This is a genomic window from Bacilli bacterium, assembly GCA_035326105.1.
Lineage (GTDB): Bacteria > Bacillota_I > Bacilli_A > RFN20 > CAG-826 > UBA7706.
Genome location: DAOKYO010000002.1, coordinates 461,372 through 519,042, shown reverse-complemented (window position 1 = coordinate 519,042; position 57,671 = coordinate 461,372). Strand labels below are relative to the sequence as shown.

Here is a 57,671-nt window from a genome sequence, read left to right as displayed (position 1 = left end):
ATACGGGCCTATGCCTCTTTAGCGGCAATCGCCATCCAGGCGAATCAGAATGATCAACACGGCGGTCAAAGTATTCCAAACTTTGATTATGCGATGGCCCCGGGAGTTAAAAAGAGTTATCGTAAAGCCCTGGTGAGCAATGTTTTGAAAATGTATGGTATTTTTGATGAAGAATTAACAAAAGATGATGCCAAGAGCATTATTAAAGAGGCCGAAGAACAATCGTCATGCCCTGCTTCCTTAGAGGCTATCGCCTTTAACAGTAAGTTGCTTGAAATTCTTAAAAAACGTTTTCCCGACGCTCCAAACGAAAAGCTTCATGCCCATGTGCTGAGGGTATCCAAGCAGGAAGTGGCAGACGAAACCTATCAGGCAATGGAAGCTTTGGTTCATAATCTTAACACGATGCATTCTCGGGCAGGAGCTCAGGTTCCATTCTCCTCATTAAACTATGGGACAGATACCTCCCCGGAGGGGCGTTTGGTTATGGACAAGATGCTGGATGCCACCTTGGCGGGCTTGGGAAATGGCGAGACACCAATTTTCCCTATCCAAATTTTCAAAGTTAAAGAAGGAATAAACTATAATCCCGCTGATCCTAATTACGATCTCTTTAAGAAAGCAATCGTCGTCAGTGGGCACCGGTTATTTCCTAACTTTAGTTTCTTAGATTCCCCTTTTAATCTTCAATATTACAAGCCGAACGATTGGCGGACTGAGGCCACCTATATGGGTTGCCGGACGCGGGTTGTAAGCAATGTTGACAAAGATAAAGAAGTTGTCAACGGCCGGGGGAATCTTTCATTCACCTCAGTCAATTTACCGCGGATTGCAATTGAGCATCCAAATGAAAAAGACTTTTTTGCTCGGCTTGATGAATTAATGGACTTAGTGCGAGATCAGCTTTTGGAACGCTACGAGATACAGTGCCGGAAACGGGTTTATAATTTCCCCTTTCTTATGGGCGAACATGTTTGGCTCGATAGCGACACATTAGGGCCAAATGATGAAGTGAGAAGTGTACTACGTCACGGAACATTAACCATCGGTTTTATCGGTCTTGCTGAAGCGCTAGTGGCACTCACGGGTCATCATCACGGCGAGGATCCAAAATCACAGGAACTCGGGCTACGAATTATTAAACACATGCGCACTCTTTGCGACAACTATACCAAGCAGTACCAACTAAACTTCTCTTTGATTGGGACACCCGCCGAGGGCTTAAGTGGCCGTTTCGTCCGTCTTGATAAGCAAAAATACGGAGTCATCAAGGGGGTTACAGATCAAGACTTCTATACTAACTCCTTCCATGTGCCGGTTTATTACCCAATTAAGATTAAGGATAAGATTCAAATTGAAGCTCCTTATCATGCTTTGACAAATGGCGGACATATAACCTATGTAGAAGTAGATGGCGATGTGGCCAAGAATCCGGAAGCCTTCGAGACCATCATTCGCTGCATGCATGATTCGGGAATTGGCTATGGTGCGGTTAACCATCCGGTCGACCGGGATCCAGTATGTGGCTATAACGGCATTATCGACAATGTTTGCCCTCGCTGTGGCCGAACAGAAGATGGCATTAAGTTCGAGCGTATTCGGAGAATAACCGGTTACTTAGTAGGAACCGTGGATCGTTTTAATAATGGCAAACGCGCGGAGCTGGAGCATCGCGTCAAACATATGACTAAAGCGGATCTGACTCCCGCCTGTTCCTGCACGGATGAAAAATAGATATGCGACTGGCTGGCATTGAAACTGAATCAATTGTCGACGGCCCTGGAATTCGCTTCGCGGTTTTCTTTCAAGGCTGCAATCACCACTGCAAAGGTTGCCATAACCCCGGTACTTGGGATATGGCAGGTGGCCAAGAGGTGACGCTTAAGCGTGTTCTGGAGTTACTTGATGAAGCAGATTTGGTTTCGGGAGTAACTCTGACGGGGGGCGATCCCTTATATCAAATTGAATCCGCGTTAGAATTGGCCCGAGAAGTAAAAAATCGCAAGTTACATCTCATTATATATACGGGCTACCTATATGAGGAACTCATGGAGATGGCTCATAAGGATGAGCAACTTGATGCGCTGCTGGCTCTAACCGATGTTTTAATTGATGGACCTTTTGTCCTTCAAGAAAGAGATTTGTCCTTACGTTTTAGGGGCTCATCCAATCAGCGTTGTATCAATGTCGCTCAAAGTCGAAAAACCGGAAAAATTGTAGTCGATCAATACTAAAAAGAGGTTCAATCCTCTTTTTTTATATCAATGAATGCTTTTCGTATGTTATAATACCTACACGTAATCTTTTATGTTTATGAATGGAGTGTGGTTGCTTAATGCCGTCTGATGATCCTCTGCGATGGTTGATTATAATTTGTTTGATTTTGATTGGTGCTTTTTTTGGCGCTAGCGAAACCGCATATACATCTTGCAACCGCATTAAACTAAAGGTCAAAGCGGATAATGGCAACCATGCCGCCCGCTTAGCAGTAAAAATAACGGACCGAATTGATCAGACCCTGGTCACGGTTTTAATATTAAATAATTTGTTGCAAGTTGCCATGTCAACCTTGGCGACCATTCTTTTTGTCGGCTATTTAAAAGATGAAGGTCTGGGCTCGCTGGTCTCAACCATCGTCATATCATTAATCATATTTTTAATATGCGATTCAATACCTAAAAATATAGCTCGGGCCATCCCGGATAAAGTGGCAATGATCAATAGTTATCTAATAATGGGCCTAGTATTTTTACTATGGCCGATATCGATTATTTTTTACGGATTGAATAAATTGCTAAGCCATATTTTTAGAATGAAAGAAGAAGATAAAGTCACTGAAGAAGATTTATCAAATGCGGTAGAAAGCATTGAGGAAGAAGGAAAACTGGATGCCGATGAAAGCGAAATTATTCACTCGGCAATTGATTTTGACTCCACGTTTGTCAACGAGGTTTTAACTCCGCGCGAGCGAATTTATGGAATTGACATCACGCAACTTACGCACGAAAAATTGCATGAGATTATTCTCCATTCTTCCTACTCCCGAATTCCGGTTTATATCAATAATATCGATAATATTATCGGTGTACTTTTTGTTCGTTCCTATTTAAAAAAGTATTTGGAAAACCCCAATATTTCGATTCAAGAAACATTGACACCGCCTTATTTTGTTTCACCCAAAGTCAAACTTGACGACATTCTCGAAGGATTTAAAAAGCATTCAACCCATATGGCTTTTGTTCGTGATGTCTCTAAACACCTCATCGGAATGGTGACGATGGAAGATGTTCTCGAAGAGTTGGTCGGCGAAACGGATGAAAAAACAATAAATGCTTTGGGAGGACGTGATTAATATGATTTTTAAGTACGTTCTCATCGGTATTCTGCTTCTGTTGAGTTTCTTTTTTAGCAGCGCGGAGGTTGTTTATGGTTCGGTTAACCATTTGCGACTAAAAAAAGAAATTGAGAGGAAACCGACACCAATAAATAAATTGGCACTTGGATTGGCGGAAAATTTTGGCGATACGGTATCAATCGTTCTTTTAGGCAATGCATTGACTAATGTGGCAGTTTCATCTTTGGTAGCAATGATTACTCTATCGATGGGTGAAGTTGCTTCAAGCATAGGAGTGGCGATTGTTTTTCTGGTGCTATTAATTTTCTGTGAGATCACTCCTAAGACTATTTCACTGCGTTATTCATTTACTTTGGCCCATTTATACGCACCATTAATGCGAGTTTTTTATTACTTATTTTTTCCGATAGTTAAGGTGGTTACCATACCGCTTGATAAAATGAGAAAACGTTTGTCCGAAAAACGTAAAGCCAAAGAAGAAGCGGACGATACAACCGACGAAGAATTAAACGTCATGGTGGATGAGATCGAGAAAAGCGGCGCAATCGACGAGAAGAAGGGCGAACTGCTCCATTCGGCGATTGATTTTGCCGACACGGAGGCGTTTGAATGTATGACTCCGCGCGTCGATGTTTTTGCCTTAGATATTGAAGACGACATTAATCAAGTCCTTTTAGACAGCGATATTTTCACCTATTCAAGAATTCCGGTTTACGAGGGGACAGTCGATAATGTGATTGGCATAATCCCGACCAAAAAACTTTTGAAGGCAATCCTTGTAAAAGAAAATGTTACCCCGGATATGATAAGAAAGATTATGGTTAAGCCGATGTTTGTTCATCGCTCTAAACTTATCAGTGATGTACTAGAGGATTTTAAAACCAATAAACGACATATGGCGGTTGTGGTTGACGAATTTGGGGGAACCGAAGGCATCATTACCCTTGAAGATATCATTGAAGAAATTGTCGGCGACATTTGGGATGAAACCGATGAGATTGAAGAACAAGTGACAAAAATTGGCGAGGATATGTTCATCATTGACGGAATGATGAATATCGAAGATTTCTTTGATTTGATTGATTGTTCCCAAGAAGTAGATACGGACTATACCACGGTCGGAGGATTTTGCCAAGATATGCTTGATCGCTTTGCTCAGGTTGGTGATAGTTTTCAATTTGGCGGTTATCTTTTTACGATCACGGAAGCCGATCAATTTACGGTTAATAAAGTAAAGGTTGAAAAAATTTCGTCAGCGGAAGAGTAATGGTTTTTTATAGATAAATTGTGCGGACGAGAGTATAATTTCTCTTGTCTCTTTCGAGGTATCTATGAATTTTATTAAAAAGTTTATCGGCAATAAAGCTTTCTACCATGAGCTTTTTGTCGTTGCCTTGCCGATAGCCATTCACCAGCTTTTAAGCGCTTTTGTCAACTTTCTTGACTCGGCGATGATCGGTCGATGGTCGCTAGCAAATCTTGGGAGCGCAGAAGTCGGCACCAGTTCAATTATGATCGCCAATCGCTACTTCAATAGCGCTTTTAATATAGTTACAATGTTTGCGGTTTCGGCTTCAATTTATATCGCTCAATATATGGGAGCCAAACACTATCAAAAAGTAAAACAGGTTTTTGGTTTTAGTTTTGTGATGGTCGCTTTCTTTACCCTTATTTTGGGCATTTTTGGCTTCGTATATGCGGAAGACATTATTCGCTTTTTTGCCACCACGGAAAATGATGGCGCTCTCATGGTCAATTATGGAACCCAATACCTTCGTATTATTATATTGACGTTCATACCATTGCTGTTTACAACTCCGATTGCTTTTGCTTTGCGGGCATCAAAACATACCACCATTCCGTTATTTGCCACTATCGGTAGTGCAACCACCAATTTTGGTCTCAATTTTTTATTGATTTACGGATTTAACTGGGGCATCAGAGGCGCAGCCATTGCCACATTTATCAGTCGCTTAGTGGAATTAAGTATTTTGCTTTTCTACTATTTCCACTATAAGCCTGAGTTTTATGGTTCATTTAAAGAATTGTTTTCATTTCCCTTATCCTTGGCTAAAAAAGTCTTTGTCTATTCAATACCGATTGGACTCAGCCAAATTATTACTGAAGGCATTGCCATCTTTATGTTCTTCAGTTATGCCCGAATTGATTATGGCAATGCGATGTATATTACTTCGGTCAATTTATCGCAACGGATCGTCGATATGGTTACTGCCTTTGTAGGAGGTATGGGAACCGCGGCATCAATTCTTGTTGGTTCGCGCCTAGGTGCGGGCAAAACGGAGGAAGCTGTTCAAAATGCCCATTGGCAATTGGGCTATGTCATGATTTTTTCATTGGTTGCGACCATCTTTATGGTTGCGGCTATACCACTGGTTAATTACATATATGGGTTTGAAGCCGACACTCAAAAATTACTAACCCAGATAATGGTCATCCATGCGCTAAGTCTTCCCTTTATGTTCTTTTCGGTAAATATCATATTTATCACCCGAGCAGGCGGATATTCCCGCAGTCCGCTACTTATCACCAATTTGCCCTACATTTTAATTAAAATTCCCTTGGTTTTGTTTTTTGTTTTCATTGATCGCAGTGCCTTTGTGCAGGCGTCGGGAATTCATCAGTTTATGCGAGCACTCGGGATCGAGGACAACCTCATTGTATTCATTTTTGTCATTGATCGATTGGTTGAAGTAGTGCGGGCGATAATCGGTGTTTTTGTTTTCCGTTTCGCTCCATGGAAAAGATCTTTTGTCAGTCAAAAAGAAATTGAAGAAGCGGAAAGTATTAAGGCGGGAGCGTAAGATGAAACTAGAAAGTTATATTGCACGGCACCAGAAGAATCTTCAAGGAAAAAAATATTTAGTCACCGGGGCCAACAGTGGAATCGGTTATGAAACTACGCGTATTTTAGCCGGTTATGGTGCGCAGGTAACCATGGCTTGCCGCAGCATGGAACGGGCTAAAAAAGCCCGTGAAGATATTTTGGATTTGAATCCAAAGGCTAATTTGGAAATGGTTGAATATGATCAAGCGTCAAAACAGAAAATAGAGGCCCTGATTTTAAAGTTAAAACGGGATAAAGCCTTTTTTGATGGCATAGTCTTCAATGCGGGAATCTATCATCCTTCCGCCGATTTGAAAACGGAAGATGGATATCCGTTGACTATCGGCGTGAATTTTATGGGCTTGTTTTACTTTATAAGCAAATTGATTGAAAGTGGAATTCTTAAGAGTGAAAAGAAGGTGCACCTCGTTTTCGTTGGCTCGTTAATTTGGTGGAATACGAGTCTCCCAACTCAATTGAATAAAGAATCGCTGAATCAACTTTCGCTTCAAAAACAATACAATGTTTCAAAGACCATGATTGGCCGATTATCCTATCAACTGGCAAAAAACCGAAAATTAAGCGACGGCAGTGTACTACCAAATAATTGTCAGGTTTTCCTGATGCACCCGGGAGTATCGGCAACGGGCATAGTCAATAGTAAATCAAAGGGTTTTTCCGAATTTTTCTCTCGAGCGGCACATCGTTTTCTCTATATTTTTGTTCACCATCCGCGAAAAGCTTGCCTCGGCATTGTTGAAAGTTTAATGGCGGACGAAAATAATTCCAATTATATTTTTGTTCCCCGGGGACCATTTCATATTTCCGGATTCCCCAAAAAAATAAAATATCCCCGGAACATAAAAAAAGATGATCAAGACCTATTGCAATGGGCCCAAACCATCATTAGATAAAAGTCACAATTTTATTTGTCGCATTCCAAGCGAGCTAAGTGTTTCTGATAGAGACTATATATGCAATCGGCTACTTCTTCCACATTTTGATTTTCGCTGTCAATCACGTAATTGGTGAGGCCGACATTTTCCGGTGCGAACTTAATCTGATCGTTGGTGAGGCGCTCCTCGATAACTTTCGGGTCATCCCCCCGCGCTAACATCCTTTTTCGCCTAGTTGGACTTTCTGCGAATAAAAAGAAAGTAACAATTCGCGGATTGTTTAATTTTTTAAATGCATTAAGGCCGTTAGGGTCGACCAGTAATACTTTGTTATCCCCAATCTCTTTCTTACTTGTACCATAAAAATTTCCATTATAAAGGGTTGTCTCAGCAAAAGCATTTTGCTCTTTTAGGGCTAAAAAATCCGGCTTGGATACAAAATAGTAATCAACTCCATTTTGCTCCCCTTTACGCATATCTCTTGTCGTATGAGTGATAATTTTGCGAATACCATATTTTTGAGCGAGCGTTTTTGCAACTTCCGTTTTTCCTGAGGCGCTTGCACCGACAAGTATGATCATAAGTTATCTCCAATTAGTTTATATTATATATTAACTTGCCAACAAATGGCATAACTTAGATAAAAAACTGAAAAAAAAGATTTTTTTTTGCTACTTACGTATTGGAAGAAGGATTTTTATATGAAAGTAGACACAGCCAATTTCCGTGAATTAAGCAAAGAGTTCAAGCGCTTAGGGGCCATATATCGAATTTATAAGACGCGTAAAAAAATCGCCGACAAGGGCATTGAACGACCAAATTTTTATCTGGCGGAAGAAAAAACGGGTGATAATGAAGAAAACTTTGTTGCGCTAATAAATAACTTACTTGATGAAATACCGACTAAATACGCTTTGATTTTAAAAAGTGATTACTTTTTTTTAGATGAAAAGAATTGGTGGCAAAAATACTATAGTCGGGCAACATACTATCGGTTGAAACTAATATCCATGAAAGAGTTTTTATCATATATATACTAGTATATGCGGATATCATTGCTATTTAGTTTCTTGTCCGTAGTAGGGACAAATCTGCTCGTATTTGAAACCAATCCGGCATTAGTCATTAAAAATATTAATGTTTTTCCTTTGGATAGCGAAATCAGTAACAATCTTGCCTTTACCGTGGAACCATTTTTTACCGGATTAGGCGGAGTAACCGTATGCATCAGCGATTCAAGTCGCGACTTTGAATCGATATTTGCTCAAGACACAACTTTCATCAATGGGCAGAACAAAACCTTTGTCATGACGATTGCTAGGCGGACGATTGTCGAAAAGACGCGATTGACAATTGCAATTTGGAAAAATAATGAAATACGAAAATTCCGCAGTAAAACGATAACCATATTTCCGCGGGAAAACAAACATATAAGCATTAATTTTGTAAGGCACTATGTGCCGGAAGGAATGGCTTGCCACGTTTCATCGCTAGGTGATGTTCAGTATCAAAATGAAAATATATGGTTTACGAATTTTAGCGCTAAGAAGGAGGAACCCATATATCATCATTTTGACTTTTCACCCTTTCAAATGGCAGTGACAAGTTCCTCGCATCATAGCGAAGAAATGTGGGCGCAACTAATAATTGATGACAAAAACAATCTTTTTCCGGCTTTTAGTAAGGAAGATAAGGCAATATTTCCGATGCGGATCAAGCTTATCAATAATGTATATATTTTCTCACTTGTTCCCATTTATTTTGATACGCAGACCTATCAGTTGTCGCAAGAAAGAATTCACCAAGGATATGAAGAGACAGAGCTGGTTTATTTTCCCAAAAACTCATTTATGGAAGGGAGTAAACTTAATTTTTCCATTGAAATATATAACATAGGGTTTAATCGAACCGCGGCCACTTTTAATGGGGAAATATTATATGCTCATCCTTTGATTGGCGATATGGACCAAGCGATGGCTTATATATCTACGGGGACAAGTTCATACCAGGGGATACCTGAGGCGGAGAGGATGATATATACGCATGCTTAATATGCTGGTTGCCTTTACTTTATTGGTTAACTTTGTCGTTATTTATGATTTTTCTTATCGGGTTAACTACATCAATCGAACTTTTTATTTGCTTGCCGGTGGAGTTGTGGAGAATTCGGTTGATGTCACCAGCGCAGACCCAGAACTGTTATACTTTATTCCGGCGGAGTTGGAGTCTTCCGTCACATCATATTTAATAAAGGAACTATATTCCGTCACCGACGTTTTCTATATATCATTTACCTATCTTAACGAACAGCAAGATGGACTTTGCTTTGATCGGTGCCGCGTAGTGGACATTCATTTGCGAGTTCCTTTTTCCCAATTCTTCGAGTATCAAAAGGGACTGACGTTCAGCATTATTAATCAATATGAATGAAAATGAAAAAAAACTTCTTGAGTATATTTTTTCTTCCCCGTTAAAAACTTTACTGGAAGATGATGATGTTACAGATATCAGTTATAACGGCTCCTCGGTGTTTTTCTTCACCCATACGCAAGGCCGCAAAAAGAGTGATATTAAGTTTTCTCATAGCGAAGCCAACGATTTTATTCGCCAAATAGCCAATTTAAACAATGTCCTGTTTTCGACGGCAAAACCAATTATGGATACTTCAATTGCCAATTTAAGAATCAGCGCAATTCACGACAGTCTCGCTCGAAAAAATGGGGAGAAAGTCATACATTTTTCAATTCGGAAGCACAATCAAAAGATAATTGATTTTCGACAAACAGAAACTGGCAATCAGTTACTTTATGACTTATTATCCGCTTATCTTCAATGCAATTTATCGATGGCCATTTCCGGTAAAGCGGGTAGCGGAAAGACGGAAATGCAAAAATTTATTTTGACGCTCTTGCCCAATAATGAACGAGTTATTCTTATTGATTCAGTGGATGAGATTGAGGAGAACAATCAATATGATCTGGATCTTTCTGTTTGGCGAGTAAGCGATAATGATGAGGTTCGGATACAAGAATTAATTAGAGCCAGCTTACGGCAAAATCCCGATTGGATTATTCTTGCCGAAGCGCGCGGTCGAGAAATGAAAGATATTATATCTTCGATAAGAAGTGGGCATCCAAGTATTTTTACCTGTCATAGTCTCAAAGCGGAATTAACTCCTTATCGTGTCTTAGAATTGATGGGAGACCATGATTCGATTGATTCTTCAAAGTCGAAAATTGAAGACATAACCAATCACATACCTCTATATATCCATATGGAAAAGAGAATAACCAACGAAGGAATTGTTCGTCAGATTACTCAGGTTGTGATCTATGAGCATTCAGTTCCATATCTCATATATCAGAAAAAGGACAAACCCTTCTATTATCCCTTGCCTTTAGACTTTGCCAAAATGATCGAGGAAATAAATTCGAATTTATATAAGACCTGGAAAGAGAAACAAAATGATTAAAAAAATCTATATAGGCGCAATTTTTGCCATCGTGTTTGAGGCTATTGCCGCCCTGATGTTCTGGCCGTTTCCTACTTTTTATTTGGCGTCTATTTTTATCCTGCTGGGATTAATTAGCATTATTTATGAAGGCAGCATCATTGCATCTTTAATTAAGAAACAAAGAATGTGCTTTTCTTTCGTCAGTAATCTGATTGTAGCCATCAACGTTAAAAAGACAGTTGAAGATGCCTTTATTTTTTATCTTGAACGGGAAAATGATAAATCGCTTATTCGATCTTTAGTCTGTGGTTTATCAGCGGTTGAAGCCATTAGAGCCCTAAACGAGTATTTTCGTTATCCTATTTATCGGAATTTTCAAGATATTATTACTATCTATATTAATGAAGGCGGTGATATTTTGACGCTGACAACATACTTGTTAGATGATATCCACCGCGAGGAAAACCATCTTCAAAAAGTCATTAAACTCTCATTAAGAAAAACCATCGAAATTCTAATACTATGGATATTATGTTTTTTAGCCGCGATTATGATGCGCTTTAGTATTAAAGACATCTATGAAATGATTATCAGCAATCATTATATTTCTTTAGGTTTAGTTACTTTATACATTCTTCTGATAATGACCTTTTATTTCGGATGTCGCATCTTTAAAAGCGAAATTACTATCAAGGAGCAAATATGAGCAAAAAAAACAAATCCCGGTTCAAACTACTAGTTTTAATGGCAATCGTCACGGTTTTATTTCTATCTTTTGTTATTGTTATAACCAAAAATCGCCTGGTTACGAATATCGCTCTAATGAGTATCATTTTACTTATTTTTATGGCGGTTAGCTACCATCACCGTCTAAAATCATTGAAAAGCAAGGACAGGTTGGCAAGCTTGGTTTACTTCCTGAGCAGAGTTCGCCATTTTCTGAATAATGATTCCACGATTTATTATGCTTTAACGGAAGCAAATAGACTATCTTCACCTATGATCCAAGAGGATGTCAAAGAGTTGATATACGAAATCAATTTAGATAAGTCAGTGGCCCCATTTATAAAATTTGCTCATTCTTTTAAATCCGACCTTATAGAGGAAATTATCATTCAATTATATCAATATGAAAACAGTTCAAGTCAAAAGAATTCATTCAATAATTTTTTTCATCTTTTTTCACAATTTCAATCAATAGAGACAAATGAACGTTTTGAGCATTTAGAACAATCTTACGCTACCGTATCCTTTTTACCAATGCTCGGTGGGGGACTATTGATTCTTACTTTGGCCTTAGGTGTAATGGAATCAATAGGAGAGATTATTAATGGGTTCTAAAATCGGCTTCATTCTCTCACTTGTATTTGTTTTTCAAACATTCCTTTTAGGCGGTGATATTCTCAGCATTCAAATTATTAGGAGTGATTTAGACTCTCTTTCTCAACTTATCGCGCAAAAAATTAGCAAAATCGGCAAATTGGATGATTCTATCAAGGTAATTGCGGCCAACAATCAGGTGGAAGTGAAGTGCATAAGTAATTGTTTTCCTCAGTTTGGCGATCAACTAACATTTACCCTTACTCATTATTATTATCCGTTAATTATCAGTAGTGAAGAAATGATGATATCAATAACTAGGTCAGTCGTAATTGGCTACTATAACTGAAAGGAGGTGAAATACTATGGGAGAATTAAAAGGACAACTTTTAACGATACTGCTGGTGTTGATGATCTTCGGTATCATGGCTACAGCATTTAAGGCGATGTTTCAAAGTACTGCCAACGAGATATCCAATCGATTGAGCGAAGAAATAAACGCCGCTCAAAAGCCGGCGTTCGCATTCTTTAAAATAACGTTTGTTGACCAAAATCAGTGGTAATTGTTCCCCCTTATTCTTGACTTTAATGGATTTCTCGGTAATATATGATAATGCATAGCACAAAGAACCGAGGTATATCATATGGATGACACGCTTGCTAAAATTGAGAAGGCTTTTGCTAAAACACTTAAGGTTGATGAAGTTAAACCGGAAGCCGAACTCCGTGAATTAGGTCTTGATTCGCTCGATTTAGTTGAGCTGATGATGGAGCTTGAAGAAGAGTTTGGAATTGAATTCAGCAATGATGAAATGATTGAATTTAAGACCGTTTCTGATGTCTATAAATCAATCGAGAAGAAATTAAATAAATAAGTGAAAAATATTGCATAGAACCAATCTATGTGATATATTTCTACATGCGTCCAAGTGACGCAAAAGGTGCCTAGCTAGCTCAACGGTAGAGCAATCGGCTGTTAACCGATCGGTTATAGGTTCGAATCCTACGCTAGGCGCCATTTCTTTGGCCCGTTGGAGAAGCGGCTTAACTCACATGCCTTTCACGCATGCATTCATGGGTTCGAATCCCGTACGGGTCACCATTACAAAAATTAGGACAATTAGTTGATGACACAATATGTGTTAACACTACTTGTCTTTTTTTTTTTGTTCAAAATTACAAAGGATGACCAAATGATTTGGACAAGACTACAAGTCAACGATGCAATTGGTGTTGAATCCGAAGCCATCTTTTATAAAGGGTGTTTCGATGCGCTACCCGAGATTTGAGCCCTATTTATATAACAGGTATAATTAGTCCAGCGGAGTAAAATATAATTTTTTTATGATTTGTATGATTTTATTAATATGGAAAATATGATCATAATCCTTTAGTAAGGAGGAGTGCAAAAACGATAAAAGAGAGCTATACAAAAGAAAATTCTATGAATTGACTTCAATGTAACGTTAACAATTAAGTTGATATTATTAATGTAGAAGGGTTGGTTTTGAAAGAGCATTAGCATTAAAACAATTTGTTCTTTATTCAAAATAAAAACAACAAGCCGGTTAGGATTTTAGCTCAATATCACCAGTACTTCGGGGTTTTAAATTCACTAATACGGGTGTCGGGGTCTGTTTCTTATTTATATAGCAAATGATTTTGGAATCTAAAAACTTATTTTTTACTAAAATCTTTGCAGCATTACATTGACGAACATCAATATATAGTTTATAAATAGTATGGCAAGGAGAGAAACTATGAGCAACGAAGAGTTTTTAAAAATAGCTAAAGCCCTAAGCGATGGCACGAGGCTTAAAATACTTCAAATAATTTCCCGTCGTCATTCAATATGCGCTTGCAATATCCTGGAAGAATTGCACATTACGCAGGGAACACTATCGCATCATATGAAAGTCCTGGCTGATCTAAAACTGGTTGAGGTAGAAAGAGACGGCCGCTGGTGCCATTATAGTTTGAAACGCGAAAATATATGCGCGGTAGTTGCTTTTATCAGGGAAATTTGTCTTGAAAAAGAAGATGATACGGAAGTCTGCTCTTGCAAGTGATTTTTTTATCGAAAACATTGATGAATGTCAATATATTATTGATGGAGAGGATGTATGACTTTAACTAAGAAAAAAAACAGATGGTTTCTTCTAGGCATATTAATCATATTAATTGCCATTATCATAAATATACTGATTGGTTTGTTTATCGGCTGGGATATAGCAAAAGCTCCATGGTCATTTATCAGCAATCAAATTTTAGGAATGAAGTGGTTAAGCGATTTAATTTGGCAGCTAATATTTTTATTGGGTGGCAAGTATGATTCTATAAGTTGGCAATATCAAGTTGAGTCTTCAGTTCATTTCTTTGTTTTTGACTTTATTAAGATTGGGATTCTTTTATGTGTTTTGATATTTATCATATCTTATATTCAATCTTATTACCCTCCGGAGAGAACAAAGAAGATTTTGGGAAAGTACCACGGAGTGGGTGCAAATATTATCGGTGCGTTACTTGGGACGGTTACTCCCTTCTGCAGCTGTTCATCAATTCCAATTTTTATTGGTTTTACCCGCGCCGGACTGGCCAGCGGAGTGACATTCAGTTTCTTAATTTCCAGTCCGCTAGTTGATTTGGGCTCCCTGATGCTTTTGGTCGGATTCTTTGGATGGCCGATTGCGATCGCTTATGTGGTTGTAGGACTTTTTTTAGCAGTTGTCGGCGGGACGATTATTGAAAAAACCGGACTGGGAAAGAATATTGAAGACTTCGTGACCAAGAATCAATCGGTGGTAGAAATTGACGGCTATGAAATGTCTCAAACAGAACGGCTCATTTATGCCAAAGAGCAGATGCTAACAACCTACAAAAAGGTATTTTGGTACATCGTTATCGGCGTAGGAATCGGCAGTATAATTCACAACGTCATTCCGGAGTCGTGGATTATGTCATTGCTTGGACCCAATAACTGGTATGGAGTCACTTTAGCGACGGTAATCGGGGTTCCGATGTATGCGGATATATTTGGTACTCTGCCCATCGCCGAAGCCCTATACAGCAAAGGTGCCGGGCTAGGAACGATTTTATCGTTTATGATGAGTGTAACAGCATTATCTCTACCCTCCTTAATTATGCTCAGAAAAGTTATTAAGCCAAAATTATTAACCGCCTTCATCATAATTGTCGTCGCGGGAATAATGATCATCGGATATGTGTTTAATGCTTTTGGCTTTCTATTAATTTAGATTCAATGTTAGGGGTGAAAAAAGAAAGGAAGTATTTTTATGAAAATACAAGCAATAGGATGCGGTTGTCCTAAATCAACCAAAAATTATCAGGCAGTAGTTCAGGCCGCTCAAGAGCTAGGCATCACCGATGAGGTCGAGTTTTATCAAGATCAAGAGGGTATGCTAGCGATGGGAATTATTTCGACACCCGCGCTGGTAATTGATAATCGAATATATGCTTCAGGAAGAGTACTTAATGTTTCTCAGGCTAAAGAATTGATTGCCAAAGCGATAGCTTTTTCGAAGAAGGCCTAAAAAATATTATTAATTTTTTTAATTAAATATGCTAATCTAAAAACGAACAAGGAGTAACCACCAATGAGAATATAATCTTGTGAACGAAAACATAGCATTATAAATCTTTTTCGTTCACCTAAAAACAAACGAAAAGGAGTTCTCATTATGGTTACCATAAATAATTTAAATATATTAGAAGTTTCAACAGGCCGTAAAATAATTAGCGATCTTTCTTTTTTCATAAATCCGAGTGAACATGTCGCTCTTATTGGTGAGGAAGGAAATGGAAAATCAACTCTTTTAAAAGCCCTTATTCATAAAGCGGATTCCAAGCTTTCCATTACGGGGGTAATAAGAGGCGTTGAAGATTACGGACTACTTGAACAGGATATTGCTCATCTATATGGTGAGTATCTTCTTCAAGATTATTTTTTTCTTCCCTTTAGTGAAATAAATGTAAGACCGAAGGATAAAATCTATGCGTTAAATGCCTTAAAACAGTTCGCCTTTCCAATCGATATCTTCCATCAAAATCGTAAGATAAAGACTTTATCTGGTGGGGAGTTAATTCGGCTGGCACTGGCAAAAATCAGTTATTTCGATCCAGAAGTTATCTTGCTCGATGAACCAAGTAATAATCTTGATTATGAATCGATGGAAGTCCTCAAGCGTTTTATTGTAAGAAGCAAAGCGATGATCCTTTTTGTGTCACATAGTGTGGATCTTTTAAGCGAAGCGGCAGAAAAAATAATTGTTCTTTCTTTGGAAAATCGGAAACAACTCGCCAAAAGTGAGTTTTATGCTTATAGCTACAATGAATACGTCAGTTATCGAAAAGCCTACCGCGAAAATACATATCAAGTAGCAAAAATGCAAAGAAGCGAATATCAGAAGCAAGCAAAAAAATATAGTCAAATATATAGTAAAGTAAAAGACCGGCAGGATCAAGCGGTACGGGATCCGGTACAAGGTCGACTTTTGAAAAAAAAGATGCATACGATTAAATCCTTTGGACGAAGACTAGAAAAAAAGAAAGAGCAATTTCTTGATTTTCCAGATGACGATCCATTTTTAAATGTTGAAGTTAATATGGATTTAAAAAGAAAAACCTTCGGCAATATTATTGATTGGAGAAAAGATTTACTTTCAAAGGGTGGACAGCTTTTGGCTAAAAACTTTCGATTTTCTATCAGCGGTGGCGAGCATGTTTTACTGAAGGGAAAAAATGGCAGCGGTAAAACAACCTTTCTTCAAGAATTATACGCACAACCCAACAAAAACTATCGCTACGGATATCTTCCGCAAAATCTCGATGATTTAGGCTTTAATAATCAAACGCCTGTTGAAATATTAGCGGCTAATAAAAATAAAGACGAAATTACTTTTATTCGTCAATTGTTAGGCCGGATGCTATTTACCGCGAGTGAAATGGAACATCCTTTTTCCCAATTAAGTGGTGGACAAAAAAGCAAAGTTATTATTTTAATGTTATTTGTAACATCGACATATGATATTTTACTTTTAGACGAACCATCGCGCAATTTTGCTCCGACCTCGATACCAACGATAGTTAATCTTATCAATGGATTTCCCGGGGCGGTAATAATTGTTTCTCATGATTATCTTTTTGAAGAGAGTCTTACAAATTTACGTCTCGAGACGATATAAAAAAAGCCCCGTTTATTTCATGAAAAATACCCCTTTCCTGTTTTTGTCCAAGAATAGGGGTGCATTTCATAATCATAAAGGGGCTTTATTACTAAGCAGTGAGATAAATGCCAACATTTTCGAAGACAAAATTATCTGCATAGCTATCACCGAGGCCGTTAAGGATGAGACCGTTTTTAACAATAGCCATCGGCCCCGTTAATGAAGGCATAAAAGCCGACATATAAAGCAGTTGACCGACGTGGCTGTTTGCATCAACCCAAGCTGCTCCGGTGCCGTTTGGCGGGAAGCTGTCATTCAAGGAGCCGAGCAGACGGAAATCCTCCTGGATGCGTTCTTCCCATTCAGGGGAACCAGTATCAGTTGTAAAGTCAGCAATTAAGCGTAAGCTTACTTCAAATCCGGTAGCCTCGCGATCATTGAGATAGAAGTAATCATTTCCCCGCCAATCGATAACTTCATTAGGTATAACGATCGATGCGCTTCCATTGGCATTTTCTTCATTTTGGGCTTCAGCATATTCACCGCTCAGGGCCGATGTGATATAACCGGAAATAACTTCGCTTGCAAAGTAGGCTCGTTTAGTTCCAGTATGAATGCCATTATCATCATAGCCATAGGTACTTTCAACAAGCGCCTTTACCGTTGATCCAACTGATGCCAATTGACTCGCTCCAGTTAATCCCGCTACCGATGAAAAATTGGTTAGTGCTAAGTCAAGCGCTTTTCCTTCAATTATTGGTGAAAAGTCATCATTGCCGCCTCCGGTATAGTAATCGTGGGTAAAAATATCTTCCACGCTGTTCAGACGTTCAGTTTTACTGGCTCCGTTAATATATTGAGCCGCGCCCCCATGGCTAGAGGCAATCTTTCCATCAAGTAAATTATATAACACAAGCGAACGGGTTTTAGTCGAGAAGATGCCATTATCGGCTGAGGTTGCCATCATGTGCGAATTCTTCAAGAAATCAATCAATTGGGTTAATGATTTTCCCTGATCCAAGAAGTCGGTTTTAATGTCAAAACCGGCACTATCAAAACTCAAATAACCACCAGTGGTGGTGAAACTGTCCATTAGGTTGCCAAGATAGTAAATATCTCTGCCGTCGGTATCGACATCGGCAGTCGCTTCAAGATTAATCGCAGTAGTGTTGTCATTAATATCAGTGGTAATCACGATATCGGACGAAGCATCGTCATATGCTCTTTGACCAAGGTATTTTCCTTCATAGCCTTCGGTTAGGGCGGTAAAGCCAAAATTATCAAGCTGTTCCTGGATTATTTTTGCCGTGGCATCATAAACCAAATTTGAATTATTAATCGCAGTCAAAGCCAAGGTTAAATCAGCGCTCGAAACATCGGTTATAGAATCGGTTACGGTAGATAAGCTCGGAAGCCGGAAACTTACCACTCGGATAATGTTCATAACGTCGTTAATTTCCTGTTCAACCGTCGTGTTCATCAGCTGTTCGTCAATAACGGTCGAGGAGAAATTAATCAATCGAGTTTCTAATTTATCACTGGCACTGCCATAGGCAATATCATGGGTATTATCATAAGCCATGTTGGCCAGCCCAGAATCAGTTAAGATTTTTACCAACGCTTGCTCGAAAACTGTCAACGGGTTATCACCCAAAGGCAAAGTGTCAACATATGATTGAGAGGCTCCGCTTTGGCCAAAGATAAATGAGTGGTAAAGATTAAGGTAGGTGTCTTCAATAAGCTGGATATCGCTGCTTGTCAGCGTTGAGATATCATTCATCCGCGTGGCGATATCTTGAAGACCATCGGTACTACTTGTGCCAGTTATTTGATCAAAAATCTCGCCTAGTCCATAAATTTCATTTTCCGGATAGTGAGTAGAATAATTTTCGCTCATAGATGGAAGATAATCGCTTCCGTCATATTTATAAACAAAGTAGGGATTAGCGGCTGATATGTCTAGACCACTAATTGAAAAACTGGAACCATTAACAACGCTATTGATAAGGTTAGGAACGGCATCATAAGCGAGTTCACTGCTATTGAAAGCGATGAGAATTGACTCCAAATCGTCAGAGTCAATGGAACTGGCTATTGAGGAAGCATCAAAAGCCGAAACCGAGCTCAAGGATGATGATGCTTTAAAAACGCGGAAGATGTCCATAAAGTTACCAATCTCGGCTTCTTGCGAACTCAGTTCGGTCGCATTTGTCGGGAAAGTATTCTCAATTTGGTCAATTGTCTTCGCCCCGGCATCAAGATAGCCGAAACTTTGATCTTTCGGACTTTCCGTATTATATATAACATCGGATAATTGCGAATCAACAAGCAGTTTTTTCATTACTTGTTGGAAGACGCTCAAAGGAGTTTCACCGATGGAAAGCGAAGCGGCATAGTCGACATTATAACCGGATCGATTGAAGATGAATGAACTATTCAGTTCAGAAAGAGCATCCTCAATAGTCAATATTTTGCTGTCATCAATAGTTGATAAATCATTGATGTTCGCAGTGATACTTTGCAAGCCATCAGTCCCCGTCACTTTATCAAAGATCGATGTTATTGAAGAAATCTCGGTTACTGGATATTTAGCCTCATAATCAGGAGTAGCCAAACCGTTAAATTCACCGTTGACGTATTGATAAGCAAAATAAGGATTGGCGGCGGAAAAATCAATTCCGCTCATTGAAAGAGAAGAACTGGTGGCAACGGTATCAATTAAACTGGGAACAACATCATACGTAAGGTTGCTGTTATTGAGAGCCGAAAGAATGCTCTGTAAATCCGCGGCATCAATTGCCCCGGCGATACTGCCGGCATCCAGTCCGGAAACGCCGGATAAAGAATCGGCGTTCAAGAAAGCTGTGAAAACATCGACGAAATTATCAATTTCCGTTCCTTGTTCCACCAAATCGGCATTTTGGTAAGGAAATAATACAGCAATATCGCCGTTAAGTTTGTCTTCAGCGCTCGTATAACCTTTAGCTGCCATCTTAGGATTGTTAGTGTTATAAGCGATAGAACTAAGACTGCTATCATTCATAATCTTATAAATCAGCTGCTGAAAAACCGTCTTGTCACTAGTTAAGTCATTGGGATTAATCCCGCTTAAATTAAATACTTCAGAGGTATTCATGTTGTGCAAAATAGTTCTCAAAGTATCGCGCGTACCTTCCGTAATATCATTGATGGAAGTAAAGTCGCTAAGAGTGGACAAACTATCAATATCTTCTTTCATGTCGACGATTTTGTTTATTTCTTCCCCGCGTTCAGTAAGGAAAGTGCGGAGTGATGTATAGTCATCAAATAAATGGTTGGTAGCATCACCCCCGATTAAAGGCGTGACATTAGCCGCGCTTAAAGATAAACCCGCCACTTCAAAGGAGGCAGAAGAGAAGATGCCATCGAAGGCATTAGGAATAATCATCCGTAAAATAGAACTGTCGTTAACGGCATCAATAACCGCTTCTAGTTCGCTATTACTGGCGCTGCCATTGGCCAAATAATCAAGGGCATTTGTTCCGACGGGAACGGAAATATTATTTAGACTATCGATAATAGTGACGATGCGCGCATTTTCATTTTTCCAATGACTGATGGATGAAGCAACATCGCCATCGACATTAATCAGGCTAAAATCACTTGTGATGGTATCAAAGGGACTGCTGTCGCCAATGCTTTCACCAAAGTCAACGATGTAAGCGTTCAATCCGGCACTCGCTTTCAACTTGTTCAGCAAGAAATCTCCGTAATAATAAACATCTTCGTTTGTCTGCGCATCCTTTTGAACAAAGATTTGCGAATCGGCGAGCGCATCCAGCATGGGGCCTAAATAAGCACCATCAATTTTTGTGGGGTCAAAGTTACTTAAAGAAATAGCGGCACTTTGAACATTGCTGACTACGATAGCTAAATTCACTCCTTCTTGTGACCAATCATTAACATTGGAAAATGTTACTTGAGGGGTACTGGAGTCGTAAATGGAAGGCCCGAGGAAATAGTTTAAAATATTATCAAAAGAAACACTGAATAATGCTGATTGATCGATGGAGTTAAAAGTGGTGGTGATCATTGAGGAAGTGATGGCATTTAATGGATCGGTTTCTTCCATAGCGGTAAGAATTCCGCTCGAACTGATGGTCGATAATACATTCACTAAATGGGAAATCTCACCGGTGGCAGGACTTCCGAGAGCGTCAGTCGCTTGGGCATCAGTCCAGTAAGCGACATCATCCGCGGCATTCATTACTTCAACCACATCAATAGCTCCGCTTGTGGCATCACTGGCTTGATCAAACACATACTCGATTATTTTCTTGAAGGTGGCATCTGATTCGGTTTCATTAATCGGATTAAGAATTTTTGAATCATAAAAAGCCGTAAGCATATTTTTTAAAGATTGACTAAAATTTTCTTCACCGAATGAAGCCAAAATATCGGTTGAAGATGATATTGTGGAACTTATTTCCTGAATATCGGGATAAGCCTCCAGCATATTGGCTAATTCGGTACCGAAGTTATCAACATGGAAATCAAAATCGTTTACCGATAATCCGAAATCCGTAAGCATAGATAAATTAGAGACGGCATCTTCCATTATTCCCGGAAGAATGGAACCAATTAATTTTGAGTTATCAATATCTCCGCAAAGAGAAATCAAATTGTTTCTTGAATTATCGTCGTCAATGATAGTCGTTGCCTCGGCTTCTTGGTTTAAAACCGCGACCGTGTTTTCATCTTGCAAAAGTCCGCCCATAATCGTAATTAAGGCATTAAATTCTTTCTTGTAATTTAACCTTTGCGTCGATAAAACAGTGCTATTAAGCTCATCGATGGCAGTTTGAATATCATCAGCCATCCCAGTATTATCCCCGGTGGCCATCGATGAAATTAAGAGGCCGGCAATTACATCTACCCCATCGGCAATAAGGTCGCTATCTAAAAGGCAAGCGCCATTTAAATCAGTGTTTTTACCCTCCTCATCAATATCGGTCGGTAAGCCATTGCTGTCAAAATTACCCGCGAGGATGCCAATGATTTCACTATAATTATCTCTGACGAAAGTTAAAAGACTAGAATCGGAAAGGGCATACAGAACGTTCCCGGAAATTTTTTTGCCTTGAGCCTGTGGTCCATCGGCAAGAGACGATGTTTCGCTGGTATCGCTAACAACGTAGTGTAAAAAATTGTTGTCAAGTTGGTAAAAACGGGCCAGGGAGTTATAGACAATTGCCAATTCATTGCCCCACTTATAGGATTTCATCCCCTCCCATGTTGTTGGAAGAACTCCCGCGAAAGCTCCCAGTGAATCGGGTGAACTTTGAACTGTCGAATAAAGGATGGCCGGCAAAATAGTTGACAAAAGCTTGGAATCATCAATTTTGGTAAGGGCCGACTTTACCGATGGAACGGCATCGGAGTCCAAAAGAAGGGATATCCGATCGATCATTACTTCCTGTGATACCTCCTCGTCGCTTGTCAATTCATCAATTAAAGTTGTTGCCACACCGCTGGAGGCGAGGTCACTTGCAATGCCTCCGATAGTCGTAAGTTCGTCCTTATAATTTACATCTTGAAATTCGTCTTCAATTTGACTGATGACTTCCTCGCCTAAAACCGATTTAATTTCTTCCGTATTAAGAGCCAAGGATACGGCCAAAGGCAAGACGCTGACAACCAATCCAGAGTTGGAAAGGTTTCTGAATAAAGAAGTGATAACGGCATCGCTCATCAGGACGGAATAAGGTAATGCTCCGCTACCATCATCGGTCAAAAAGCCGGCAGAAATAAGTGTCTTGCTAATGCCGGCAACAGAACCCAATTCATTAGATAATGTAACTTCGACATTTCCGGTTTTTTCCCCGGTCGCCATATCCATCAAGACGGTATCAATGGACTTTCCTTCATCATTTACATTCCAATTGAAAAGACCATTTGCCAAAAGAGAGTTATCGTAGGCATCTAAAAAGCTCATAATACTGGCATAGTTTGGGTCGTTGATTCCTACGACCTCGGCATTATCCGGATCATGAAAAGCCTGATTAATCGTATTGATAATGGAGGTAAAAGGTATGACCAGCATTGCCGAAACCAAGGCCACTCTTATCATGTTTTCGGTCGCGGATATAAGCCGAAACTTTTTCTTTTTCTTTTTGGCGGACTTAGGAATAAAAGCGCTTATAATTGCCCGAATTATCAGACTTATAATTGGGCCAAAAATGGCGATTAAAAGCATTGTTACAAAGAATACCACGTAACGAATTATTACCACCGTTAACGCGGCGATATAATTCGTCAATTGAGGATTAGCCTCGGGGCTTATTCCATAAGATTGGTATGCGGAAGTTAATAGTTCATTTACAAATGTTCGCCCAGTAGCAAGAGATATCGGATAGATCGTTCCGTTCAACGTCAAACTAATGGAGGAAGGAATCTCGACAAAGGGAACTTGTGAAAGTTGAAAATCAATTAGAAAATCAGATATAGGCTTAACCATAAAGAAACCGACAACCAGTAAGGTCGCCATAAAAATAAGAGCAAATGTCGATTTCCATAAGCGTCTAAATAGTCCAAAAATAAAGCCTAAAAAAATGATACCTATGAGCCCAAAAAATATGATATTCCAAACGAGGGAGATTTGATTCAGATCAAAACCGGCCAAACTAGAAAACACTAGATGCATGATTTGCTCCTCCTTAAATTGTTTAACTATTGCCCCCTATTATGTTTTTATTCTAGCAAAAAAAATTATATACATCATTATAATATGCACTAAATTTTCGAAAATATATAAGATTATTTGCACGTGAGTTGAAAAAACACAGTTTTGATGGCTATGCGCGTACGCGCAGAAACGAACTTATTTGCTAGATTTACTGTTCATAATCAAATTGTATTGTGATATACTTTCAATGTTTTGAGAGGTGAAATTATGAAGATTTTTGGTTCAGTTGGCCATCAACATATTTCTGGTCAAAAAGAACTCACAAAGAGCAAGGAATCAATCATCCTTGCCGACACTGTTGGTTTCAAAGTTTATTTTCCTTTGGCCTCTGCAAATGGCAAGCCAGTAAATGTCTTAGTCAAGGAAGGTGACCATGTTCTCATCGGAACCAAGATTCTTGAGCGAACGGATTTTTATGTTCCACAATTTGCCTCGGTTTCCGGTGAAGTTGCGGCTAACGAGAATCGTTATAATGCTGCGATTGGTCGTGTGGCTCCGCATCTAGTAATCGTGAGTGATGGCAGGCAGGAAATGCTCGTCAATCCACTTAAGAAAATTGATGTTGAGAAGGCCGGTCAAGAAGAGATTGTCTCTCTTATCAAAGAAGCGGGCATCGTCGGTTTAGGCGGTGCTGGATTCCCAACTTACATTAAGTATGATAAGGCAAAAAATGTCGATGCCGTTTTGATTAACGGGGTCGAATGTGAACCGTATTTGACAACCGATTATCTGTTTATGAAAATGTATGCAGAAAGTGTTGTCGAAGGAGCGGAAATTTTACGGAAAGCGGCGGGCGCAAAAGAAGCGGTAATAGCTTTCAAAGTCCACAAGCATCCTTTAGCGGAGATTTACACACGTGCTTTAGAAGGACATCACAATGTTCGTTTTGTGGAAGTGCCGGACCTTTATCCAATGGGCTATGAAAAAACACTCATCCGCGAAATTTTTCATCGCGAGTATGCGCGCTTACCAATCGAATGTGGAATTGTCGTAAACAATGCGCAAACAGCAGCTTCTGTTTATCGGGCATTAGTTCTAGCGGAACCATTGGTCAACCGTTTGGTTACAATCAGCGGCGATGGCATAGTAAATCCAATTAATATTCAAGTTCCAATCGGAATACCGGTAGATAAAATTGTCGAAGCGGCTGGCGGATATGCCTGCGAGCAAATCCTTCTGGTTAGCGGCGGACCGATGACTGGTCGGACAATGCCAAATGATCAATGGGTGATTCAATCATCGATGGGAGCCGTCACAGTATTAAAGCCACTTGAATATCGGAAGCAATCGGCTGCTTGTCTGCGCTGCGGCATGTGTTCATATAAGTGCCCAATCGGTCTCCAACCGGTGGAAATTAAGCGCGCCTTGGATGCAAAAGATCATGTCCGACTTGAAAAACTAGAAACGCTCAGATGCGTCGAGTGCGGACTTTGCTCATACGTTTGTCCTTCAAAAATCGAAATCTCTGATGCCGTTAAACGGGCAAAGAGTATTTTGCGGTTTGAGATGGCGCGTAAGCAACAAAAGTGAGACTGAGGAGATAAACATGGAATTTGTATCAAGTATCGGTCCGGCAACGCGGACAAAAAAATCCACAACCAAGATTATGCTCATTCTTACTGGAGCATTATCAATTGTATGGTTAGCTGGGGTTGTATTTAATTTTGTTGCCAACGGCTCTGACTATGGTGTTAAGGCGATCTTAATGCTAGTCGTGGCCGAAGTGGCGGCTATTTTAAGCGATATACTCGTGCTATCAATTCGTTATAACGAGAAAAAAGGGCCGTATGGAGAATATCTTCTTCATCAAGTAATCACCCAATATTCTTGGGTGACCGCAATTATTTTTACCCTTACCCTTCCGATAGGAACTCCTTATTATGTTGTAGCTATCGGAACAATATTTGGCGTCATCATCGCCAAACATATTTTCGGTGGTTTTGGCAGTAATATTTTTAATCCGGCAATATTTGGTCGGATTTTGGTTGGCTTAGCCTTTGGGGCCCAATTAACCTCGACCATTGAGGGTGCCGGCGCTCCTTCGTCTTTGGTAGGGGGAGTTACTGTCACGTCTGCTTTTGACAGTCTAACCAATTGGCTATCGGCTGATTTATCAAAGGTTAACCTTAATTTAGGACAATTGTGGCTAGGAACGTATAATGGCGCTCTTGGTGAAACGTTCACCGCCCTTATATTATTGCTTGGCATTGGCTTAGTTGCTTTAAAAGTAATCAACTGGCGGACTCCGGTTTTCTATTTAGGAACGGTTGTTTTAACTTCGCTTTTCATAGCCATTTTTATCGGCGTTAATCCGCTAGAATACATTCTCATTCAGTTGGCAATGGGTGGATTGATGTTTGGAGCGGTGTTTATGCTGACCGATCCAGTAAGTGGACCAACATCGATGTTCGGAAAATCGTTAATTGGTGTTATTGCTGGCTTTTTAACGGTTTTAATTAGAATTCAGGGTTCTTATCCGGAGGGCGTGATGTTCTCAATTGCCATCTGTAATATGCTTTCCCCGACTATCGATCACCTTGTATCGGGATTAAATAATAATAAATTGGGAATTAAGTGGGCCTGGATTGGCTCAATTGCGGCTATATCAATCGGTCTCAATGGAGGCATAGCTTATGCGAAAGCGCCTAAGTCTCCAGTCGTTCCCGAACCTCCAGTAATTGAAGTTTGGCGGGAACTTGTCGGTACCGCCACATCGGATGTTCCGGCTGCGGGTGAGTATGGACTTACGACCACGACGGTGACAATGCAATATGACATTAATATGACTTTGGTCGGTATGAAAATAGATACACCGACAACGGGCGGAAGTTTCGATACTTCATGGAAAGCAAGCGAAGAAAAAGTTATTAGTTATTATGAATCTTTGAGTTTTGAGGAAATCAAGGCTTTGACGCCAGAAACAATCGCCGGTAGCGATGGTTTTGTCGGTGGTCTTACCTATACGACAGACCGCGTTCTTGCCGCCGTTCAAAATGCAGTTGAAAACATTGTGGTTTATGAAGGCAGTGCCACTACGGGTGTTCCGGAAGCGGAAGAGTACTTTGGCGAACAAACAGTCAATGTCGTTACCTATGTTGATACAAAGGGAACGGCAGAATTAACTGATGATACCATCGTAGGCCTTTCAATTTCCGGTGAAGAAACTACGGGCAAACCCTATGAGACGACCTGGGAAAATAATTTAGAACAGGCGATGAGTTATTACAAGGATGCAGTTGTAGTCGATCTTATGGAATTGACTACCACCTCCGGAATTGATGAATTTACGGGCGGAATCACCTACTCTTTTGATCGGCTTTTACTTGCAGTTAAAGATAGTTTGTCAACGGTCTATGTAGGCTAGGGAGGAACACTATGAAAAAATCAATTAAATTACCATTATTTCTTGGGCTTACCTGTCTAGGATGTACCGGAGTTTTAGCCGTTGTAAACGAGCTGACTTCACCAATTATTAAAGAGAATGAAGTCAAAGCCCAAAACGCCGGTTATCTTCAATTATTTGAACTGACTTCGTTTGATGGCTATAAGCTCGATAATCCTGAGGTTAATTCCAATCTGCAGGATGCAGGAATTGTGTCTAAGTTGGAAATCACAAATGCTTCAGACGATACTTTATTTGGTATTGCTTACGACGCAAGCGTAACTGGTTATAGTAGCGATGGAATCAAATTTCAAGTTGGTTTCAAAGATGGAAAATATGCTGGATTCGTTGTTATTACAAGCAGTGAGACTCCAGGGTTTGGTCAAGATTACCTCAATGTTTTAACAACTTATCTAAAGGGTATAGATGCTGATACGGCATTAGAAAAACTCGAGGCCGACACTATTGGGTTAAAGAGTGGAACAACCCACACCCGTGAAGGAGTCTTGCCTGCGGTTTATGCTGCCGCGCAAGATTATCTAGCGGATGCAGAGTAAGGAGAAAAATATGGAAAAGAAAAGCAGTCGTTGGAAAATATTCTCCTCGGGAATAATTGCAAACAATCCGACATTTGTCATGTTTTTAGGAACATGCCCGGTGTTGGCAACTACCAGTTCGCTATCTTCCGCCTTCGGTATGGGAGTGGCGGTTATCGTGGTTTTGTTTATGACAAACTTGATCATATCTTTGCTTCGGAAATGGATTCCTAATGAAGTCCGGATACCGGTTTTTATCGTTATTATCGCGACAGTAGTTACTATCGTTCAAATGTTTATGGAAGCCTACACTTATGACTTGGCTAAAACACTCGGTGTTTATCTATCAATTGTTGTCGTCAACTGCATTATTCTTGGAAGAGCGGAAGCGTTTGCTAGCAAGAATAATCCGGTCGATTCCATCTTGGACGCCCTCGGCGTCGGAATTGGATTCCTATTAGCCGTTATCATCGTTTCTGTTTGTCGGGAAGTGGTGGGAACTGGCGCTTTGGCTTTTACCAATCCATTGAATAATACGGTCCTATTTAACTTTAGAATTTTCCCCGCGAAATATGCGATTAATATCTTCACGCAAAATACGGGCGCTTTCATTATGTATGGTTTGATTACAGCCGCGGCAGTTGCTATTACTTCGGCGGTAAAAAACAACAAGGATAAAAAGCAAAAGGCTGCCAAGGCGCAACCGGCCCAAGGAGGTAGCATCTAATGCAATATTTACTATTGGCACTCAGTGCCGTACTGATTAATAACATTGTTTTGACCCGTTTCTTGGGTATTTGCCCGTTTCTAGGTGTAAGTAAACAACCGAAAAACACCTTGGGAATGTCCGCCGCTCTTATCTTGGTGGTATTCTTATCGGCCATTCTTTCCTATTCGCTCTATTTCTACGTTTTACAACCGCTGCACATTGAATACCTTAAACTAATTGCTTTTATTCTTATCATCGCCAGTTTTGTTCAATTCGTAGAAATGTTTATGAAGAAATATATGGTCGGTTTATATAAGGCCTTAGGAATCTACCTTCCCCTTATCACCACCAACTGTGTCGTTCTAACCGTCGCCCTTGATGTCGTCGGAACGGGTCTCACTGGAGCGGAATTGACATTTGTTGAAATGCTCGTCTATTCGCTTTCAGTTCCGATTGGCTATGCGATTATTATTCTCGTATTTTCTTTTATTCAAGAACGTTTACAAAATTCCCCGTTAATGCCTAAACCATTTAAGGGAAATGCGATTGCCTTGGTCACAGCTGGATTAATGGCCATGGCCTTCTTAGCGTTCTCAGGAATGATATAAAATGGATAACTGGTTAAGAGCGCTCATCGCCATCGGCATTATTGCGCTTTTACTGGGAGTGTTTATTCTCTCCTATATCTTGAACAAGCGAACTCCGAAGCCGGAAGGTTGTGAAGAAGTCGACAAAGAGTGTGCAACTTGCTCGATTGATAGTTGTGCTTTCAATAAAAACGAAAAATTGAAAGAAGGAATTAAATGATGGATTGGACAAAAGTATTGTTGGCTGTCGCCATTATGGCCGTAATAGGTGGTCTATTGGGCTTAATGCTGGCGGTTGCGGATAAAAAATTAGCGGTTAAAATTGACGAACGGGTAGAAAATGTCACCAAACTTCTCCCAGGCGTCAATTGCGGAGCCTGCGGCTATCCAGGCTGCGCCGGTCTTGCCACTGCTCTAGTCGGCGGTGAGGTCAATAAAGTCAGTGCTTGCCGGGTTGCCAAGCAGGATGCCAAAGAAAAAATTAAAGAGTATATGAATTCCACTCCCGGCCCCGATGGTAAAATCACCAAAGTCGATTTATAATTAAATAAACGACCGGATTTTTAACCGGTCGTTTTTAACAAGAATGCGAGGTTAAATATGGCACTATTTTTGAATAAAAAAAGCGGTGATATTTACGCGCTCTGCGGAGTGCTTATTTTAACCTCGGCAGTTTTTTCTTACTCCACAAGCAATGTTAATGCATCCGATCTTCGGGTTCACGTGTATGTTCGCGATGACATCGTTTATGAAATGCCGCTTTCGCAAGATCAAGTTTATATATTCTATAAGTCGGCGGATGCCGGTTCATCGGATGTTACCGAAGCCTCAACTAGCGACTATCTGGTTGAATTAGATGATGAATACGGCCGTTACTTACTCGGTCCGATAACGGTTGAAGTAAAAGATCGAAAAATTGATGTTTTAAAGGAAACAAGTGAACACCATTATTGCTCGCTGATGCCGGCTACCGGCCAGGCAAACTGGTCACTAACCTGCGCTCCAAATTTCTTTCGGGTAGTTATTGAAGGACAAAAGTAATATGCGCCACTGGTCAACGAAAAAGATGGTTGTTTTCGCTTTGTTTTTAGCGATTGGGGTCGTTTTAAACTATGCGGAGAATGTGCTCATCGCCATACCGGTTATTCCGGGGATAAAACTTGGCATAGCCAACACTTTGGGTTTGCTTGTTTTGGCTTATTTTGGCCCGGCTGAATTTATTCTTTTGGGCTTTCTTCGCGTTCTGTTAACTTCCTTATTTTCCGGAATTGGCGTGGCGACAATCATTAGTTTTGCCGGGTGGCTGCTATCGTCAGCAGTGGTTGTTGGTCTTTATTTCACAAAGCAACTATCAATCTTTGGTTTGTCGCTAATTAGCGCGGTTATGCATGGACTTGGTCAAATTGTTGTTGTAAGTATTATCTACGAAACATGGGGGATGTTTGCTTATTTTCCAATTCTAGCCATCAGCGGCATTATATCGGGAACCTTAATCGCCTTTTTGTCGCGAATGATCATTATAAGGCTGCCAATTAAGGAGTCGATGCTCAAATGAAAAAAGTTGAAATTAAGAATCGAAATGTTCCCAATGTAGATGTGAAAAAGAAAAGTTTTCTTAGTCCGCATGAAGTTATCGCCCTCGTGCTGACAACCTTTATCTGCGGCTTTATTTTGCTGCCAAAATTTACCTCAGATAAAACATCAGAGTTTAAAGCATCCAGCCTAGAAGATTATGTCCCTTTAGGTTATGGCGTTTCGGCAGTTACATCGACCGGAATCGAGGATACGCCTTTCCATACCGATGTTTATTTTATGTATTATGAAGACAATGGAACGGCCGCCGAATATGCCCGAGTAAATGATATTTTCCAATATACCGTTCCGAAAATTCACGCTTTGAGCGATCGTTATAACTATTACTACACCGAAACCATCTATCCAGATGAAGAAGGTTTTTTCGCGGATTCAATACTCAATCATTCCATTCCTAATCCGGCGGTAATATATACGAAAACTGATCCTTTTCCTCAAAGCGAGATCCGACTCAATAACCTTCGGGTTTTAAATGAAAATTTAAATAAAGGGCCGCTTGAGATTCCTTTTGATCTCTATAATTTATTAGCCATAGGCAAAGAAATGACTGTTTATACTAACTCTGGCTACAACATGTTTGTCGGCAGTTTGTCTTCATTTTGGGACCGGCAAAATGATCTTCTTAATAATGATTCCCCCCAGTTAAATGACCCGCGTGCCAACACCGACGAAGGACGGGCAAACCGAGAACTTGTCGATCGTCTGCAGTCCTATATTCCGTTGACGGAAGAAGAAGTAAATTCCACGCTTTCACTATCCGTAATTGATAACAGGTATTATGCCGACTTTGTCGCTCCTGGAGTGGAAATAGGCGATTTAACGATTACTGTCGGAGGAATAGCCAAAGGTTATTGCAATCAGATAATTGAAAGTCAGATGCGAAGTAATGAACTGGGGAAGGGAATAATCTATGGAGGGGCAAGTTCAATCAACGCGCTTTCGGGTTATATTGATCCTTCTTTGCCATGGAAAATTACTATTCAGTCGAATGCGGTGGCAAACTCGGCGAACGGATTTGATGCGAAAGCTTTTGGTTTTAGTTATTTGGGGGCTTTTGGAATGTCGACCAGCGGCGGTGACTCGCTTTGGAGCAACTACTATTTTGAAGATGATGAAGGAAATATTTTTCATCGTCATCACATTATTGATGCTAGAACGGGCGAACCAAGCAACTACGGCGTTGTTGATGTTAATGTTTTGTCAAATTTTCTTACAGGTTCGCGCTTGGATGCCTTGACAACCGCCCTCATGTGCTTATCGATTGAGGATGGGGAGACCTTACTGGAGAGAATCAGACAAGCTTATGCGGTAGAAAACAACGATATTCTTTATGGGGCTTGGTTGCTTCAAGCTGGAAACACGAATGTTTTCAATATTAAAGCAGAAGCGGGATATATGCCTCTTTTATCAGAGTTAAATGATATTAAAATCAGCAAAATTTAAAATATTATTATTTTATTTTACCGGCCAATGAAGTGGCAAATGGTTAAAAAAATACCGATGTAACTTGATAATTTAGTGTTTCGGTAAAAAAGACCGATTATTGCTTTATTTTTTTGCCTTTTCGATATTGATTTAAGCGACAAAAAACACTAATATAATAGACGAAAGATTTACAGGAGGTTACTATGAAAACTTTCAATAAAATTCTTCCGATCGCGGCTGCTTCGCTCTTATTAGCTGGGTGTAATGGCGCCAAAACGGAAACCTACTATTATGGATTCGGCAGTGTCGCCACTTATGCCGTCACCGCGGCTACGGAAACGGCAGCCGGAACTGTTCAAACGGATGTTGATGTAGCGAGTGTTCTCTTTAACTCCAAAGGCGAGATTGTTGATGTTAATGTTGACGTTATGCAAATTAAGGCTGCTTCCACGGCTGAGGCTGTGACCACGTTGGCTTCAAAAGGATATAACGACGAGGCCAATTCGGATGTTAAATCCAAATGGGAACTCGGAACTGGTTATGGTATGTCTGGTGCTTCAGCCATCGGTAAAGAATGGTATGAGCAAGCCGATGCCTTTGAAAACTGGGCGGTTGGCAAAAAGGTTGCCGATTTAAGTGCAAACCTTACCGACTATCATGGCGGCAAAGCCCTCACGGATGGCGCGACAATTGGAACGACCATCACAGTTGATGGCTTCATTGAAACCATTACTGAAGCTTGGAATACCAAGGCTGAATTTAAGGCTTCAAAAACCAATCTTGGCGTTGCTATGTACAATAGTCATGCCGCTTTACAAGATGATGTCACCATCGGTGGCGCTGTCTTTGATGAAGAAGGCAAAGTCTTAGCTAGCAAAGTCGACGTTTATCAAATTCCTTACGTCGTTACCGCGAATGGCAGTTTCTTTGATGTCACGGTTAACGAAACAAAGACTCAAGTAGTTGCTGAATCAACCTCAATTAAATCCAAAGTTGAACTCGGTGCTGACTATGGCATGTCCGGTTCCTCTGCGATTGGAAAAGAATGGTTTGAACAAGCAAGTGCTTTGGAAGCTTGGGCAGTTGGCAAGGAAGTTGCTGATTTAAGCGCAAACCTCGTTGATTACCATGGCGGTAAGGCTCTTGGAGATGGTGCGACCGTTGGTATTACTATCACGGTTGATTCCTTCCTCAAAGTTTACGAAGAAGCTTATACCGTTTCTCAATCCGCTACTCGTTAATTAGTATTTATTAATAAGTTAACAAAAGGCCTGGATAATATATCCAAGCCTTTTTTATTCACGCACATGATTGATAAATAGTGTAAAAAAGAATATATTAATACATACAAGAGAAGGTGATATTATGCTTATTGATGATTTAAAGAAAGCCAATGTTGAAGCCTTAAAATCGCATGACAAGGATGCGAGAGCTATTTTAAGTGTAGTGATTAATAAGGCAGTTACTGCTTCAATTGAGGCCAGAGCGCAGGCCAAGGATTTTTTAGATGCGGATGTCTTAAAAATTATTACTAAAACCATCAAGGAATTAGATGATGAAGAAAATGGGTATCGGCAAGTCAATAATACTCTTCGTATCGAATCAATTCAGAAACAAAAGGTTGTTATTAGCCAATATTTACCGAAAATGTTGACTGAAGAGGAAATAAGAGAAAAAATCTCTAAACTTGACGATAAATCATTGCCAAGCGTAATGAAATACTTTAAAATCAACTTTGCTGGCCAGGTTGATATGGGTCTAGTCAGTTCAATTGCTCGCTCCCTATAAAGGGGAGAAATAGGGGTTTAGTTAAACGGTATAACTACGGTCTCCAAAACCGTTGTTGGGGGTTCGATTCCCTCAGCCCCTGCCAAAATTGTCTTTAATTACTCGCTAAAAAGTAGCGAAAAATGAACAAAAACGACCTAAATTGGTCGTTTTTTGTATGTTTTGAATATAAAGTCGATTAGCGAATATCCAGATAATTGATTTTCAGTAAAACCGAGAAAATCTCATTGTAAGATAGCGAACCTACTTTTTCGACTTCTCCAAATGCTCATTGTAAGATAGCGAACCTACACTAATACGATAGAGAATTCAAGTTCTGACGCTTTGTAATTCACAATTGAAGATACTTTTACACTAAGGAGAATGTTCATGTTGTTGGATAGATCAATCGGTGAGTTAGTGGGGTTAAAGATTAAATAGAAGTGGTTATCCTTGATGTAGACTTGGGAGAAAATGTTCTTTACGATTTCGATATCGTAACCTCCACTCAACGAGACTAGCGAGAGTTTCAATGTTCGAAGCGTGTCTTCAATGCTCTCAAAGGTTAGCTGATCATTCTTTAGCGCAGATATGCGATTGTAGACATTTAATTTCACTTCCGCGTCCGTTGTCTCGTTGAGCTCTTGCTGAAGCGCTAAGAGCTCTTTTTGAATGGATTCAAGAGTATTTGCTTTGGTTGCACTGTAGTAGTTGGTTATCGATTTAAAGTTCTTAAGCAAATGATTACAAGCTGATGAAATGCCCTCAACAATATATTTATATTGAAACATTATTCGAACATCATTCTTTACGCAAAGAAGTACGGGAATATTGTATTTGCCTTTTGGTCGCTCAACCTTGTAGACAAAGTGCTTATTGGCATCCATTGAATAAAAGAATTTTGATTCTGATTTTAATGACTGACTAACATTAGTGCGGCGGTACTTAGTACGTTTCTTGCGTTCTGCTTGAACAAAGTCAAATACATCACGAGAGATGATGCCTTCGTGATTATTTCGGACTAGGTACTTAGTAGGATCATCGTAGAAGAGACATTTGTTAGTTCTTGCGAGTTCCCGACCTCGGCCAAGCAGTGCGTCTCCGCAATACTTTTCATTAAGCAAAATACTTTCTAATACGCTATGCGACCAGAACTCATTGCCTTGTGGTGACTTAATACCAAGCTCGTGCAGTAGATGAATCATCCGTGCATAGGAAACCTTTTCAATGTACCAATCGTATATTTGCTTAACAATCTTCGCTTCTTCAGGAACGATGATGAAATTACCATCAATGATCTTATACCCATAAATTCGTACTGTAGTATTTAGTCCCTTGCTCATCTTTTTCTTGAAGGTCCACCGAAGATTACTTGAGATTTGCCGTGATTCTTCCTCAGCAACCCCCGAAAGAATGTTAAGAAGAAACTCATCGGCAAAGTCACGTGTGGAGATGTTTTCCTTTTCAAAGAAAACACTAACACCTAGACCACGAAGCCCCCGGATGATTTCCGGAACTTCAATGGCATTGCGGCCAAACCTAGACACAGACTTTGTGTAGATGAGATCAATGCCGCCCTTACGGGCCAGTTCCATCATATTATTAAACGAAGGGCGATTCTTTGTGTCCATGCCACTTTCTCTATCGGCAAAGACACAGGTAAGCTCATAGTTTGGATTTGCCTCAATCGACTTGATAAGTTCGTTGACTTGGAGTTCATAACTGGTTTCTTGCTCCTCGTTGTTCGTGGAAACACGAGCGTAAATAGCGACTCGATCTTTACGAACAACAGTCCCGATATCAACAGGGATGACACTGACACTAGACATGATAAACCACCCGATACTTGATACCTTTTTGCTGATCGTAATCGATGTATAACTTCGAAAACAAGGATGGAATAGTGCCTAGCTCATCGATGCAACAAGAGAGCTCTTCAGTATCCTTGCTACCAGATATGACGAAAACCAATTCTTCCGGACTAACAATCACCAACTTGTAAAACGATTTTATCAATAGGGAGTCATTAACGAAATCTTGGTCGGAAATGACTGAATCAATGACTTGCAAAAGGTTGTTGCTACGAACCGAGAAGCTTACTTTATTCTCTAACTTCTCAATTTCTTTTCGCAGTGCCTTTTCTTCGGAAATAATCTTTTCATTGAGGCCATTGATTTAGTGGTAATTAAAGCATTTAGACGAAGGCGTTTGCTATGCAAAGATGAAGTATCATCATGTTCAGACACCGATAAAAGCATGGATCTAAGTTCATCTAGAACATCTTTGTGATTAAGTAACTCATGGATGGAATCCTTAATGGCACCCAATACTAGATCATATGAAATTCGAGGATATGTGCAGTCGATAGAAATAGTCGGATTGTGGTTGCAGTTTAAAACAACGTATTCACTTGGCCGATTATGATTGATGAGATGGCGATGAAGTTTTCGATGGCACTTACTGCAGTAGGTGATGTTGGTTAAAGGATACTTTGTTATTTGATTTGGACGACGAGTCTTAAGCATTGATTGAACGGTTTCATATTCGTCTCTTTTGATAATGCCCTCATGATGATTTGTCACATAATACTTCGGTTCTATATTGTCATTCTTGACTTGCTTGTGAGTTAGATAATCAACGGTGCAGGTTCTTTGTAATATGGCGTCCCTTATGTTTTTTTCATTGCTAAGAAACGCACGAATCGTGGAGTAAAGCCAGAACTTACCCTTAAACGTTGGTATTTTTCGGTCATTGATGATTGTGACGATATCGTTGATGTTATAACCCTCGATAAACAAAGAGAAGATGAGGCGAACGATAGCGACCTCGCTTTCCTCAACAATCAATTCTCCATTATCACCCTTACGATAATCGTAAATATTGGTTACGTGGGCGATGCCGTTCTTGAATTTCTTTTCGATGCTCCACTTGACGTTCGTCGATATAGAGCGACTCTCTTCTTGGGCGACACTAGATAGAACAGTAAGCACGAAGTCAATCTTGGTATCATCGCTACGGATATTTTCCTTTTCAAAGAAAATAATGCATCCTCGGTTCCGTAACTCTCTCACGGTTGTGAGAACATCGACGGTGTTACGTGCAAAACGAGAAATAGATTTGACCAGAATCAAGTCGATTTTATGATCCATTCCTAATTCAACCATTCGCATGAACTCCGGTCGTTTCTTTGTTTGAGTACCGGTGATTCCTTTATCCGCAAACATACCGATAAATTCCCAATCGGGATTAGAGGTAATGCGTTCGGTGTATTCGTCAATCTGCGATTTAAACGAATTCACTTGATCATCTTCATCAGTGGATACACGAGCGTAAGCCGCAACCCGCAATTTGCTCTTATTGGTTTTTGTAAGTGAAGCGTCAATTTTAGTCGGCATAATCACTTCGATCGTTTTCGTCATGTCTTGTATTACTCCTTTCGTAAACGAGTAGTATTACTCGCTTGGTTGTTTTATAACTTAAATATTTGATTACCGATAATGAAATCGCGCATTTGAAGATATTCTCCAATACTTAAAAAACCCTTCACAAAAAGAAGAGTTAAAATATGTCGAATTAGTTTAAAACCTTTAAGTTTGGCGACTCCTATCGAGTGACCAAAGAATCACTTGAAGAATTCCAAAAAAAATTAAGTGCCGAGAACACTGTCAAAAAACATAAAACTAAAAATACATAAAAAATAGATAACACTAGTGAACGGCAACACCGTTAAGAAGTTGACGGAAAATGCTCATCGTCATTATGTCGATATACGGAAAATTTGAGAAATTAATAATCAATAGCCGTTCACTGGTGCAGTTAAGGAGAAAATATGCTCAATATTAGAGGACTTTTTAGAGTGCGTTTATGAAGATTAAAAAACAAGAAATAAATGATCATCATTTTCTCATCGAGTTCTACTGGATGACGAAGTTAGGCCTTAAAGGAAACGAGCTACGGATGTACGCTCTGATCTATTCTTATTCCCAAGATAACCAGGGGACTCTTTTTGCGTCCATCGATTATATCAGACGAAGATTATCGTTGAAATCCAGGACATCAGTCTTTGACATTATCAGCAAACTAATCGACATGAATCTAGTGAAGAAAATTGAACGATATGAAGGGAATATCCGCCTTGTCGAATATGAAATAATCCCTAACATTTATACCCGTTCAGAAAATGTACCACTAGTACAGAAAATGGACGGGGGTGGTACAGAAAGTGTACAGAGGGGGTGTACAGAAAATGTACCCAATAATAAAGATATATATAACAAAGAGATAACAAAGGATGTATTAGATAAAATAGATTTATTAGATAAAATAGATAGAATTAGCGAGTTAGAGGACAAACTCACCTTTGATAAGCACCATGTCTTAACTCGCTATCTCATAAACTCTGGTTATTTAACCGTAAAAGATAAAAGACAGTACTTCAGATACGATCGTTACTTTGAAAAATTCATCGGCGAAAATGGATATGAATTTGATGACTTTAAGCTCTATGTTCAATACTTCATCCATAAGTATAAAGAGCGACTCACGAGTAAGTATGTAGAAGAAGTGGTAATCAAAAACAAATTCGGTTACTTTCTAACGGCAATGGAAAGAGCAAAAGCGGAGTTTAGTCAGTAGAGAAAAGATTCGAGATTGATAATATTAACGACATTAGCATGACAGCGCAATAAACTAGAAATTTACTCATTAATCAAAATTTCTAGAGTATTTGGTAAGAATTGACTAGCGGATTTATTAATTATCATAAAACTGAACGACTTTAGATACTATAATTACTACTGTTGAACATTTACTTTGAATGTACCGCAATTTCGTGTTATATCAGAAAAGGGTTCATATTAGATAGATATAATGGTGATGTTTGTGATAAAATAAACTAGCAATTCGATAAAGAAAGTCGGTATAGGATCAGAAAAAGAATTATAAGATATTATAATAAATCCAACCTTTCATGAAACATTGAGTTGCGAACCCATAACTATAGATAGTAAGCAAAATCTATGATATAACGTCTTTGAAATGGAGTAATGGATATAATGAGATTTCTTGGCAATAAAACAAAACTACTTGAAAAAATTGAGTTTGTAATAAATGACAATAAGATAGAGGGAAAAGTGTTTTGCGATTTATTCTCTGGGTCTAGTAGCGTCGGCGATTTTTTCAAGGGTAAATATCAAATAATCTCAAATGATTATTTACACTCTTTGAGCGTTATAGCAAAGGGAAAACTCTATTTTGGCAATTCACCCAAATTTGAAACTTTTAAACGTGAGTATTCAGTTGACCCTTTTGTCTACCTAAATTCAAAAAAATACCAATACAGTAATCAATATTTCATTACTTCAAACTATTCTCCAAAGGGTAACCGTCAATTTTTCACAGAAGAAAACGCAATCAAAATTGATGGAATGAGAATTGAGATTGAACAGCTATATAAAAACAAGATACTTGATAAAAATGAGTATTACTTTATGCTTGCCTCGTTATTAGAGAGCGTTATGGGCGTTTCTAACACTACAGGTACCTATGAAGCTTTTCTAAAAAAATGGGACAGAAGAGCAATCAAAAACTTCTCAATAGAACCGTTAGAGTTTAATCATACTGAATTGAATGATAGAAATAAGGTTTATAATAAAGATAGTAACCAATTATTAAGAGAAATAGAAGGAGATATTCTCTATATTGATCCACCATATACTATCACTGATTATAGTTCGGCTTACCATCTTTTGGAAAGTATTTCCAAGTATGATTATCCCGATATTCGAGGCATTACGGGAAGACGAATTCAGAGAAATTTAAAATCTAAATATAACAAAAAAGAGAACGCTCTTTATAATTTTGAAGATTTGATTAGGCAAGCTAGGTTTTCTCACATATTGGTTTCCTACAGTACACAATCGTTAGTTCCCGCAAATGAAATGGTTGATCTATTCAAGAAATTTGCAAAAAACGGAATCGTAAGGCTATACGAATTTCCATATCGGGAGTATAAAAATATTAAATCCAGTAAAAAAGGGGAAGATTTGAAAGAGATAATAATTTATTTCCAAAAAGACCTTAATATTATTAAGTCGCCTTTAAATTATTCAGGTAGTAAAGATACGATTGTCAACGATATAATAAAACATTTACCAAAACACGTGACAACTTTCGTTGATTCTATGGGTGGGGCATTTAATGTAGGAGCAAATATATACGCTTTGAATGATGTTATTTATAACGAGTTTTTACCTCATGTGTATGAGTTAGTTAAACGCTTACTTGATGTAGATAAAAAAAGCATCATCAGTAATGCTGAAAAAATAATTAGCAAGTTCCAGATGAAAAAAGCTGATAAACAAAGTTATTTATGTTTGAGAAAATCGTATAATACAACCAAAAGTATTGACGAATTGTTTGTACTTCAGATGTTTTGTTTTCAAAACCAAATGAGATTTAATTCAAAACTTGAATTTAATACTCCTGTTGGAAATTGCGCGTATAACGAAACGATTAAACAAAGAATTAAGAACTTTGTTCCAAGAACAAGTAAGTTTAAGTTAATAAATTCCTCTTACTTGAACATTGATTTTAACGAGTTCGACAAAAACACTGTGTTCTATTTTGACCCTCCGTATTTTATTACGAATGCAACATACAATGATGGCAAGAGAGGTTTTGTCGGTTGGGGTGCTGAAGATGAGACTAAACTACTGGAATACCTAGACAAACTAAATAGAGCGGGATATAAGTTCATGCTTTCAAACGTTATATATCACGGAGATAAGATTAACCATCTACTTTTAGAATGGATTGAAACTCATAATTTTGATGTCTATGAAATCAATAATGTTGGTTCAAAAAATAGAAGAAATGAAGTTTTAATATGCAACTATAACTGGAAGGAAATATTATGACAAAAAACTTACTAGTCATTAATAGAAAGTTTTTCGATTCTATTAACAACGAAAAAAATTTACTGATTATAAGGAATTATGGCTTCCAAAATGCTGATTCTTTCTTAATGGGGATTTGTAAAAAACTTAATGAGGAATATGCATTTACTAATTTAACGGGCTACAGATTCCAAGAGCAAGAAGAGGCTAAAGAGTTCAGCATGTTTAGTGCTTTTATTGATGGTAATGTCTCCCCATTTAAAAAGGTGGTTTTGGCATTTTCTCCAATTGAAACTAAATTGGGTAATACTAATATTGTTCAAGAAGTCATGCCTATGATATGCAATCAAATGGAACGGAGTATAAATTTCTTGTTGGACAAAGATATAAAAAGGATTTTTGTTTTAACTTCCCGATTTAATCAAAAAAATGAAATAAGTAAGGACTATAACACCTTGCAAATGAACGTTAATAGTTTGAACACATTGAACTTTGATGTTATCAATATGTTTACTGTTAAGCATTTGTCATATGACTCAAAATTCAATAGTTTAACTGAATATCTTGAAATGGCAAGATACTTACAGACAAGTAATTTAGCTAATGATCAATTTGAATATCTTGTGTTAGATGAAACCAAGAAAATTCTATACGGTAAATGTCTTAAATCACAAATAAAAGGGCAATGGCAAAAATCTTTTGTTTTTAAGTTCTTCACCGCAATCTTTTCGGGGAGAGAAGAATATAAATATGATATAGAAGGTGTTTTAGTTCATGATATTATAGATAATCAAATTCAAAATCTACAAAAATTTGTAAACTATGTAAATAACAATAAAGTTGATTTCACGCCCTCTTTTATCGCTCCACAAGATGATGTCATAGAAGCAAATGATGAAGTTATAGATTTTGATGATATAAATAGATTGCCTCAACAAGGAGTTAATAAACTAGGAAGACAAAGATTTAAGACACAAAGAAAAATAAGGGATAATGTTTTAAAGGATTATGATTATTTATGCGATTGCCATGATTTAAAACATTTTTATTTTGAATCTTCCGATTCTTATAATAACTACGTCGAAGGACATCATGTTATTCCTATGAACCGTCAGGATGAATATTGGTCGGATCATAACATTAACCTAGATGTTTCCTCGAACATTATCTCTCTCTGCCCAAACTGTCACTCCCAAATCCATTTAGGGAGCAGACGGGCACGGTTAGATATTCTGAGTGAAATTTTTGTAAGAGACGAACTTAAGCTGAAAAGAGTAGATAAAGATCTTACGCTTACAAAGTTGTGTTCCTTCTACAATATCGCATTAAGTAGTGAAGAAGAGAGTTATATCTTGTCAAATGCTAAGTTGCGAGTTGCTAAAAAAAGAGAGAACAAACTATAATATGCAAAAACTGCTATTTTCTTATTGGTGAATCATCCGAACGAAAAGAGAATAAATGTATAAAGAATTACAGAAATGCTCACATGGTTAGATATTAAAGAAAAAAAATTTAGCACACTTCACTACTCTGGCATCAACATTATCTCAAAATGGCTATTTTGCGAATTGTATTAATTTATATTATCAAAAAATTATATTAGGAGTTAGTTTTGGACTATTATCGTATTGCTCATCAATTATCCATTAATGCTAGTGAACGTCTACACGAGTAAGAAACTGACGGAAAACGTAAGTTGTCTAATGGTGTCCCATACGAAAATACAAGCAGTAGGGCAATAACATATAAAAAACACTGCGAAAGGCTATATATGAACAAGTGATAGCCATTTCTTACAAAGCTAAAATGTATGATGTCAATATAACCACAAAAGGAGAACGAAAGGATTTTACAATTAATGGGTGACAGTGAAAGATTAAAAGAAGCAATCGAAAGATTGTCTAATCAGCTAAATTCATTCAAAAACGGTCATGAAACAGTTGCAGTTGATATGTCAGTCCTGATCAGAGTAATTGTTTATAACAATAAAAATCAAAAGTCTTTATTGAGCCAAATTGGACAGGAAAATATTCCATTTTTATCAACATTAAACACTGATTGGGAAAAAGGAATTTCTTTTCGAAAATTTGAGGACGGCTGTAGAAATATGACTTATTCACAGAGAACATCGTTTCCAAGTGGTTTAGTTGGAGCCATCACTAAAAATGACCATAGCACGAAGTATGTTCCTCTAATTAACCTTGGAGTCGATCTAACCTCTTTACGAAAGAATATCGATTTTGATGAGTGGTGGGAAAATGAAAATATCGGAATTTTAAATGGCAAATATTACAATCGTAAAACTCTTGTCTTGAGCCTTGCGGACAAAGGCGGTGGCGCACACTTTGATCCAAAAGGTCCGCAAGATTATGAAGAATTTAAAAAGCAGTCAGTTTCTGGCATTAATATTAACGGAAGCGATGTTCAAACTATGAACTACCCATTATTCTCTATAATGTGCGAAATAGCATTTGAACTATTGGAATCAATCAAAAACATTATTATCTAGACCGTTCTCGGAAACCATTAGAATATATTGTTCATGGGAATTTCCTTCTATTTAAAAGAGTTTTTTTCTCAAAAGCAAGTCACATAACCTAAGTGAACGGCTACACCATTAAGAAACTGACGGAAATCATAATTTGTCTAATGGTGTCCCATAGGAAAATACAAGAAATAAGGCACTAACACATGAAAACCAGTGTGAACTGCAGTAAGAAAAGGGGAGAATGAATGTACGACCATAACCATTACATACCTATGTTTCTTCTTAGAGGGTTCGCAACCGAAACTCCCAAGCAGAAGCTAAAAATTAAATACGTGAATACGAAAGAGAACATCGTTGAATTTCGGAATATGTATAGCACCTTTTGGAAATCCCATTTATATGATGCTCTTAATTCGGCTGATTCGAAAATACTCGAGAAATTGTTCGGCTCTGCCATTGAAAATCCCGTATCTTCTATAATCAAGCGTATTTGTGGTGCGAATGACTCCCGTTTTTCTATTTCAAGAAAAGAACTTGATGTTCTTAAGAAGTATATACTTATTCAAAATTATAGGAATCCAACAAACTTGAGTGCGTACGAAAATGCCCATAACACAGATAAATTTACATTTTCAAGGCAATTCAAAACCAAAGAAGAAACAGATTCCGATTATTGGAAAAGAGAAATGCTTTATATACTGGAGCATGACTGGGATGACATCGTTAAGCAGACTGAAATGCCAGGTGTTAAAAGTGCTGCACAATCAATCTATCAAGGATATCTCACCTTCTTCTCTACTGATGATGAATTTTTCCTTTCTGACGTTCCCGTATTCACTGAACGTATTCCGGTAACAATCCCAAAGGAAAAAGAAGAAGAGTTTGTAAAAACTGCGATAGAAGCGAGCAAAAACTCCGGAATCAGTGTTGCTCAAGTCGAAGAAAATGCACGACGAGAGATCAAAGAAAAAACCAGTTATTTAGACAATTTTTCATTCATGGTCTTGACACCCAAACTTGCTGTGGCAGTAGTGAATGTTATTTGGAAAATAAGATATCTCTATGGGGATATCGATTTTAAACTTGAAAGTTCCATTCTTGAGAATCCGAAAAATGTACGCCTTCCCGCAAATCATTTCGTTAATTCCGAAAAAATCATAGATTCAGACACTCTTCAAAAATATAAGGATCCCAGTGATTCGTACGAATATGAGATCATCAAACTTAACAGATTGGAAACAGATCATGTCATGCTTCTATCACTAAATGAAACTAATTCGTTAATAGCGTATAAGGATAATCAAAGTATTATTAGTAAAATCGGCTTATATAATCATCTGAGAACGTCCGGCGTTCCTAATGTAAAGAACGATTACTCAAGAACTTTAGAAGCTATCCTTAAATACGAAAATGGAGATTTAATGTGAGACTCTTCATCATCGGGAATGGATTTGATCTTCATCACAACCTCAATACTCGATATTCATCATTTAAGGATTTTGTCGTTAAAAGAGATTGGGAAGTTTTTAAAAAAGTTGATGATATATTCGAACGGTATAGATGTGACGAACCTACTAGACAAGAAAACTGGGCAGATATCGAAACTCAACTAAGAAAATTCAACGATATTGATTTTGACGAAATAGCAGAAGAGGTGTGGGAAAATTGTGAAACAGATATGGATAGAGCTTCTTTTTATAATGATCCTATATGGCTTCCAGAAGAGTGTTCCAAGTTTATCCCGCTTCTGCATAAATACTTTGATGACTGGATTAAGAGCATTGACGACTCTTTATTTGAAGTGCAAGAAAACTTCCGCTTTTCCTGCGACGACCTTTTCATATCGTTTAATTATACTAAAACATTGGAAAATCACTTTGGCATTAAAAGAAATCAAATACTCTACATTCATGGCAAGGTCGGAGAAAAATTAATCTTTGGACACAATGAAGAATCTGATCTAGTTTTGCCATATCGAGAAAACTACGATGAAGACTCAGATATCAGAACAATGGATGTAGAAAGAGGATTAAACGAGGTAGCAAGGAACACTCATGGGAAGTATTTCAAAGATAGTGCAAAAATTATAGCTGATAACGAAGTATGGTTTTCACATTTAGAACGATTTTCTCAGGTCTATTTTCTGGGATTCGGGTTCGGACAGGAAGATCAAAGATATATAGACAGATTGCTTACAAACATAAATGAAAGTAATGTGGAAACGAAAGTAGTTGTTTATAATAACGAGGACAAGTGTCATGCAACAGAATTATTTAGTGGGTTGAAAAATGTTTTTATTCAATATTGGGACGAAGCTTCTTTTTGAGTAAAATATACCTCGTTCTGTGACGACATTATCATATAGGTAAATGTTTCTCATAACACTAGTGAATGGTACATAACAAATACTTGTATGAAAGAGAGATTGTCCTACAAGTCTTCAGTTTGACCATTAGAACGATAATCATTCGATAGTAAGCTAACCACGAAAGAAAAAATCGTGTATTTTTTCTATTTAGAATACTGGACAAACTATCTTATTTCACTTTTATTATCCCTCCTACGGAATTTTGCTTTTAATCTGCGCTATAGTTTTTTTAAAAACAAGCAGTATTGTATTCTAAATTCATTTTATGACAAACTTTTATAGCACTCATTTTATTTTTCGACTTCAATTTTTTATCGAAAAATTTTAAATATCTTATTTATAAGAAAAAACATCGAAACAATTTAGCAAAAATAACGGCATTGTATTAAAATCAAAGTATGGAAATAAAAGATATTCTTTATAAGCGATTTATGGCAAACACAAGTCTTCATCCCGATGTAACTTGGGATGATTTTTGGCCGTTGATTAACAATTCTAAAGCCTTGAGCAGAATAATTGCGATGGAAGAAAGTGGCGGTGAGCCCGATTTGGTTGTCCTGGGAAATAAATGGTATGTAATTGATTGTTTTAAAGAAGCCCCAAGTTGCAGAACCGGAGTCTGTTATGATCGAGAAGCTCGGATAAAAAGGAGCAAGTTTCCACCTGCTTCCTCCGCTCAAGAGGAGGCCGAGAAGATGGAAGTGGATTTATTGACGGAAGAATTGTATCTGGCACTGCAATCTCTAACTGATTTTGATTTAAAAACTTCCAGTTGGCTTCATACGGAAAATAGAATAAGAGAAATCGGAGGGGCTATTTTTGGCGATAAACGGTTCAATCGCACTTTTATCTACCATAATGGGGCGGATTCTTATTACTCGGGGAGAGGCTTTCGAACATTTTTTCCCGTAAATAGGTTGGTAGAGTAGTTAACCGCTATTTACAGAAAGGGAAAAACAATGAATGCATATGAAATTAAAAAGGTAAGTTTAAACCGTAACAATATTTTGTTACTCATTTTTTTGGCTCTAGTGATCGATATTATTATCCTTTTAACTTGCTTAGATTTCTTTTATTCCATGGACAATCGAACTTTCTTTTTCGCAGTGTTTGGTTTTGTTCAAATCCCCTATTGGTTAATAGTTTGGGCAGCATACGTTTTTATTAATCACAATTATGACATTAACAATCGTTGTATTGGAGAATCTATTTTTATCATTGACGAATTTGATAACGTGCAAGTTCGAGATATATACAAACGTAAAGTTGTCAGTTTTCATAAACGGGATATCTTTAAGGTTGAGATAGCATTTAAAAGTTATTTTTCTTTTAAAAAGCCTTTTATCATAAATGAAAATTTGGCTTACTTTATTATTAAACTAAAAAGCGGAAAGTCAATTCTCACCGGATATACTGATGAGGTTGAGAGAGCATATAATGCTCTTTTACCCCCAAAGACTGATGCAAAAAATGAAGGATAGATAATTATCTAATCAATGATATAATTGATTTATGGATGCAAGAAAAAAATTATTCCGAATTAAAGAGCCATACAATATTTTGGCAAGCGATAAACTTTTTTTGCAAGCAATGAAAGATAATTGTCTTTATCAATATGCCCACTGTCCGGCTTATCGGAAGATACTTGACAGTCAAGGGTTTGATCCCAAAGGTATAAACACATTCAAAGATTTAGAGGATCTGCCCTTTATTCCCACGCTATATTTTAAGCATCATGAGCTTTTTTCAATGCCGAAGCGAAAAATGATTATCAAAGCCACTTCCTCGGGAACCAGCGGTAAAAGGTCGTTGATTGGTTTTGATTTTGTTTCGCTGATGCGCGGATTTGACATGGTTAAGCGGATATTTAAATATCATCATATATGGTCACTGAAGCCAGTTCGCTTTATTATCTTTGGCTTTGAACCAAACCGAAAAAATAAAGCGGCGATTGCCAAAACCAGTTTTGGCTTTACATTTACGGCTCCGGCTCGCTCAAAGGATTACGCAATTCGCTGGGTGGACGGGGAATATAAGGTCGACTTAGATAACATAAAGAAAAAGTTTATTAAATATGCTAGAGGAAGGACACCGGTTCGCACTTTAGGATTTCCGGCCTATACGTATTTTCTTTTAAAGGAAATGAAGGAAGAAGGAATCAAACTCAAATTACCTAAAGGCAGTATGATGACTTTAGGCGGAGGGTGGAAACAATTTTATAGCGAGAAGGTGGACAAAGAAGATTTTTATCAACTGGCAAAGGAAGTCTTGGGCCTGGACGATAAGCAAATCATTGAATTTTTTGGAGCGGTTGAACACCCGATTCTATATACCGATTGCCGTTATCATCATTTTCATATTCCCGCGTACGGTCGGGTTATTATCCGTGATGTTAAAACGCTTAAACCCGTTAAAGACGGTGAGATTGGCATCATCAATCTTTTAACCCCAATGGTAAAATCGATGCCCATATTGAGCATCATTACCGATGACTTAGGAATCATTCATCGCGAACCCTGTCCCTGTGGGGAAAAGAGTCCCTATTTAGAGATTATTGGGCGTGTTGGCATCAGTGACATTAAGACATGTGCGGTTGGAGCCGAAGAGTTACTCAGGGGGAAGAGCAAATGATTTTAGTGCAGGGAAAAATTCTCCCCAATAGCAACCAACAAGCGATAATAGATCGGCTTTATCCTGAACTTTTGGCGACTTTAAAAAATGTGGAGCCGATTAATGCTGAAATGGTTATTAAAGCGTGCGATATTCTTTATCAACGGGTAGTCAATCACGAGTACGATGATGTTATACTTCCTTTAATAAGCAGTATGAATATTCCGTATGATTTTGTGATGCGGAATGCCGTGTTATTTTCGGCCTCGGGATTAAGGAAGAAAGTTCAGATGGAATTAGAAGATACATCGCCTTCAATGCTGGACGATAACAACACCCGGCAATTTTATCCTTTGGGTATTTTACTGCACATCGCCGCGGGTAATGTCGATGGACTTCCCGCTTATAGTGTGGTTGAAGGCTTACTAGCCGGCAACATCAATATTTTGAAACTTCCATCGGGGGATAGCGGACTTTCTATTTCCCTATTGAGTGCTCTGATTGAAATTGAGCCCCGTCTAGCGCCGTTTATTTATGTTTTTGATGTCCCCTCCTTAGAAATTGACACGATTAAAACCTTGGCCACTTATGCGGACGGAGTAGTAATTTGGGGTGGCGATGAGGTGAATATCGCGGCCCGCCAATTCGTCGATATTAAAACCAAAATTATCAGTTGGGGGCATAAGTTAAGTTTTGCCTATGTTGACGAAAGCGTAACCGATGAGGAACTTAAGGATTTAGCCTATGGCCTGTGTCTTTCCAATCAGCTTCTATGTTCCTCGGTGCAGGGAATATATGTTGATACGGATGATGAACAGCAATTGTCGGCCTTTTCTAGGCGCTTCTTTGCCCTTTTTAAGCAAGTAAACAATCAGTTTGGTCCGGCACCTTTAGGGGCAATTGGCAAAAACACGATTCGACTATATAATGACATTCTTGAACAGGGAAATAAGCAAGAAAACATTCTTTTCGGGGACGGAGTGAGTGTGATATGCAAGGAAGATAGCGAACTGGAACTCTCCTATCTTTTTCGCAATGTTTGGATAAAACGCCTTCCGCACAACAGGATAATCGAGGTGCTTAAGCAGCATAAAAATCATCTTCAATCAGTGGGATTAAGTGTAAAAAGAGAGGCATATGAAACCATATCGCATCTTTTCGCTCAAGCGGGCTTAGTGCGGATTACGGCTTTAAAAGATACATCGCGTATTCTGGCGGGGGAAGCGCACGATGGTGAGTATCCTCTGCGCCGCTATTCACGCCTTGTCGAAAAAGCGATACTACCCGGCACTGACGATTGATTAACGAAGGACCTTTTTCGCTAAAGGGTCCTTTTTTATTACTCTTTTCCCGGAGTATGGTAAAATACCGATAGAGAAATAAATTATGAAAATCAGCATTGCTCAAATTAAAGTCATACCAGGTCAACCAAGCATTAATCTGTCAACGATAGAACGTTTTGTTAACGAGGCCAAAGAAAATCAGGCCGATATCATCGTTTTCCCGGAAATGTGTGTCGGAGGCTATTTTATGAGTGATCGCTACCTCGACCACGATTATTTGGCTTATTTGGCTTCCTTTAACGAGAAGATTAAAAATCTATCAGCTGATATCGGCATTATTTGGGGCAATGTCTCGATCAATTCCATCGACGGAATCAGCCGGGGACGGGATGGACGACCCGCCTTGTTTAATACGGCTTTTTTTGCATGCAACAAACAATTTGTTATGCGGGAAAGTGGAAAATATGCTGGCATATATGTTAAGCACCTAAACCCTGATTATCGCGTATTTGATGATTCGCGCTTCTTTTTAAGCGGCTTAGAAATCATGCGTTTCAATAATAATCTGCACTCGGAGATGCTTAAACCATTTATTTTTACCTTGCGCGGGCAAACTGAGCGTATCAGTCTCGAGATATGCGAGGATTTATGGGATGATGATTATCCTTTTAAAACAACGGATGAGATTTTAATGGGGAATCCCGACTTATTAATAAATATCTCATCATCGCCCTGGACGCTTGATAAAGAAAAAGCTCGGGAAAGACATTTGAGCAAGAAAGCCCGGGTGACGACCGTTTATGTTAATGCGGTTAGTCAGCAAGACATCGGCAAAAACATTCTCTTATTAGATGGGGGATCGATGGTTTTTTCGGCCGACGGTAAGAAAATTGCTTTTGCCAACGATCGATTTAAAGAAGAAAATTTATTGGTGGACCTTAGCCATCCAATTTTAAATGGTTGTTCGAATCCACATACAAAGTTATTTGATGCGCTTATCTTTGCGCTACAATCATTTGATGAAGCGATGTTTAAAGGTAAAGTAAAATGGATTATCGGCCTTTCGGGGGGGATTGACAGTGCTCTGAATGCCTCCTTATTAACCTATGCTTTTGGGTGTGACCGCGTGCTCGCTTATAATCTTCCAAGCCGTTACAATTCAACTTCAACCATAAGTAACGCTTCGTCGATTGCCGGTGCCCTCGGTATCAAGTTGGTTACCAAGAGTATCGAACCCTTAATTCAGGCGACCAAAGACTTATTTGAGCATGAAGTGGCGGTCGAGGTCGAAGAAAATATTCATGCACGCCTTCGCGGCCACCTTCTTTCTTCCTTTGCTCAAGATCAAAAAGGAGTAATATGCAATAACGGCAATAAGCTGGAGATTGCTTTGGGCTATTGTACATTGTATGGCGATACTATCGGGGCGATATCGCCCCTTGGCGACTTAACTAAGATGCAGATAAATTCCTTGGCCGAAGAGATGAATTCCATCCTTGGACGTGAAGTAATCCCCGTTAATCTTATTGCGCGCATCCGTAAAGGAGTACCATTTTATGAACTGCCTCCGACCGCTGAATTAAAAACCAATCAGATTGATCCGATGAAATGGGGATATCATGATTGGCTGTTAAATCGACTGATGAGTTTTCCGACGCGTGATATTTCGCAACTTCTTACCGACTATGAACAAAGTAATTTACCGGAAGAAGTAGTCAATCTTTTAAAGTATTACCATCTAGACAACGAAGAGGCTTTTATTGCCGATTTAAAATGGTTTTTAAAGATGCTTGATAACAGTTATTTTAAGCGCATCCAGATGCCTCCTATCGTCACCATTAGTCGCGGTTCTTTTGGCTTTGACTATCGGGAAACGCAGTCTAAGATTGAAGAGTTTATCGAGCAATTAAAGTAAGAAAAAAGATAATGTGAAATCAAATAAGAAGAACTCTCGTTTCCGAGAGTTCTTTACTATTATTACCAAATTTTCACGCGTTTATCTTTCTCGATAAACATTCCGTCCTCGGTCTTCAGATTATAGAAATTGATAAAAGGCTCAAAATTTTTAAGTTGAACATCGCACCTTAAATAGGTAGGAGCGTGCACATCAATATTGGTCAATAACTCGACATAAGCCGGATTGGCTTTCATTCTCCAAATGGCAGCCCAGCCCGCAAAGAAGTCTTCGCTCTTAAACTCGGCGTGACTTTTGCCGGCTTCATATGCACAGGATAAGCCTCCGGCATCGGCGATATTTTCGGTAACGGTTAATTTACCATTGCATTTAGCTTTCGTTCCGGGCACTTCTAAGCCATCGAAAAGCGCAATCATCTTTTCGGCTTTTTCATTAAAGCGTTTAAAATCTTCTTCTTTCCACCAATTGTTGATATTCCCATTCTCATCGATTGATGCTCCGTTGGTATCAAAAGCATGGGTTATTTCATGAGCAATTACGGCTCCAATACCGCCATAATTTGCTCCCTTAGCTTGGTTAAAATCATAGAATGGACTTTGAAGAATGCCAGCCGGGAAAACAATAACATTGGCATTTGGATTATAGTAAGCATTAACGATATGCGCTCCCATACCCCAAAGTTTTTTATCAACTTCCTGCTTATAGGTGGCGAACTCTTCAACAATGGCAAGTTGATCAAAGGCTAAGTAATTTTCAGCGTATGTTTTGTTTTCCGTAAATTTGTACTTATTAAATACGCTGTGTACTTTGTCTGGATAGCCGATCATAGGAATAATTTTATCTAACTTTTTTATTGCTTTTTCGCGGGTTTCAACGGACAGCCATTCAATTGTCTTGAGGCGCTTTTGATAGACGTGAATAAACTCACGGACCATAAGTTCGACGTCTTTTTTCGCTTCTTCGCCAAAATAACGATGACCAAAATAGAGCCCAACTATGTCGCCAAATTTATCGGACAAGGATTGAAAGGTAAATTTTTCGAAACTGGTAATCTCCTTTTGTCCGGTCAACATTTGTCCATACGAAGCCACTAATTTTCGCAAATCATCGGTTCCTACTCCGCTTGATGAAAGATTGAGGACAGTTTTAACAATGTACCAGGCCTTAATTATAGATATATCGGCGCCGATAAGGTGGACGAAATTTTCTACATAGCGAGGGTCGGTGACGATTACTTCGGGAACCTCTTGTTTTACAACCAAATCCAGTATCCGTTTTAAATTAAAGGGGGCAACCTTTGACTCTAAATCAGTAAAAGAGAACGGGTTATAGTTTGCAATGTAATTTGATTGTTCTTCGGCGCTTTTTGCTAAAGGAACAAGAAGTTTATCAAAGGCCAAAGCCTTAGCGATTACTTCATCGGCATTATCAATGCCGATTTTGGTGAATAATTCCTTAACAATTTCCATTAGTTTTTGAAGAAGCAGTTGACCTTTTTCAAAGGCCGGAGAGGATTCGTCATAATAGCTTTTCTCGGGTAAGAATAGATTGGGCATGGATAAATACAAAGTGTTAACGGAAGCATTCTTCATATCAGAATAAATGCTCAATGAAAAAATATTCGGTAACCCTTCTAAAATAAAATCAGAAGTTAATTTTTCTAAATCAGCTATGGTTTTGACTTTCAAAATACGGGCGACATAATCTTTAATAAAATCATTGCCATCGGCTTCCCGTTTCTTTGTGTCCAAAGCCTGGCGGTATAATTTAATAAACTGATCAAATAAAGGGTCGCTATAGACAGTGGAATCGACACCTTTTTTAGCAAATTCGGCCAAATCTTTCATCAAAACTTTTTCGTTATTAATAAGAATTTCCACGAAAGCGCCGGTGAGCGGCTTATCATCGGGAATTTTGGCCTCTTCAAGCCATTTTTGATTTTGATGCAGATAAAAATCATCTTGGGGACGGATATTAGTCATTTTGACTCCTCTTTTCTTAATATATATTTACTACGCTATTTAACTTATTCTTTCTAAACGCCACTATTCCACCTATAAGGGGGATTAAAAGCTATGAAAGTGGTTACATTAGCAACTTATCGCTAATTATTCGATGTTTTAGTCGGTAGATATTCGGCATTAGATTTAAAAAAGCATATTAAATTATAGATTCGGTTGATTGTGTTAGGATAAAAAAGAGGTAAGAATATGGACACTTTACGCAAAGTTAAACGCATTTTTAATGGTTTCGCTTCCCATGATGGAGCGGGAGTTAAATTATTTCGGGTTATCGGCTATTACGGGTATGACCGCGACTTGGATCCTTTTCTTCTCTTGGACAGTTTTGATTCAACTAATCCGGCCGACTATATCAAAGGTTTTCCTTTTCATCCCCATCGGGGAATGCAGACGATAACTTATCTTGTCAGCGGAAAAATTGAACATGAGGATAGTCTTGGAAATAAAGGGACGATAAATGACGGCGACGCACAATATATGACATCGGGCCGTGGCATAATTCATCAGGAGATGCCAAAACCGTCACCGCATATGCTCGGAGTTCAAGTCTGGGTAAACTTACCGGCAAAAGATAAGATGTGCGATCCTATATACGGCAATATCGAAGCAAAGAATGTCCCGCTGATTAGGGAAGAGGGTAAGGAAATCAGAATTATTTCCGGCGCCTATCGACAATATAAATCTCCATTTCAAGCACAGTATGTCCCAACTAATATTTTGGATGTCGCGTTGGAACCAAAGGCGAGTTTCAACTTTTCCAGTGCGAGCGACACAACTCTTTTTCTATACTTATTTAGCGGTAGCTTATCACTTAATGATCAAAAGCAACATGCCAAAGGAAAAGATGCGGTTCTTTTCACTTCGGGCGACAGAATAATTGTTAGTGCAGATGAAGAAGGGGCCCGTTTTCTTTTATTTGAGGGAAAGCCTCTTCGGGAACCGGTAGCATGGTATGGACCGATCGTGATGAATACTCGGCAAGAGTTGGAAGCGGCTTTTGACGAATTGGATAAAGGGACGTTTATCAAGAAAAAGTGACATTCGGTCATCTAGATAAAACAAACAAAAAAATTACCGAAAGGTAAGCGGTTTTTTGTGGTGGATTTATCGGCGAAGCGTATAATGAACATTTGTGAGAAGACAAAAGTATTTATGAAGAAATTTTTGAATCAATTGTTGAAATTCTTGTTGGTTATTATTCTAGCCGCGTTAGTTGGAGCAATCGTCGGAGCGGTGGATGCTTTGTTTACGCAAGGAGTCGAAGAAATCGCCTCGTTAAATATTCATCACGTATATATCTTTACTCCCTTTCTTCCGTTAGCCGGATTATTAATCGTTTTCATATACCAAAAATCAGGCGATAAAACCCGAGGAGGATCTTCATTAATTTTTAAAGCTGCGCGCTCAAAAGATGATCATGTTCCTTTACTTATCGTTCCCATGGTCATTATCGGAACATTTTTGACGCACTTATTCGGCGGCAGTTCAGGCAAAGAAGGGGCCGGCATTCAAGTTGGCGCGGCGATAGGCAGTAACTTTGGTCGTTTGTTTAAAATAGATGATCTCGGGCAGATCCTTCTGATTGTAGGTATCTCCGCCGCCTTTTCCTCCTTGCTTGGAACCCCGGTAGCCGCGATATTTTTTGCCGCCGAAATCACAACCATCGGCCTAGGTAAAATCAAGGCTTTGCTTCCAAGTGCTATCGGTTCGGTATCAGCTTTTATTATCAGTCATTATTTGGGTTTTGAAAAAATGAGTTTAGGACCGATTGCGATTCCTGATGTCAGTGTTTTTTTGCTGTTTAAAGTAGCAATAATCGGAATTGTTTTTGGCGTTTTTGGTTTTCTAGTAGTAAGGGCTTTTAGTCAAAGCCACGCTTTATTTAAACGCCTCATTAAAAATCCATATTTACGGGTATTCGTATTTTCTATTCCTTTGGCCCTACTTTTGATTTTTTGGCACGACGGCAGGTATTCGGGATTAGGTACTAATCTTATCCTGGCTTCGTTTAATGGAAGCCAAGTTTATTGGTATGATTTTTTGGCAAAAATGGGGCTGACCATAATTACTTTGGCGATTGGGTTCAAAGGGGGAAAATTAATACCGATATTTGCTACGGGAGCGACCTTAGGAGCCGTGATTGCCCCTCTATTCGGCATCGATCCGGTCTTTGGTGCGGCGATTGGAGTAATAGCACTTTTTGCCAGCACGACCAACTCGCTGATTTGGCCTCTTTTCTTTGGCGCCGAAATGTTCGGTTATCAATACATGCCGTTCTTTATAACTGTAGCCTTAATCAGCTACTTATCCAATTTTGATAGTTCGATTTATAGTCAAAAGAAGATTGATATGGTTAAAATGATTGAGAAAAATTATATCGATCCTACCCTCAACGAAGACATTAAGTAAATTAAGTCGGTTTAAATTTTTTTTCTTTGATATAATGCACCTAACGGAGATATATTATGAGAAAGAATTTTTTGCTACTATTGTCGACTTTTTTACTACTAGCCAGTTGCAGCGTTAATCCGAAGCCCTCAGACGAATCCGGTTTTTCTTCCGAAAATTCGAGCCTTCCTTCGTCCAGTCAAGTGAGCGAAACTACTTCGGAAGAAACAACCAGTGAGACTTCTTCAGAATCATCCGAAGTCAATACTTCCGAAGATTCATCTACTAATTCAAGTGAGTCAAGTTCATCGGAAGAACCACAATTTATGAATTCAATCAGCGATATATATACGCTGATTAAAGCCGCGCCACTTGATGACAAGGGAAACAGTGAAGGTCAATATATCGCTTTCGTCGGTCAATATGTCGCTCAAATATCGGCCTCGAACATGGGACTTTTCTCGGATGAAAACGATGTTATTCAGGTCTATGGCAAAAAGAGCTTTTATAAGATCGGGGTAGGAAATTATTATACCGTATATGGCTATGCCACGGCATATAAGTACAAGCCATCGGTTAATCTTTTAAAGATGGAAACCAAGCCGAGCGACAGTCATAATTTGGATTTACCAGCAAGTGAAGAGGCGACAGTTTCGTCACTAAAAAATTACCATCGCGACACCTTGAATATATTTAATCAGGTTTATCACTTTGAGGGATTCCTTGATTTTAAAACTTGGAGAAGCAATGACAAGTATGTTCTTATCGATAATCTTGGGGATAAAATATACGACCCAAGTGCCAGATCATCGGATGCCCTTTTCATCTACAATCACGATGAAGATCTGTACGATGAAGACTGGGTTCTTGCCGATTATTATAACGCTAAAATTAGCGTTGACTTTGTTGTTGTTCAATATAACACCACCTTCTTTACCTGGCAGATTTTTATCTTTGATGAGACTGTAAGCTTGGTAGGCTAATCAATAAAAAATAAATTAAGCCTTCTATTTATTTAGAGGGCTTTTTCTTTTCTGAGAAAATCGGATAAGAAGTGATTTTTTACGATATTTTATATGATATAATTCCAATATGGATAAGAAAAGTGGTGGCTATTTTTTTCAGCGCAATGGCCTATTTATCGCTTTAGGGATAATATTCTTTTCGCTTTTAATTTCAATTGCCGGTCGGGAAATTTACATGCGCTTATCGTATGAACTGCACGAGGTTTATACGGCGGATAATAGTTTATATTTCGCAGTTGGCAAAGGTATGCTTCATGGCTATGCCCCCTATCGTGACTTGTATGAAAATAAGCCGCCGATGGTATTTCTTCTTTCGGCCATCTCCTATGCTCTAACGGGAAATTTTTATCTAGTAAACATAATCTGCTTTGTTAATATCATCATCTTGATTGTTTTGCCGCTGGTTTTCCTATGGAAAAATAAGACTGATAGTTCGCTTTTGACCACCTTACTATTGGCTTTTGCCATATTAACCATAAGTCTCCTTTTGGCTTTGTATGGGGAAGCCAGAAGCGGAGAGGGACAAGTTGAATTATATGGGGCGACTTGTTTGGTAATTTATTTTTTCTTGGCCTTATCAACTAAAAAAGAGGCAAAGTTCTATCACCCGATGATCGTTTTCAGTGGAATTTTCTTAGGCATCGCGGTTATGTTTAAAGAGCCGTTTGCCATTATTGCCCTAGTCGGAGCATTGCTTTTGTTTAATGACAAGAAAACATTTTTAAAGCGGGTGATTTGGCCGGGAATTTATGGAATTGTTACGGCATTGGTTATTCTATTGGTGAGTAGAAGTTTACCTTATTACTTCACGATTTATCTCAAGACGATGTTTTCTAATTACGTAGACGGCGGGGAATCATTTGCAGTTGCCGCTTTTAATGTCAAACGCATAATTGCTGAT

Annotated in this window: 52 protein-coding genes and 3 tRNA genes (2 of these 55 running past the window's edge); 49 read left to right on the top strand and 6 right to left on the bottom strand. The window is 38.7% G+C overall.

Going from position 1 to position 57,671, the window contains the following annotated elements:
• From PKC96_06900 to PKC96_06875, 6 genes are all read left to right on the top strand, one after another.
• On the top strand, positions 1-1,734 hold the 3' portion of the coding sequence (locus PKC96_06900) for an anaerobic ribonucleoside triphosphate reductase (protein ID HMM01041.1). 612 nt of this gene lie to the left of the window's left edge; 1,734 of the gene's 2,346 nt are visible here — the last part of the coding sequence; its start codon lies off the left edge, out of view; the stop codon is at positions 1,732-1,734.
• 2 nt (positions 1,735-1,736) lie between these two features.
• The gene (gene nrdG / locus PKC96_06895; protein HMM01040.1) at positions 1,737-2,234 is read left to right on the top strand and encodes an anaerobic ribonucleoside-triphosphate reductase activating protein; all 498 of its coding nucleotides are present in this window, start codon (positions 1,737-1,739) and stop codon (positions 2,232-2,234) included.
• A 101-nt stretch (positions 2,235-2,335) separates the two neighbouring features.
• A complete protein-coding gene (locus tag PKC96_06890) occupies positions 2,336-3,352 on the top strand; it encodes a hemolysin family protein (protein ID HMM01039.1) in 1,017 nt (338 codons plus the stop codon).
• Position 3,353: 1 nt separating this feature from the next.
• On the top strand, positions 3,354-4,622 hold the full coding sequence (locus tag PKC96_06885) for a hemolysin family protein (protein ID HMM01038.1): 1,269 nt from the start codon (positions 3,354-3,356) through the stop codon (positions 4,620-4,622).
• Between the two features lie 64 nt (positions 4,623-4,686).
• A complete protein-coding gene (locus tag PKC96_06880; GenBank protein ID HMM01037.1) occupies positions 4,687-6,177 on the top strand; it encodes an MATE family efflux transporter in 1,491 nt (496 codons plus the stop codon).
• Position 6,178: 1 nt separating this feature from the next.
• Positions 6,179-7,114 carry an SDR family NAD(P)-dependent oxidoreductase gene (locus tag PKC96_06875; protein ID HMM01036.1) on the top strand — a complete coding sequence of 312 codons (936 nt, stop codon included), beginning with the start codon at positions 6,179-6,181 and terminating at the stop codon, positions 7,112-7,114.
• 11 nt (positions 7,115-7,125) lie between these two features.
• Here PKC96_06875 and PKC96_06870 read toward each other — a convergent pair whose 3' ends face one another.
• Positions 7,126-7,677, bottom strand: coding sequence for an AAA family ATPase (locus PKC96_06870; protein ID HMM01035.1), 552 nt, complete (start codon positions 7,675-7,677; stop codon positions 7,126-7,128).
• A 120-nt stretch (positions 7,678-7,797) separates the two neighbouring features.
• Between PKC96_06870 and PKC96_06865 the strand changes: the two genes are divergently transcribed.
• The 15 genes from PKC96_06865 (at position 7,798) to PKC96_06795 (ending at position 17,071) form a co-directional block, all read left to right on the top strand.
• Positions 7,798-8,136, top strand: coding sequence for a hypothetical protein (locus tag PKC96_06865; protein ID HMM01034.1), 339 nt, complete (start codon positions 7,798-7,800; stop codon positions 8,134-8,136).
• Positions 8,137-8,139: 3 nt separating this feature from the next.
• A complete protein-coding gene (locus PKC96_06860; protein HMM01033.1) occupies positions 8,140-9,147 on the top strand; it encodes a hypothetical protein in 1,008 nt (335 codons plus the stop codon).
• On the top strand, positions 9,140-9,526 hold the full coding sequence (locus tag PKC96_06855; GenBank protein ID HMM01032.1) for a hypothetical protein: 387 nt from the start codon (positions 9,140-9,142) through the stop codon (positions 9,524-9,526). Before PKC96_06860 ends, PKC96_06855 begins: the two co-directional genes overlap by 8 nt.
• Positions 9,519-10,568, top strand: coding sequence for an ATPase, T2SS/T4P/T4SS family (locus PKC96_06850; protein HMM01031.1), 1,050 nt, complete (start codon positions 9,519-9,521; stop codon positions 10,566-10,568). The genes PKC96_06855 and PKC96_06850 overlap by 8 nt, the downstream gene beginning before the upstream one ends.
• Positions 10,561-11,256: a hypothetical protein gene (locus PKC96_06845; GenBank protein ID HMM01030.1), complete on the top strand. Its 696-nt coding sequence runs from the start codon at positions 10,561-10,563 to the stop codon at positions 11,254-11,256. Before PKC96_06850 ends, PKC96_06845 begins: the two co-directional genes overlap by 8 nt.
• On the top strand, positions 11,253-11,891 hold the full coding sequence (locus PKC96_06840) for a hypothetical protein (protein ID HMM01029.1): 639 nt from the start codon (positions 11,253-11,255) through the stop codon (positions 11,889-11,891). The genes PKC96_06845 and PKC96_06840 overlap by 4 nt, the downstream gene beginning before the upstream one ends.
• The gene (locus PKC96_06835; protein HMM01028.1) at positions 11,881-12,219 is read left to right on the top strand and encodes a hypothetical protein; all 339 of its coding nucleotides are present in this window, start codon (positions 11,881-11,883) and stop codon (positions 12,217-12,219) included. The genes PKC96_06840 and PKC96_06835 overlap by 11 nt, the downstream gene beginning before the upstream one ends.
• A gap of 16 nt (positions 12,220-12,235) precedes the next feature.
• Positions 12,236-12,433, top strand: a complete 198-nt coding sequence (locus PKC96_06830) for a hypothetical protein (GenBank protein HMM01027.1) — start codon at positions 12,236-12,238, stop codon at positions 12,431-12,433.
• A gap of 81 nt (positions 12,434-12,514) precedes the next feature.
• Positions 12,515-12,745, top strand: a complete 231-nt coding sequence (locus PKC96_06825; protein HMM01026.1) for an acyl carrier protein — start codon at positions 12,515-12,517, stop codon at positions 12,743-12,745.
• A 68-nt stretch (positions 12,746-12,813) separates the two neighbouring features.
• Positions 12,814-12,888, top strand: a tRNA-Asn gene (locus PKC96_06820).
• A 7-nt stretch (positions 12,889-12,895) separates the two neighbouring features.
• Positions 12,896-12,972, top strand: a tRNA-Glu gene (locus tag PKC96_06815).
• A 658-nt stretch (positions 12,973-13,630) separates the two neighbouring features.
• Entirely contained in the window at positions 13,631-13,939 is a 309-nt protein-coding gene (locus PKC96_06810) for a metalloregulator ArsR/SmtB family transcription factor (GenBank protein ID HMM01025.1), read from the top strand.
• A gap of 204 nt (positions 13,940-14,143) precedes the next feature.
• Positions 14,144-15,124, top strand: a complete 981-nt coding sequence (locus PKC96_06805; protein HMM01024.1) for a permease — start codon at positions 14,144-14,146, stop codon at positions 15,122-15,124.
• A gap of 39 nt (positions 15,125-15,163) precedes the next feature.
• On the top strand, positions 15,164-15,421 hold the full coding sequence (locus PKC96_06800) for a thioredoxin family protein (GenBank protein HMM01023.1): 258 nt from the start codon (positions 15,164-15,166) through the stop codon (positions 15,419-15,421).
• A gap of 147 nt (positions 15,422-15,568) precedes the next feature.
• The gene (locus PKC96_06795) at positions 15,569-17,071 is read left to right on the top strand and encodes an ATP-binding cassette domain-containing protein (GenBank protein HMM01022.1); all 1,503 of its coding nucleotides are present in this window, start codon (positions 15,569-15,571) and stop codon (positions 17,069-17,071) included.
• A 91-nt stretch (positions 17,072-17,162) separates the two neighbouring features.
• Here PKC96_06795 and PKC96_06790 read toward each other — a convergent pair whose 3' ends face one another.
• On the bottom strand, positions 17,163-23,735 hold the full coding sequence (locus PKC96_06790) for a hypothetical protein (protein HMM01021.1): 6,573 nt from the start codon (positions 23,733-23,735) through the stop codon (positions 17,163-17,165).
• A gap of 249 nt (positions 23,736-23,984) precedes the next feature.
• Here PKC96_06790 and PKC96_06785 point away from each other — a divergent pair, with 249 nt between their 5' ends.
• The 13 genes from PKC96_06785 (at position 23,985) to PKC96_06725 (ending at position 33,882) form a co-directional block, all read left to right on the top strand.
• On the top strand, positions 23,985-25,307 hold the full coding sequence (locus PKC96_06785) for an RnfABCDGE type electron transport complex subunit C (GenBank protein HMM01020.1): 1,323 nt from the start codon (positions 23,985-23,987) through the stop codon (positions 25,305-25,307).
• Positions 25,308-25,323: 16 nt separating this feature from the next.
• On the top strand, positions 25,324-27,141 hold the full coding sequence (locus PKC96_06780; GenBank protein ID HMM01019.1) for an RnfABCDGE type electron transport complex subunit D: 1,818 nt from the start codon (positions 25,324-25,326) through the stop codon (positions 27,139-27,141).
• An 11-nt stretch (positions 27,142-27,152) separates the two neighbouring features.
• The gene (locus tag PKC96_06775) at positions 27,153-27,716 is read left to right on the top strand and encodes an FMN-binding protein (protein ID HMM01018.1); all 564 of its coding nucleotides are present in this window, start codon (positions 27,153-27,155) and stop codon (positions 27,714-27,716) included.
• Positions 27,717-27,726: 10 nt separating this feature from the next.
• Positions 27,727-28,422 (top strand): electron transport complex subunit RsxE, encoded by a 696-nt coding sequence (gene rsxE / locus PKC96_06770; GenBank protein HMM01017.1) that lies wholly within the window; start codon positions 27,727-27,729, stop codon positions 28,420-28,422.
• Complete coding sequence (locus tag PKC96_06765) at positions 28,422-29,012, top strand: Rnf-Nqr domain containing protein (GenBank protein ID HMM01016.1); 591 nt, start codon at positions 28,422-28,424, stop codon at positions 29,010-29,012. The genes rsxE and PKC96_06765 overlap by 1 nt, the downstream gene beginning before the upstream one ends.
• A 1-nt stretch (position 29,013) precedes the next feature.
• Positions 29,014-29,211: a hypothetical protein gene (locus PKC96_06760; protein ID HMM01015.1), complete on the top strand. Its 198-nt coding sequence runs from the start codon at positions 29,014-29,016 to the stop codon at positions 29,209-29,211.
• Complete coding sequence (locus PKC96_06755; protein ID HMM01014.1) at positions 29,208-29,534, top strand: (Fe-S)-binding protein; 327 nt, start codon at positions 29,208-29,210, stop codon at positions 29,532-29,534. The genes PKC96_06760 and PKC96_06755 overlap by 4 nt, the downstream gene beginning before the upstream one ends.
• A 57-nt stretch (positions 29,535-29,591) precedes the next feature.
• Positions 29,592-30,032 (top strand): NusG domain II-containing protein, encoded by a 441-nt coding sequence (locus tag PKC96_06750; protein ID HMM01013.1) that lies wholly within the window; start codon positions 29,592-29,594, stop codon positions 30,030-30,032.
• A 1-nt stretch (position 30,033) separates the two neighbouring features.
• Positions 30,034-30,546 carry a Gx transporter family protein gene (locus tag PKC96_06745; GenBank protein ID HMM01012.1) on the top strand — a complete coding sequence of 171 codons (513 nt, stop codon included), beginning with the start codon at positions 30,034-30,036 and terminating at the stop codon, positions 30,544-30,546.
• Positions 30,543-32,027, top strand: a complete 1,485-nt coding sequence (locus tag PKC96_06740; GenBank protein ID HMM01011.1) for an FAD:protein FMN transferase — start codon at positions 30,543-30,545, stop codon at positions 32,025-32,027. Before PKC96_06745 ends, PKC96_06740 begins: the two co-directional genes overlap by 4 nt.
• Positions 32,028-32,212: 185 nt before the next feature.
• Positions 32,213-33,250 (top strand): hypothetical protein, encoded by a 1,038-nt coding sequence (locus PKC96_06735; GenBank protein ID HMM01010.1) that lies wholly within the window; start codon positions 32,213-32,215, stop codon positions 33,248-33,250.
• Positions 33,251-33,374: 124 nt separating this feature from the next.
• The gene (locus PKC96_06730) at positions 33,375-33,797 is read left to right on the top strand and encodes a GatB/YqeY domain-containing protein (GenBank protein ID HMM01009.1); all 423 of its coding nucleotides are present in this window, start codon (positions 33,375-33,377) and stop codon (positions 33,795-33,797) included.
• An 11-nt stretch (positions 33,798-33,808) separates the two neighbouring features.
• Positions 33,809-33,882 (top strand) — tRNA-Trp (locus PKC96_06725).
• A gap of 202 nt (positions 33,883-34,084) precedes the next feature.
• On the opposite strand, the gene PKC96_06720 is transcribed toward PKC96_06725, so the two are convergent.
• The 3 genes from PKC96_06720 to PKC96_06710 are packed head-to-tail and all read right to left on the bottom strand — an operon-like array spanning position 34,085 to position 37,195.
• Positions 34,085-35,605, bottom strand: coding sequence for a recombinase family protein (locus tag PKC96_06720; GenBank protein HMM01008.1), 1,521 nt, complete (start codon positions 35,603-35,605; stop codon positions 34,085-34,087).
• Entirely contained in the window at positions 35,598-35,846 is a 249-nt protein-coding gene (locus tag PKC96_06715; protein ID HMM01007.1) for a hypothetical protein, read from the bottom strand. The genes PKC96_06720 and PKC96_06715 overlap by 8 nt, the downstream gene beginning before the upstream one ends.
• A 38-nt stretch (positions 35,847-35,884) precedes the next feature.
• Positions 35,885-37,195 carry a recombinase family protein gene (locus PKC96_06710; GenBank protein ID HMM01006.1) on the bottom strand — a complete coding sequence of 437 codons (1,311 nt, stop codon included), beginning with the start codon at positions 37,193-37,195 and terminating at the stop codon, positions 35,885-35,887.
• Positions 37,196-37,697: 502 nt separating this feature from the next.
• Here PKC96_06710 and PKC96_06705 point away from each other — a divergent pair.
• The 11 genes from PKC96_06705 to nadE all read left to right on the top strand — a co-directional run bounded on the left by PKC96_06705 (position 37,698) and on the right by nadE (position 51,336).
• Positions 37,698-38,411, top strand: coding sequence for a hypothetical protein (locus tag PKC96_06705; protein HMM01005.1), 714 nt, complete (start codon positions 37,698-37,700; stop codon positions 38,409-38,411).
• 419 nt (positions 38,412-38,830) lie between these two features.
• A complete protein-coding gene (locus PKC96_06700) occupies positions 38,831-40,693 on the top strand; it encodes a Dam family site-specific DNA-(adenine-N6)-methyltransferase (GenBank protein HMM01004.1) in 1,863 nt (620 codons plus the stop codon).
• The gene (locus PKC96_06695) at positions 40,690-42,075 is read left to right on the top strand and encodes a hypothetical protein (protein ID HMM01003.1); all 1,386 of its coding nucleotides are present in this window, start codon (positions 40,690-40,692) and stop codon (positions 42,073-42,075) included. The genes PKC96_06700 and PKC96_06695 overlap by 4 nt, the downstream gene beginning before the upstream one ends.
• A gap of 455 nt (positions 42,076-42,530) precedes the next feature.
• On the top strand, positions 42,531-43,181 hold the full coding sequence (locus PKC96_06690; GenBank protein ID HMM01002.1) for a hypothetical protein: 651 nt from the start codon (positions 42,531-42,533) through the stop codon (positions 43,179-43,181).
• Positions 43,182-43,405: 224 nt separating this feature from the next.
• Positions 43,406-44,587: a DUF4238 domain-containing protein gene (locus PKC96_06685; GenBank protein ID HMM01001.1), complete on the top strand. Its 1,182-nt coding sequence runs from the start codon at positions 43,406-43,408 to the stop codon at positions 44,585-44,587.
• Positions 44,584-45,486, top strand: coding sequence for a bacteriophage abortive infection AbiH family protein (locus PKC96_06680; protein HMM01000.1), 903 nt, complete (start codon positions 44,584-44,586; stop codon positions 45,484-45,486). The genes PKC96_06685 and PKC96_06680 overlap by 4 nt, the downstream gene beginning before the upstream one ends.
• A gap of 440 nt (positions 45,487-45,926) precedes the next feature.
• Complete coding sequence (locus PKC96_06675; GenBank protein HMM00999.1) at positions 45,927-46,457, top strand: DUF4256 domain-containing protein; 531 nt, start codon at positions 45,927-45,929, stop codon at positions 46,455-46,457.
• A gap of 30 nt (positions 46,458-46,487) precedes the next feature.
• Positions 46,488-47,009 (top strand): hypothetical protein, encoded by a 522-nt coding sequence (locus PKC96_06670; GenBank protein HMM00998.1) that lies wholly within the window; start codon positions 46,488-46,490, stop codon positions 47,007-47,009.
• Positions 47,010-47,040: 31 nt separating this feature from the next.
• Positions 47,041-48,159: an acyl-protein synthetase gene (locus tag PKC96_06665; GenBank protein HMM00997.1), complete on the top strand. Its 1,119-nt coding sequence runs from the start codon at positions 47,041-47,043 to the stop codon at positions 48,157-48,159.
• Complete coding sequence (locus PKC96_06660; GenBank protein HMM00996.1) at positions 48,156-49,439, top strand: acyl-CoA reductase; 1,284 nt, start codon at positions 48,156-48,158, stop codon at positions 49,437-49,439. The genes PKC96_06665 and PKC96_06660 overlap by 4 nt, the downstream gene beginning before the upstream one ends.
• Positions 49,440-49,524: 85 nt before the next feature.
• Entirely contained in the window at positions 49,525-51,336 is a 1,812-nt protein-coding gene (gene nadE, locus PKC96_06655; GenBank protein ID HMM00995.1) for an NAD(+) synthase, read from the top strand.
• Between the two features lie 62 nt (positions 51,337-51,398).
• On the opposite strand, the gene PKC96_06650 is transcribed toward nadE, so the two are convergent.
• A complete protein-coding gene (locus tag PKC96_06650; GenBank protein ID HMM00994.1) occupies positions 51,399-53,318 on the bottom strand; it encodes a M13 family metallopeptidase in 1,920 nt (639 codons plus the stop codon).
• A gap of 228 nt (positions 53,319-53,546) precedes the next feature.
• Here PKC96_06650 and PKC96_06645 point away from each other — a divergent pair, with 228 nt between their 5' ends.
• From PKC96_06645 to PKC96_06630, 4 genes are all read left to right on the top strand, one after another.
• Positions 53,547-54,395, top strand: a complete 849-nt coding sequence (locus tag PKC96_06645; GenBank protein HMM00993.1) for a pirin family protein — start codon at positions 53,547-53,549, stop codon at positions 54,393-54,395.
• Between the two features lie 114 nt (positions 54,396-54,509).
• The gene (locus PKC96_06640; GenBank protein HMM00992.1) at positions 54,510-55,766 is read left to right on the top strand and encodes a chloride channel protein; all 1,257 of its coding nucleotides are present in this window, start codon (positions 54,510-54,512) and stop codon (positions 55,764-55,766) included.
• A gap of 56 nt (positions 55,767-55,822) precedes the next feature.
• Positions 55,823-56,728 carry a hypothetical protein gene (locus PKC96_06635; GenBank protein HMM00991.1) on the top strand — a complete coding sequence of 302 codons (906 nt, stop codon included), beginning with the start codon at positions 55,823-55,825 and terminating at the stop codon, positions 56,726-56,728.
• 109 nt (positions 56,729-56,837) lie between these two features.
• On the top strand, positions 56,838-57,671 hold the 5' portion of the coding sequence (locus PKC96_06630) for a hypothetical protein (GenBank protein ID HMM00990.1). 756 nt of this gene lie beyond the right edge of the window; the window shows 834 of its 1,590 coding nt (coding positions 1-834); the start codon lies at positions 56,838-56,840; the stop codon falls past the right edge of the window.

What these genes read in the sequence shown, in the direction of transcription:
- nrdG (HMM01040.1), top strand. Translation starts at nt 1,737, where the DNA reads ATGCGACTGGCTGGCATTGAAACTGAATCAATTGTCGACGGCCCTGGA.
- PKC96_06890 (HMM01039.1), top strand. Translation starts at nt 2,336, where the DNA reads ATGCCGTCTGATGATCCTCTGCGATGGTTGATTATAATTTGTTTGATT.
- PKC96_06885 (HMM01038.1), top strand. Translation starts at nt 3,354, where the DNA reads ATGATTTTTAAGTACGTTCTCATCGGTATTCTGCTTCTGTTGAGTTTC.
- PKC96_06880 (HMM01037.1), top strand. Translation starts at nt 4,687, where the DNA reads ATGAATTTTATTAAAAAGTTTATCGGCAATAAAGCTTTCTACCATGAG.
- PKC96_06875 (HMM01036.1), top strand. Translation starts at nt 6,179, where the DNA reads ATGAAACTAGAAAGTTATATTGCACGGCACCAGAAGAATCTTCAAGGA.
- PKC96_06870 (HMM01035.1), bottom strand. Translation starts at nt 7,677, where the DNA reads ATGATCATACTTGTCGGTGCAAGCGCCTCAGGAAAAACGGAAGTTGCA.
- PKC96_06865 (HMM01034.1), top strand. Translation starts at nt 7,798, where the DNA reads ATGAAAGTAGACACAGCCAATTTCCGTGAATTAAGCAAAGAGTTCAAG.
- PKC96_06860 (HMM01033.1), top strand. Translation starts at nt 8,140, where the DNA reads ATGCGGATATCATTGCTATTTAGTTTCTTGTCCGTAGTAGGGACAAAT.
- PKC96_06855 (HMM01032.1), top strand. Translation starts at nt 9,140, where the DNA reads ATGCTTAATATGCTGGTTGCCTTTACTTTATTGGTTAACTTTGTCGTT.
- PKC96_06850 (HMM01031.1), top strand. Translation starts at nt 9,519, where the DNA reads ATGAATGAAAATGAAAAAAAACTTCTTGAGTATATTTTTTCTTCCCCG.
- PKC96_06845 (HMM01030.1), top strand. Translation starts at nt 10,561, where the DNA reads ATGATTAAAAAAATCTATATAGGCGCAATTTTTGCCATCGTGTTTGAG.
- PKC96_06840 (HMM01029.1), top strand. Translation starts at nt 11,253, where the DNA reads ATGAGCAAAAAAAACAAATCCCGGTTCAAACTACTAGTTTTAATGGCA.
- PKC96_06835 (HMM01028.1), top strand. Translation starts at nt 11,881, where the DNA reads ATGGGTTCTAAAATCGGCTTCATTCTCTCACTTGTATTTGTTTTTCAA.
- PKC96_06830 (HMM01027.1), top strand. Translation starts at nt 12,236, where the DNA reads ATGGGAGAATTAAAAGGACAACTTTTAACGATACTGCTGGTGTTGATG.
- PKC96_06825 (HMM01026.1), top strand. Translation starts at nt 12,515, where the DNA reads ATGGATGACACGCTTGCTAAAATTGAGAAGGCTTTTGCTAAAACACTT.
- PKC96_06810 (HMM01025.1), top strand. Translation starts at nt 13,631, where the DNA reads ATGAGCAACGAAGAGTTTTTAAAAATAGCTAAAGCCCTAAGCGATGGC.
- PKC96_06805 (HMM01024.1), top strand. Translation starts at nt 14,144, where the DNA reads ATGAAGTGGTTAAGCGATTTAATTTGGCAGCTAATATTTTTATTGGGT.
- PKC96_06800 (HMM01023.1), top strand. Translation starts at nt 15,164, where the DNA reads ATGAAAATACAAGCAATAGGATGCGGTTGTCCTAAATCAACCAAAAAT.
- PKC96_06795 (HMM01022.1), top strand. Translation starts at nt 15,569, where the DNA reads ATGGTTACCATAAATAATTTAAATATATTAGAAGTTTCAACAGGCCGT.
- PKC96_06790 (HMM01021.1), bottom strand. Translation starts at nt 23,735, where the DNA reads ATGCATCTAGTGTTTTCTAGTTTGGCCGGTTTTGATCTGAATCAAATC.
- PKC96_06785 (HMM01020.1), top strand. Translation starts at nt 23,985, where the DNA reads ATGAAGATTTTTGGTTCAGTTGGCCATCAACATATTTCTGGTCAAAAA.
- PKC96_06780 (HMM01019.1), top strand. Translation starts at nt 25,324, where the DNA reads ATGGAATTTGTATCAAGTATCGGTCCGGCAACGCGGACAAAAAAATCC.
- PKC96_06775 (HMM01018.1), top strand. Translation starts at nt 27,153, where the DNA reads ATGAAAAAATCAATTAAATTACCATTATTTCTTGGGCTTACCTGTCTA.
- rsxE (HMM01017.1), top strand. Translation starts at nt 27,727, where the DNA reads ATGGAAAAGAAAAGCAGTCGTTGGAAAATATTCTCCTCGGGAATAATT.
- PKC96_06765 (HMM01016.1), top strand. Translation starts at nt 28,422, where the DNA reads ATGCAATATTTACTATTGGCACTCAGTGCCGTACTGATTAATAACATT.
- PKC96_06760 (HMM01015.1), top strand. Translation starts at nt 29,014, where the DNA reads ATGGATAACTGGTTAAGAGCGCTCATCGCCATCGGCATTATTGCGCTT.
- PKC96_06755 (HMM01014.1), top strand. Translation starts at nt 29,208, where the DNA reads ATGATGGATTGGACAAAAGTATTGTTGGCTGTCGCCATTATGGCCGTA.
- PKC96_06750 (HMM01013.1), top strand. Translation starts at nt 29,592, where the DNA reads ATGGCACTATTTTTGAATAAAAAAAGCGGTGATATTTACGCGCTCTGC.
- PKC96_06745 (HMM01012.1), top strand. Translation starts at nt 30,034, where the DNA reads ATGCGCCACTGGTCAACGAAAAAGATGGTTGTTTTCGCTTTGTTTTTA.
- PKC96_06740 (HMM01011.1), top strand. Translation starts at nt 30,543, where the DNA reads ATGAAAAAAGTTGAAATTAAGAATCGAAATGTTCCCAATGTAGATGTG.
- PKC96_06735 (HMM01010.1), top strand. Translation starts at nt 32,213, where the DNA reads ATGAAAACTTTCAATAAAATTCTTCCGATCGCGGCTGCTTCGCTCTTA.
- PKC96_06730 (HMM01009.1), top strand. Translation starts at nt 33,375, where the DNA reads ATGCTTATTGATGATTTAAAGAAAGCCAATGTTGAAGCCTTAAAATCG.
- PKC96_06720 (HMM01008.1), bottom strand. Translation starts at nt 35,605, where the DNA reads ATGTCTAGTGTCAGTGTCATCCCTGTTGATATCGGGACTGTTGTTCGT.
- PKC96_06710 (HMM01006.1), bottom strand. Translation starts at nt 37,195, where the DNA reads ATGACGAAAACGATCGAAGTGATTATGCCGACTAAAATTGACGCTTCA.
- PKC96_06705 (HMM01005.1), top strand. Translation starts at nt 37,698, where the DNA reads ATGACGAAGTTAGGCCTTAAAGGAAACGAGCTACGGATGTACGCTCTG.
- PKC96_06700 (HMM01004.1), top strand. Translation starts at nt 38,831, where the DNA reads ATGAGATTTCTTGGCAATAAAACAAAACTACTTGAAAAAATTGAGTTT.
- PKC96_06695 (HMM01003.1), top strand. Translation starts at nt 40,690, where the DNA reads ATGACAAAAAACTTACTAGTCATTAATAGAAAGTTTTTCGATTCTATT.
- PKC96_06690 (HMM01002.1), top strand. Translation starts at nt 42,531, where the DNA reads ATGGGTGACAGTGAAAGATTAAAAGAAGCAATCGAAAGATTGTCTAAT.
- PKC96_06685 (HMM01001.1), top strand. Translation starts at nt 43,406, where the DNA reads ATGTACGACCATAACCATTACATACCTATGTTTCTTCTTAGAGGGTTC.
- PKC96_06675 (HMM00999.1), top strand. Translation starts at nt 45,927, where the DNA reads ATGGAAATAAAAGATATTCTTTATAAGCGATTTATGGCAAACACAAGT.
- PKC96_06670 (HMM00998.1), top strand. Translation starts at nt 46,488, where the DNA reads ATGAATGCATATGAAATTAAAAAGGTAAGTTTAAACCGTAACAATATT.
- PKC96_06665 (HMM00997.1), top strand. Translation starts at nt 47,041, where the DNA reads ATGGATGCAAGAAAAAAATTATTCCGAATTAAAGAGCCATACAATATT.
- PKC96_06660 (HMM00996.1), top strand. Translation starts at nt 48,156, where the DNA reads ATGATTTTAGTGCAGGGAAAAATTCTCCCCAATAGCAACCAACAAGCG.
- nadE (HMM00995.1), top strand. Translation starts at nt 49,525, where the DNA reads ATGAAAATCAGCATTGCTCAAATTAAAGTCATACCAGGTCAACCAAGC.
- PKC96_06650 (HMM00994.1), bottom strand. Translation starts at nt 53,318, where the DNA reads ATGACTAATATCCGTCCCCAAGATGATTTTTATCTGCATCAAAATCAA.
- PKC96_06645 (HMM00993.1), top strand. Translation starts at nt 53,547, where the DNA reads ATGGACACTTTACGCAAAGTTAAACGCATTTTTAATGGTTTCGCTTCC.
- PKC96_06640 (HMM00992.1), top strand. Translation starts at nt 54,510, where the DNA reads ATGAAGAAATTTTTGAATCAATTGTTGAAATTCTTGTTGGTTATTATT.
- PKC96_06635 (HMM00991.1), top strand. Translation starts at nt 55,823, where the DNA reads ATGAGAAAGAATTTTTTGCTACTATTGTCGACTTTTTTACTACTAGCC.